Raw genomic sequence first — 55,722 nt, 5'->3', positions numbered from 1 at the left:
CTTCCGAAGAAGTCCGCTCGACTTGCATGTATTAGGCACGCCGCCAGCGTTCGTCCTGAGCCAGGATCAAACTCTCAACAAATGTTGTCTTGCTTTTCGTGGTTACCCACGTTGAATCGCTCAAGGCGTGGCTGTGTGTTTAGTTTTCAAGGTACCAATTTGAAGCCAAAACTGCTTGACTTCATGCCATGCATCAGACAAGCTAAACCCGAATGATGCTGGGCTTGTTTGCCGCCGCTGTCTTAGCGACGTTTGCTATCTTAGCACGCCTTTCAAATCCGAGTCAAGCATCTTTTTATCTTTTTTTATTTGTGCATCAAAACTACCGAGTTTTATCTATAATGTATAGCTCACTGATAGTGATTTCACGACTTATAGTATGAGGTTCTCACAACACCTTATTGTACAGATTTTCACTCTTGTTATTGCTGACCATCATGGCTTCAACACCAATTTGCAATATTAAAATGTCCTGTTCACTGTCGACTGCCTGCATGATTTTCAACATGAGATTCTGCACAGGGATTCCAATCACATAGTACAATGGCCCATGACCAAATGCACACCCTCCATCATGCAAGGACACGTCAATCACATTCGGATCGAACCAACAGCGTATTGTAGAGACTTTAAAAATGAACTGCGCATGGGGAAATAATGACCGTATATATAGGAAGTGATTTTTTAAATGTGGCTGTACAGAACAAAAAGTGAAAAAAATATCTGGATTGGTCTTGACTTCGCCAAATAGCCCGTGGTATCTTACTCAATGCGCGCTGCGAGTGTTTCGCGACGCTGCGAACGACACGGAGGGGTACCAAAGTGGCCAAATGGAGCGGACTGTAAATCCGTTGCGGAATGCTTCGTAGGTTCGAATCCTACCCCCTCCACCATCTGCAATTGTGCTTGTAGATTGCATAGTTAATGCAAATGTGGGCATGATGGGCAGATATACAATATGGTGAGTATGGCGAAGGGGTTAACGCACCGGATTGTGATTCCGGCATACGTGGGTTCAATTCCCACTACTCACCCCATATTGGGGAATAGCCAAGCGGTAAGGCAACGGTTTTTGGTACCGTCATGCGAAGGTTCGAATCCTTCTTCCCCAGCCATTGTGCCCTTAGCTCAGCTGGATAGAGCGTTTGACTACGAATCAAAAGGTCGGGAGTTCGAATCTCTCAGGGCACGCCAGTTTCGTGGGGGTATAGCTCAGCTGGGAGAGCACCTGCCTTGCAAGCAGGGGGTCATCGGTTCGAATCCGTTTACCTCCACCACTTTCCTCGATAGCTCAGCGGTAGAGCATCCGGCTGTTAACCGGAGGGTCGTAGGTTCGAATCCTACTCGGGGAGCCAGCGCACGGCCCCATGGTCAAGCGGTTAAGACACCGCCCTTTCACGGCGGTAACGCGGGTTCGAGTCCCGCTGGGGTCACCATTTGTGGACTTTGTACTAAACCACAATTACATATGATAACATGGACGTTTAGCTCAGTTGGGAGAGCATCTGCCTTACAAGCAGAGGGTCGGCGGTTCGAGCCCGTCAACGTCCACCACGCCGCGGGGTGGAGCAGTTGGCAGCTCGTCGGGCTCATAACCCGAAGGTCGCAGGTTCAAGTCCTGCCCCCGCAACCACAAGGCTCGGTAGCTCAGTCGGTAGAGCAGAGGACTGAAAATCCTCGTGTCGGCGGTTCGATTCCGTCCCGAGCCACCATTAAGGTCATGGCGGCGTAGCTCAGCTGGTTAGAGCACACGGTTCATACCCGTGGAGTCGGTGGTTCGAGTCCACTCGCCGCTACCATAATTGATTTGACAGGGTTTTGCGCTTTATGTGTACCGTGTGGTCGTTGCGAGACACGGTTCCACTCACCAGAAACCACTTGTTTCTTGAGACTATTCAAGAAGGAAGTGGTTTTTTTATTGATCAAATTTGCAATTAAAGATTGTTTTGTCTTCTGCGCCGCACTCGCCTTTTTAGCATGTTCCGCTCTCTCCCTAAGATCAATCATGTTCTTCTCTCCAAGTAGTGAGAAAATACGACTTACGTCTGCACCAGACAATGGCGGGCTTGGATATTCGTTCTTGAGCCTAATCAACTTTCTCTCCATAAACTCTGTCAACAGGATTCCGTATATCAAGTTCAATTCGGCGAGATCGCCGTAGTCAAGCCTCACCATTTGACGCAGATACCTCATGAATTACTCTATTTTCACTGTCGATCACTGATGGCCCATGTCTCTGTTTGTCCGATTTACGAGAACGATGCGCAAAGAAGAAACTTCTCAAACTTATAGGTAGAACCACCATCAGGAAATGGCCAGATTCGCCTTAAGAGTAACTCAATATCCAGATGGATTACCAAATACATCCTACCACACGCTCATACACATCTCGATCACAATGCCTGCCCCGAAACTAAAGCGCGCACCTCGTTGCCGCGCCATTCTCGATGTGCTGATTGATTGACGTTTGCACGATTCCAGCTGGTTACAAAATACACCACAGATGACGCGCGAAAAGGGAAAAGGGCAAATTCATCTGATCTCATGCCAGCTTTCCGCCACATTCGACATTGTGCTGTCCACCCGCGTCTTGCACAAATGACCTGTATGTATGTCGTTTGCCGTTCAACAAAACGGCACAGGAGGGATGCGCGTTTCTCATCCTACCCTGCGCCGCTATCCGTAAAGGGTTGTTGCTCCGGTCGCCCCTGCCCATCAGTAGTGTTGATTGGCGAGCATTCCCATCGACCACTTGCATGAATACGCAAAAAGCATATTTTGCGCTGCCCGATTGCTTGCCGCCTATACTTTAAGCGCTTTCACTTCAAGAACAACTCCACTACTGGCACCGCCACGTCAGGTCTCTGAATCGGCAGTTCCAAAATGACATTGCCCGCTTCTACGGAAGCGCCATGTGGAACATTCACGCTTTCCACAGCTTCCCCAAATTGAATTTCAGACGCGTCATTCAAAAATTGAGCGTACTTCACGCGGCCAGCCAACCCCGGCAATTGAATGTGCTTGAACGGCCATGAAAAAATGTGCAAATACAGGCGATCCCCCCGCTGTGTGTAGCGACAATCAGGCGGCGCGGTAAATTCGCTGTTTGTGGCGCCGTAGATGGAGCGCGAGTGTAGACGCATCCACTTCCCGATGCCGCGCAATGTCTCCAGTGCGCGCTCATCGATCTCACCACGGGCATTCGGCCCGACGTTGAGCAGCAGATTGCCGCCCTTTGACACCGTGTCAATCAGCATTTTTACGAGAAGATCAACTGATTTCCAATCGAGATTATCTCTATCGTATCCCCAACTGCCATTGAGCGTTTGACAAGCCTCCCAGATCACCGGTTTGCCGTCTTTGAGTATCAATCCGCTCGGTTGATACTGCTCTGGTGTACCCACGCCTCTGTCGAGATCGAGCCGGTCATTGATTAGGATGTTTGGCTGGAGCTCAAGCACCATTTTCTCCAACGCTGCAGATTGCCAGTCATCTGCCCCTTTGCCCTTGGACCAACCCCAATTTTCTCGCGCATAGGAGAAATCGAACCATAAATAATCCACTTTTCCGTAATTCGTCAACAGTTCTCTCACTTGACCATGCAGGTACGCCGCATATTTCTTGATATCCCGTTCAGCGGCTTGCCGCTTAAACGCTTCATCGTCGCGCTGAGGGTGAAGTCCATCCACAGGAAACTCCGGATGATGCCAATCAATGAGCGAGTGATAAAAGCCCACCTTCAGCCCTTGCTCGCGAAACGCATCGACCATGGGACGCAGCAAATCTTTTTGGACAGGCGTGTTCGTCGCCTTGTAATCGGTCAACTGTGAATCCCAGAGCGCAAATCCCTCGTGGTGTTTCGTCGTCACGACAAAATACTTCATACCCGCGTCTTTGGCAGCTTCGGCCCATACCTGCGGATTGTACAAATCGGGATCGAAATGCTCAAAGTATTGATTGTACTTATCTGGGTGAATGCGCTCCCGATTCATAACCCACTCATGCCGGGCTGCGGCTGAATATAAACCCCAGTGGATGAACAGCCCAAAGCGATCATTCAACAACCAACTGGGATCTCCATACTGCTCTGGCCATAGATAATCTGTCACATTGCTTCCCTCCTCAACATATGCGTGAATGCGATTCTTGTCACTTGAGTGATTCCAGGAATTTCACATCTTTTGGATCCGGTTGATATTGACTCGTGTCAAACGGTTTGCCCATTGCGCTTTGTGACATCTTGATGTACTGATCCAAGCCGAGGTTTTCGACACCTTGCACATATGTGTTCCAATCCTTATCAATGGATTTCGATCCGACAATGAATTCGCTCGTCCATTGGTTCACGAAATTATCGATGTTGGTTTGGTACATTGCGTACTGCTGGTTTTCCGCAGTGGGAATCCAGACATTCCCTGGGTATACTTCCGGCGGTTGATGACCTGCGTAATTTTTCTCAGTCTCCAACTGAAGCAGACTGCTGGTCAAGCCACTGGGCGAATATGGAGGAACTGCGACGCCACCGTTTCGCCAGATTTCGGATTGGTCGATGGGACCCATCTGATCCCAGCCTTCATTTTGCTGCGATCCGCCGTTGTAAAACTTGTTCCAGTCGGTGTTGAACAACGCTTGTTTTCCGTCTAGACCGAGCTGGCCCTTCTTCGCAGGAGTCCAGTATTTACCGCTCGGCCCGAAGTCTAGCATTTGTGTTCCTTCTGGTGTCCAGATGAAATTCAATAACTTCATCATCTGAATCTCTTCGGTCTTGGATGCCTTATTGGTAATGGCAAAAGACGCGCCACTTGGAACCGGTGAATAGAAGGTGGCATACTGCACACCATTCGGACCTTTCAACGGCGCCATGGTCGCCCAATTTTTAATAATGGATGGAACGCTGGTGACGGCGGCAAAATTCCCTTCAGGAACCATCGCCACCTTGTTTTGAGCGACCTCTCTGTCCACGATGCTCTCTTTTTGACTAAACGCCTGACGATCCAACAAGCCTTGGGTGTACAGACTGTGAATATACTCGAGCCCCTGCTTCCATTGATCTTGAATCGGCGCGAAGGTGATTTTCCCGTTATTCACGTCGAAATAATCTGACCCATCGTCGTAAATAAACGAGTTCATCAGAAATGTCGTCGGATTTCCGTTCCATCCATCTGTGTCACCTGTCAGTGGTGTAATGCCATGTTGTTTCAGGGCTTCGAGCGTTTGCGTAAATGCTTGCGTTGTCGTCGGCACCTGTAATCCATATTTCTTTAACAACGCGCTGTTAATCCAGAGCTTAGAGGACCACATGCAGTGAAAACAATAATTGTAGCCCGGGAGCGCATAAATATTTCCATCCGGTGCAGTCACATCTTGTTTCAACCCTGGATCAGTTTGTATGGCCTTTTCGAGATTGGGTGCATATTGTTTGATCAGATCATTCAAGGGAACCAAGATTCCTTGTTGTGAATACTTCAATACATCCGCATTGGAGAACGATCCACTCCAAAATACGTCTGGATAATCTCCGCTCGACAGGAGCAAAGACTGTTTTGTCGCCACGTCGCTGCTCGGAACTTGCACCCAATTAATTTTGATGTTGAATTTCTTCTCCACATATTTTGTAAACCAGTTGGTATTCAGATTGATGATGTCGCCGCCTGGAGAAGCGAACATCGAGACCGCAGTGACGCCGCCTGATGACGAATTCGACGATGTATTCGCTGGAGAGTTGGACGAGGGACTACTGCACGCAGTGACGCCAAAGACCAGAACTGCGGCCATCCCCGCTGAAGAGACAAATTTTTTAGAAGTTTTTCGTTTCAAAACACCTGACCTCCTCATATCGCTCCAAATACGTTCCCTTATCGCTCACCAGGCCCCCGGTATACGGGTCACATGGATGTATTTGATTCACAAGGTCGGCTTGGTGATGCATTTCTTGACTGTCCCACTCCTCACCCCCCTTCAAAAATGGCTTCATGTCTCACGCGCTGATTTCACTCATTGGAGAGACTCTAAAAATTGAATATCTTGTGGATCTGATTGAAACGAACTGGTATCGAACGGCTTTTTCATGGCATCCTGCGACATCTTGAGATACTGCGCCAAATCCAGATTGTTCAAACCTTGTACGTATGTGTTCCAGTCTTTGTCGATGGATTTGCTGCCGACAATAAACTCGCTCGTCCACTGTTTTACGTAGTTGTCAATATTGGTTTGATCCAATGCGTATTGTTGGTTTTCGGCGCTTGGAATCCAAACACCGTTGGGATACACCTCTTTTGGTTGATGCCCGGCGTAATTTTTCTCCGTCTCCAGTTGCAAAAGACTTTGTGTGATGCCGGTATAAGAGTACGGCGGAGCCGCGACATCGCCATCGCGCCATACCTCGTTTTGATACATCGGACCCATTTGGCTGTAACCCTCGTTTTGCGGCTTGGTCAATTTACCCCAATCTGTCTTAAAGAGCGCTTGTTTGCCGTTCAGCCCTTTTTGCCCCTTCTTGGCTTTCGTCCAGAGGTTCCCTTCCGGCCCAAAATCAAATACCTGGTTCCCCATCGGCGTCCAAATGAAGTTGAGTAGCTTCATCAACGCGATCTCCTGAGCTTTGGTCGCTTTGTTGGTGATTGCAAACGTAATACCACTTGGACCATTGCCGCTGAATGCCGCGTACTGAACGCCATCTGGTCCCTTCAAAGGAGGCACTGTCAGCCACTGTTTATAGTTGTTGCTTGTCGCTGTGTAGTTCACAAAGACCGCCGAATCCCCACCAGGCGCAGCGCCGACCTTCCCAGCGGCGACTTCACGCTGCAAAATACTCGTTTGCTGGCTGTATACCTGGTGATCCAATAAACCCTCTGCATACAAGTTGTGGATATACTCCAGACCTTGCTTCCATTGGGGTTGAACGGGCGCGAACGAAACTTTCCCGTTGTTCACATCGAAGTAATCTGTGCCGTCGTCATAGATGAATGCGTTCATCAAAAATGTCGTGGGGTCGGAATTCCAGCCATCTGTTGATCCGGATAACGGCGTGAGGCCGTGCTGTTTGAAAACCTGCAGCACGTGGGTGAATTCCTGCGTCGTCGTCGGCATTTGCAGACCGTATTTTTGCAACAGCGATGTGTTTATCCAAAGTTTATTGGACCAATCGCAGTGGAAACAGTAATTGACACCAGGCAGACCATAGATGTTGCCATCTGGCGCCGTCACGTCCTGCTTTAGGCCGGGAAACGTCTGAATGCCTTTCCAAACATTCGGCGCATATTGTTTGATCAAACTGTTTAAGGGCACAAGAATTCTTTCCTGTGAATACTTCAGGACATCTGAATTGGAGAAAGAACCGCTCCAAAAGACATCTGGATAGTCGCCACTCGATAAAAGCAATGACTGTTTCGTCGCCACATCACTGCTGGGCACCTGTACCCAATTGATTTGAATGTTAAACTTTTTTTGGATATATTTCGTAAACCAATTCGTCTGCAAATTCATACCTTCTGATGGAGAAGCAAAGAAGGAAATGGTGTTTGAAGCGGACGAACCGGAAGAATTGGATGTATTGCCCTGATTGCTGCTGCAGCCAGTGACACCGATTCCTAGAATGGCAATTGCGGTAGATAAGGACAGCTTCTTTACATGCAGCGACTTCAAGTTCATTTCCCCCTATTTATCTTTGATTTCCAGCAAATTAACGGTTTAAATGGACGAGCATGCAATTCAAATGCTGGCGCGACGGCCCACCGGGATCGCTACTCTTTCACCGACCCAATCATCACGCCTTTTACGAAATATTTTTGTGCCAGCGGGTACATCAACAATACAGGCACACTCGCAACGACAATCAGGGAGTACTGCAGCAATGTCTTCATATCCTGAAACAACTTTAACTGCTCCGGCGAAAGATTCATCGACGACATCGAAACATTGTTCAGAATCAAAATCTCGCGCAAAACCAGTTGCAGAGGATAAAGACTCTGCGAATTCAAAAAAATCAGGGCATTAAAATACGAGTTCCACTGTCCCACTACAGACCAGAGCACCAAAACAGCGATGATGGGCTTTGATAGCGGTAACACAATCCTCACTAAGAAATTGATATCACTACAACCATCTAGTTCCGCCGCCTCATATAGATCCTCCGGAATCGTGGATTGGAAAAAACTTTTGGCCACAATGACAGAAAACACACTCAAAGCGCCCGGAATGATCATAGACAGACGCGTATTCAGCAATCCCAATGATTTGACCAACAAGTAGAACGGAATCAGACCGCCGCTGAACATCATGGAAAAAAGCAATGCCCACGTAAAAAATTTACGGCCGTAAAAATCCTTTTTCGACAGTGGGTAAGCCATCATGATTGTCAACACGACGCTTAAAATAGAACCACAGACCGTGTAGATGATCGAATTGAGATAACCCGTCCAAACCTCCGGGTAGCGAAAGACGCCCATATATCCATCTAAAGTCGGCTGTACTGGCCACAGCCAAACCTTCCCTGCAATGACGGCAGAAGCAGAGCTAAATGATGAACTAAATACATAGATGAGCGGATAGGCAACGATGATCATAATGACGCTCAGGAAAACGTATATCGCAACCAGAAAAACCCGATCCCCCATGGATTCCCGTACAGCGGTAGATGCGCTCATGCTGATTTCTCTCCTTTCAAAACAGACTTGTCTCAGAGACTTTTCTGGCCACAAAATTGACAATCAGGATGAGAATGAAACCAACCGCCGAATTCAGCAAGCCAACCGCAGCGGAAAAGCTGAAATTTGCATCGACCAACCCCATTTTGTAAGTGTAGGTAGAGATGATTTCTGAGGCGCTGAGGTTCAGCGAATTCTGCAACAGAAAAGCCTTTTCAAATCCAACGCCCAAAATGCCGCCAACGGAGAGAATGAACAGGATGATGATGGTCGGCCGTATCGCAGGCAGATCTACGTGCCATATTTTCTGCAATCGTGACGCACCGTCGATCTTCGCCGCTTCATACAGTTCCGGATTCACGTTCGCCAATGCTGCCAAGTAAATCACAGCGCCATAACCAGTTTCTTGCCAGACACCAGACCAGACATACAGTGAGGGAAAAGCTTTAGAGCTTCCCAAGATGTTAGGGACATTGTGAATCCCAAGCACTTGAGCGATTTGACCCAAAAGGCCTGCGGAGGGAGATAGGATGATCTCCATGATGCCAACCATGACTACAGTAGAAATAAAATACGGAGCATACGTAAACATCTGCACAACGCGCTTAAAACGTTCATGCTTGACTTCGTTTAGGGAAAGCGCCAGGATGAGCGCTGTCGGCGTTCCGACGAGCAAGGAATAAATACTGATGGTCAGCGTATTGCGAATCACTGGCCAAAAATATGGAGAGTGATAGAAAAAAGAGAATTCCTGCATGCCAATCCACGGACTGCGCCAGATCCCCTGGACTGGATTGTAGTTGCGAAAAGCAATCTGGACACCGACCATAGGCACGTAATTGAATACCACCAGAAAAGTGAACGGTAACACAATTACCAAATACAATTGCCAGTGTCGCCTGATTTTTTTGATGACTTGACGAGTCCCCACTTTAGAAACCTTTTTTACCTGTGTTTCCGTAGCATGTACGATCACCATATCACCACCAATGATATCTTTGAGAATCGAGGACAAAAGCCACATCCACAAAAAGCATGGTCTGTAAAACACCGAATTGCATGGTCTTCAACTCACCTATTTGCGTCATGGAACAGATTCATCCAGTCACCTCCTCACAGAAAGCACACGGGAAGAACAAAGGTAAACGTTTTCATTTGGTGTGAATTTAAACTGACGAGCATTTTGACTCCGTTCATTCAACGGCTGACTATTTGTCTAAAATTCCGCCCCCCTCATCTACATAAGGGTTCTTGACCTTATTCATTTCATTCAAGCGGAAAAGCAATACCACATTCTCCTAATGTACAAAGCAAAATTCGCATTAAAAACAGGTTAACAATAACACATTAATGATTTGCTGACAACCACCTTCTTGATACATATCTTCCCTCTGTATACCTGAAGCGCTTGCCCCCTAATATATTTCCTTGCCAGCGAATTCAGGACTACACTTAATATCGATGGTAATCTAAAATGGCAAAAAAATTCTAGAAACCGTCGTCACAATGTGAATGTACACAAACGTCCACATCAACGTGATCGCCAACCACACGGCTCCCCAAACAGGGCGCCTTGTCTTGAATAGATATACGGCCAATGTGAGTGTGGTACTGTGGCCGTGTTGCTGCGCATCGCGACGGCATAGGGTGATGGAGAATCCAACCGCAGGAGGGACAACCGTGCTCATCTCCAATATTGAACCTGAAAAGTTGTCACGAGCGCAAATCACAAAGCTCATATTCGATGGTATTTGTGACGACGGTCAAAACGGAGACTGTATCTTCGTTTTCGGGGGTGGGCGTACAGAGCGGGTTGAAAAGGCCGTTGAACTGCATCAATCCAAGCGGGCGCCACTGATATGCATGACAGGAGGAAGTCGTTACGGCCAGACCATCCCTGCAGAGGCCATCACCATGCGCAAGTGGGCGATTGAACAAGGCATCCCCGCATCAGACATTCTTGTCGAAACAGAATCAAACCACACGACAGAAAATGTACTTTGCTCGCTATTGGTGTTGGATCGCGCCGTTGGCCTGAATCACATCCGTCGTCTGCTCGTTGTCAGTTCCCCCTCACACATGCGACGTTGTTGGTTAACGCTGCAAACCTACATGCCCCATTGGATCGAATATACGTTGTGTCCAGCGGATGGTCCTTATGAGAGAAGAGACAACTGGTGGACCACAGAGCGCGGAAAGAGATGGGTATGGAAAGAAGTGACGTCACTCGTCAAATACGTGCGGGCTGGTCATATCATCGACGCAGAGGTTTTGCTTTGAACAGCGGATAAATGAGGGGGAGCTTGGCATTCCCTAAGATCACGAAAAGACGGCTTTCGCCGTCTTTTCGCTTATAGGTTACCGATGCTCCGACTTGACGAAAAAATTTTCGTTTTGTTGGCACATCAACTCCTATGAAAGTATTATCCCCTGCACTTTGCAGGTTATGCATCTAAATTGAATCGTCAATCTCATGCCCCAAGCCGTATTTCTCCAACATGCGACTGACGATGACGTAATCTACGTCGATGGACTTAAAGAAACGAATGGCATCTTGAAAAGCCGCTTTGCGCGATACGGTTCCATGCGCATAATTGTCGGCAGCAGCCATCGTTTCCAAAGACAGCGCTTTTGCCAGTGCTGCCCGCTCGCGAATCACTTCAAACTGTTCCGTTGCCGCCGGGCGAATACACAGATCAATGATTAAATTTTCACGTGGAATGCCTGCCTCGTCGAACCAACCGAGCATATGATGCAAGCATGCCGCCCAGTCCATTTCAGCGGTTCTATCATAGGGAACAACCACTGTCCTATGGCGGTGGAGGTGATGTTTGCAGGCCATAAAACGGTCCTTGTCCAACCAAATGGAATTGAGGACCACTTGATCCGACATCTGAAGACAAGTCAGCAAAACGTCAATGTCATATGTCTCAACCCAGACTTCCGACTGGATTTGCGCTGGACGCAAGCACTCTTTTTGCCGCAGTCCGACAGAAATCGGGTGGTCATACACGCGATTGGCAGAATATCTGGCCCAATCAATTCTCTTCACAGCCCATCCACTCCAATCCCGACTGAAATGCGCAGCGTATTTGATCCCAACACCAAGGGATCTTCCTTATGTATTCACCTGTGGGACAAGCATTTGGCCGTCCGAAGGAGGGGGTGTTCGATGGGTTTTCTTGTCCCACAGGCTTGCTTTATCTTAGTGACATCGCGCGTAAATCGTCACCGACGCGTGTCCCCCGGCTCCAAGCGGATTTTTCACTAACGGTGAGAACGCCAAATCGAAATGATGAGCAGACACAATAAGATGAGGCCGACGATTGTCCCGATATCCGTCATTGGGAACGCCCACAGCCTCGAGGGGGTTTTGGCCAACGCCGAAGCGATCATGAGACCTGCCATGAAGATGCTAAAGGACAACAGTAAAATACTCAGAGACAAGCGGTTGCTCATACGAATCAATTGCCGAATCAGCGGTTTTGCCTCTGACATTTCCAACTGTACTTTTATCCGGCCGCGTGATACCCCATCCATCATCGCACGCAGTTGTTTGGGCAAATCGCTCAAGAAATCAAATAGTTCAAGCGCTCCACGCAAAGTGGATTTCCGAAGATTTTTGGGGCTGATGCGCTCTTTTAAAAGCATTCGACCAAATGGCTCGGCAATGTTGAGAATGCGAAAAGAGGGATCCAGCGCCTCCACCACCCCTTCGATGGTGATCAAAGTCTTGCCGACCAATGCCAGATCACTGGGAATCTTGATCTGATGTCGGTAGGCGACCGCAAATAGATCGCTGGTCGCTTCACCGAGGCTGATTTGCTGAAATGGCATGTCGTAATACTTTTCGCGCAACCCTTCGACATCTCGGCGCAATTTGTTGTCGTCAATGTCTGGCGGCACCACGCTCATGCGATACAGCGTGCGAATGATGGCATCGGCATCCCCGCGCATCAGCCCAACGATAAGACTTGCCAGGAATCGCTTCATGTCGGATGTCAAACGGCCAACCATGCCAAAATCCATGAACAACAAACTATGATCTGGTAATACAGCTAGATTCCCAGGGTGTGGATCCGCATGATAAAAACCATGGACAAGCATTTCCGTGAACATGGCATTGGCTGCTCTTTCCGCGATGAGATGCGCATCATATCCTGCTTCTTCGAGCAGTTTCAGGTTTGTCAGCTTGATGCCCCGCACGTACTCCATCGTCAATACTTTGGTCGTGGTCCAGTCCCAATTCACTTCTGGCACTTTCACGTGTTGGTCTTCAGCATGAATGGACCGCAATTTGTCAGCATTGTGACCCTCAATTGTGTAATTGAGTTCATTCATCAACGTATAGCGAAATTCTTCCACCACATCGCTCAACGAATAGTGTTTTGCCCAACTGAAGTGACGCTCGGCCATTCGAGCGAGATCCATCAGAATGTCCAAGTCGATTTCAATTTTCTTGACAATGTCCGGCCGCTGCACTTTGACAGCCACTTCTTGACCGCCAAGCAGTTCCGCGCGATGAACTTGCCCAATCGACGCCGAACCAACCGGCACTTCGTCAAATACGCTGAATATCTCGGCAAGCGGCTGGCCCAGTTCTGTTTCCACGATGCTCTGCACAGCGGAAAACGGAACAGGCGGCACTTCATCTTGCAGACGCGCAAGTTCATCCAGCAATTCACTTGGAAATACGTCAGCACGTAAACTGGCGACTTGACCTAACTTAATAAAGGTCGGTCCCAACTGCTCTATCACCAGACGAATTCGCTCCGCTGTCGTCAATGTCTGGCGCTCTTGCTTCCGCGAAAACAGACGCCTCGGAATGTCGATCACGTCACTGAGACCGATTTCATCGATGAACCAGCCAAATCCGTTTGCGACCAGAATTTGCGCGATGTCCTTATAACGGGACAAATGGCGCACGCGTTTACCCAAAATCTGTCGTCCGACCATGCCCATCCCCTCTGCTCCATCGCGACGGATCTAAATACCTGCCACGGATTTAATGTGTAGGGCCTTCTTCCTGTGTTTCCGTCAAACGCGCTTCGAGCGCTTCGACGCGCGCATTGAGCTGTATCATCAACTCACGTATCGAGACCAGTTCAGCTTGAAGCGCGTCGTGATTTTCACGAATACCGATGCGCTCCATACTTTTTTTCACCTGCTCTTGCACCATCTGCTGCAAATCCGTTCTGCTCTGTTCACCGCGCTCCAGAAGCGCTTGAATCAACTGGCGGGTTTGCACAGGTGTCAATTTTCGTTCTTCCGCCCATTGTTTCGCCGTCTCCGTGATCTTGTCACGACTGAATGACATCAGCCCCACGCCGAGATCCACCATCTTCCGAAGTGTGTCTTCCATGAAGAACCCCCCAAAGCTTAACGGTTTCCTATAGTTTAACATGTGTTATCGTCCCTGCATCATCGCTTCCCACAGGTTGCCCCTGCGGACGGGTGTTCCATGCGCTGGACACACCCAATCAAACGATAGCTTGCCCACATCTTGCAATGATCTTTTCAAGCTGACTTTGTCGGCTGTCAAAAAGCTGGGCGCTGGTTTGATCTTCCCTTTGCTGGTCATGACCAAATCGCCGGTAAAACAGGATATCTCCGTAGCGGAATGAAACATGCCCTGGCGTGTGGCCGGGCGTGGGAATCATTTCAACGGAACCAACGTGTTGCCCAGGTTCATACGTGGCGTCGACCTCCGGTTTTTCCGCTTTGACCACTGCACCAATCAGTCGGCGCAATCCCTTGTGTTTTTTTGTGCCGTGAATATAGGGCAAATCATCTTGCGGCGCCCATACCTTCGCCCCAGATGCACGCTGCAACGATTTGGCGTTGCCGATATGGTCCACATCCGAATGGGTCAACAAAATGTGCGCGATATCGTTCAACGACACACCCAATTTAGCCAGTTCGGCTTCAATTTTCTCGTGTTTGCCGGGATTCCCCGTATCGATGAGCAACGGCTCATTTCTATCGAGCACAAGGTAGACAAAGCTCCCTTTGGTGGACTCCAGTAAATGAACCCCTTTTTGAATTTCCACTGCAACATCTCCTTTTCGCCCTCTGATCACACCATTGTATATACACGCCATGTTTTGATCTTTCCAAATCAAAAAACGCAAAGTAAAATCTACTCAGTCCCGCTGTAGGAGGCTCGAAGCCGTGTACGATTTGGAAGATTTACACGATGTGATACAAGAGCTGTGCAACTCATCTCTCGTCATCAGCCCCTGGTTGGCTTACGTGGGTGGCAAAGTGCGTTTTGACAGCTATATATTCGATCTCCTCGACTGGGGCGCGCGCGATTTTGCAGCAGCGAATTGGCGGCGCGAATATGTCGCACGTGTGTTCAATCGCCTGCCTGTCCCATCCCGCCTGCCCAAAACGGCGATTTATGAGACAGCCGCCTCAACCGCCGTCTACTTGTCGTATGAACAGACTGGTCAGGCGGCGGTGACGGAAAGATATGCGAAAGACGCCCTTCATCTCACAGAAAACTTTGTTCTCCAGCACGGTTTTGACTTTTTTGTAGGCGCCTATACGCTACTGACCCTGTTCGAAAACTATTCCGCCATACACTATTACGGGAGTATAAAAGAAACAGACTTCTTGTCCGGCAAGCTACATCGGCCTTGGATTGATTATGCGCTGGATGATGAACTCATTTTATCATGTACGGCTGGTACAACCGAATTGTTTATCGATGACAACGAGCGATATGTTCGTTTGACCGGCATGGGGAGCACGCGGCGGCAGCAATATGAACTGCTTTTACAGGAAACCGGTTATTTGCGCAAACGGAACCAGTCCTTGCGCATTTCTCATTTCAGCGAATTAGAAGATTACAACAAAGTCGTCTCTACCATCGCGCCCAACTTGCTGAATTTGCGATTTCGCTTCCTCGATTTTTGCAAGATACAACCGGGCAGTCGCGTACTTGAACTCGGGTGCGGCGACGGCGCGTTTACGTTTGATGGCGGTTTGGCGGACGCAGTTGGCCCCGCCGGTGACGTCATCGCGACAGATCCGGCCCATAAGATGATCGACAGAGCCATCGCCAAGCGTGATGAACTGCAAAAAGATTGGGTTGAGTTTGTTCAGACCAAAGCAGAGGCGCTGCCATTTGAGGATGCCTCATTTGACGCGGTGGTGGGGATGATTTTTCTTCATCTCACGGAAATCCCCGAGGCGGTGAAAGAGATCCGGCGCGTGCTGAAACCAGGCGGTTTTTTTTGTTCCGTTCATCCACTTCGTTTTCCGATGAACAACCCCTTTATCAAGCAGTGGTTTGAACCATTTGGCAAACTGTTCAAAAGCTCACCGAAAGAGACGCTGTTGCCCAACGAAGACACAGTCCCTCAAGTAGTTGCCGAATATTTTTCAAATATCCAAGTCGTCCAGGAAATGGAGACGAACGTCTATGCCGATCCCGATATTGTCGTTCCCTTTTTCGTAGAGAGCGTCGGGCTGTTTGACGAACAAATGACAAGCATCCCGTGGGCGGAACGCACAAAGCTCATTCACGACCTCAAAGTCACTGGTGAGCAGATCTGCCGTACACACACACGGGCGCAACTGACGGTCGATTATCCCATCCAAATGATGAACGCAACCGCTCAAATGTAAAAAACACGGTCAAAGGACGAAAAACGACTCGCTCATGACAACAGATACCTGGGAAACATCGCGCAGGATGCTATCCGCTTTATGTTTACGCTGGATTGATACGTTGCAGCGCGTTGCATTCTTGCTCCGTCAAAGGGCGATACTCCCCAGGCTGCAGTGCCTCGTCCAGCACCAGTGGCCCCATTTGCAGCCGTTTGAGAAAAGTCACTGGTTTGCCCAGCATATCGAACATCCGTTTAATTTGATGAAACTTTCCCTCATAAATGGTAATACGGGCACTTGAGGTGAGATCCGCTTCGATAATCTCCAGCATAGCAGGCATCGACTGATATCCGTCCTCTAGCACAATCCCCTTTTCCATCGCATCGACATCCTGTTGCGTCAAGGTCCCCGTCACTTCTACGTAATAGATTTTGGCCACGTGCTTCTTGGGCGCCAGCAATTGATGTGTCAATTGGCCATCATTGGTCAACAACAACAGCCCCTCGGCGTCCTTATCCAGGCGGCCGACCGGAAATACGGCAAAATGCGCATCTTGCGGAGCAAGCAAATCCGTCACGACCGGATCACGCACGTCCTCCGTCGCACTCAAGACGCCTTGTGGCTTGTACATCATAAAATAAGCATGCGCTTGATACTCAAGCGCTTCCCCATCAAATTCAACGGTGTCCACGCCTGGTGTGACGTGTGCGCCTGGATCACGCGCTACTTCCCCATTGACCATGACACGCTGGGCGCGGATGGCCTTTTTCACCTCTGTCCGCGTGCCAACGCCTGTATGCGCCAGCCATTTATCCAAACGCATCGCTTTCATATTTTCTCCTCCCACAAACACAACAACTCCTTGCTGAATACCAGTAGTATATCAGCATCACAATCAAAAACGCCCACCTCACAAATGCGTGAGATGGGCGGAGCCGACAATATTCGCTTCACGATGGCAAGAAAACCTTTGGCGACGCACACGGCAATGGACGGTTTACGATGCCCTCGCGTCCAAAACGTGATCGATCAAACCGTATTTTTCCGCCTCCGCGGCTGTCAAAAAGTGATCTCTATCGGCGTCCAAAGCGATCTGTTTGACATCTTTGCCCGAATGTCTCGCCAGCGTATCATAAATTTTGTCGCGCAATCCCAACATGCGCCGGGTGTGAATCTCGATATCTGACGCCTGCCCTTGTGAACCGCCGTGCGGCTGGTGAATCATCACTTCACTGTGCGGCAGCGCAAATCGCTTTCCCGCTGCGCCGGCACAAAGCAGCACAGAGCCAAAACTGGCGGCCATGCCGAGACAAATCGTCGAAACGTCCGGTTTGATATGTTGCATCGTGTCATAAATCGCAAATCCCGCTGTCACTTCGCCGCCGGGGCAATTGATGTACATGTGGATGTCCTTGTCGGCATCGTCCGCTGCGAGGAACAACAGTTGCGCCACAATGGTATTGGCCATATTCGCTTCAATTTCAGACCCCACCATCACAATTCGATCCTTCAGCAGACGTGAATAAATATCGTACGACCGTTCACCACGCGTAGACTGTTCAATCACATACGGCACCAGCGCCATGATACATCCCTCCATTATCCAGCGAGTGCCAATGGTGAAGTGGATGTCCCTTGCGCCAAGGTGTGATGCCGCCGTCGATACCAGTTGAGCACCTGACGGACTTCACCTGTGCGAATGGCGGTCTCCCACATCTGGAGCAACGCGGGGCTGACCATGTCTGCGTCGTGATGAAGATCCGGCGATGCGGCGGCCAACTTGGCGCGGGCGCGATGCAAGGCAATCTTTACACTGCCCGTGGTTTTGCCCAAGCCCAACGCCGTCTCCTCGGTCGTAAACCGGAAGATCTCACGCAGCATCCAGACGGTTTGCTCCAAATCTGGCAGTGTCGCCAGGATGTAGGCGAGCGCGTCACGGACTTCGAGCGGATCGACCTGACACGTGTCAGCCATGGCTTCTTGCATGATGGCCTCCTGGTGCAGCGCCTTGATGGCCTGATGCCTCGCTTTGTCCCGCACGACGTTTTGGGCGATGCGCCGCACGTACCCCGCCGGATTGGGGTGTGCCCGCTTGCCCGTCAACACGGGTAGCGCGCGCAAGATGGCCTCTTGCACCACATCATCCGCATCATATTCCCGACAACCTAACTTAGAGACATATGCGCGCAACTCGCTCGGCAAAAGTCGCCAATCGCAATTCGCCGCTTTGCGCGTGCCCAGATGTGAGTGGGTTTCCATCCTCTTGTCACCTCTTTGTTTTGGCCTCTACATGCAATAACGTTTTTCCCTCACGAAAGGATACGTCGTTTGCATCCTGCGCACGGTAACCGATACATGGATGAGAAATACGAAACCAAACGCGATAATATGAGCGTACCAATCCATGGCGCCAGTGAGCAACGCTGAAATTTTTCAAGAGGTTGTCACTCCGCGACACACGAGAAGGGAATCATCGACATTGGAACTGTATTTCTTGGGAACCGGCGCAGGGATGCCTGCAAAAGGGCGAAATGTCACAGCCATTGCGATTCGCCTTGAGCAGGAACGAGGGGCGTTTTGGCTAGTGGATTGCGGTGAAGGGACACAGCATCAAGTGCTCTCTTCCCCACTGCGCCTTGGCAAGCTGGAGAAGGTATTCATTACGCACCTGCATGGGGATCACCTGTTTGGCCTGCCTGGCCTTTTGGGCAGTAGATCTTTTCAAGCCGGTGAAACGCCCGTCACCATCTACGGGCCGAAAGGGCTCCGCGCATTTGTGCAAACCGCGCTGGATGTCAGCCAGACGCATTTGGCATATCCGCTGAGCATCGTCGAGATACAGCCAGGTGTGGTGTTTGAAGACGACCAATTCAAGGTTTCATGCCGCCCGCTCACACACGGGGTGACCTCTTATGGATACCGGTTTGAAGAGAAACCCGCTTTGGGTCATCTCGACGGACGGAGACTTGCAGAGGAAGGCGTGCCCAAAGGCCCACTGTATGGCCGTTTGAAGGCTGGAGAAGACATTCAGTTGCCTGATGGACGCGTATTGCGCAGCACAGATTATCTGACTGCACCGACGCCTGGACGCACAATTGCCATCCTCGGTGACACCAAGCCCTGCGCGGCCATTGACAGTTTGGCTCATTGCGCAGATTTGCTGGTGCACGAGGCGACATACGCAGCGGAGGACGCAGATAAGGCCCATCAACACAATCATTCCACTGCAACAGACGCTGCACAAGCAGCTAGCAAAGCAGGCGTCAAGCAGTTAGTGTTGACACACATCAGCGCCAGATATGAGGAAACGGACATCGCAGCCATGCTGGCCAAGACACAAGCGATATTCCCAGCGACGTGTGTGGCAAACGATCATTGGCAGATTCAGATTCCACGCAACGCGCCGCTAACCTAAGGAACTGCCGAGTGTTATGAAAGAGATTCGTCGCGTGCAGCCACCATCGCAAAAAACCGGTCCAAAAGCGCGCCTCACACGCTTCTGAACCGGTTTTTGTAACGGGGCAATCAGCAAATCCCGCAATTGCACTCAAAACAACAAAAACAGGCGAACGAGCAACACCGCCAAGATGCCGCTGATGGGGATGGTAATGACCCATGCGATGACGATACGACCGGCCACGCCCCAGTGCACCTGATTAAACCGTTTGGCAGCGCCTGTGCCCATCACGGCCGACGAAATGACGTGCGTGGAACTGACAGGCAATTTGAGTAACGTAAAGGTAAAGATGATGGCTGAACTGGTCAAATCGGACGCAAACCCATTGATGGGTTCAATTTTGATGATTTTCGATCCGACCGTCTTAATGATGCGCCAGCCACCCGTGGCCGTCCCGGCCCCCATTGCAACGGCGCACAACAGTTTTACCCAAAAAGGAATGTTCATTGTGCTTTGAAATCCACCCGCAATGAGCGCAAACGTAATGATGCCCATCGTCTTTTGCGCATCATTCGTCCCGTGCATGAACGCCTGAACCGCAGCGGAAGCAATCTGCAGGGATCGAAATGGACGATTGACCCGGTGGGGTGAAAAGGAGCCGAACAGCAGACGAAAGATCCACATGATAATATAACCGAGCAAAAGCGCCACAATCGGCGAAATCACCAGTGCTTCAATAATGGATATAAAGCCCTTGTAATGAATGGCATGGAAACCGACCGCGCCAACGACTGCACCGGATAAACCGCCGATGAGCGCGTGCGACGACGAACTGGGGATACCCATCATCCAAGTGAACAGGTTCCAGACAATCGCGGCGATGATGGCAGCCAAAACGACCAACATACCGTGTTGAATGGTGAGCGGATCCGCAATACTGCCGCCGATGGTTTTGGCAACGCCAGTAAACGTCAACGCCCCAATAAGGTTCATGCCCCCGGCCATAAAAACAGCGACCCGCGGCGACAACGCCCGCGTCGAAACGCTTGTCGCAATGGCATTGGATGTATCGTGAAATCCATTTGTAAAGTCAAAGCACAGTGCCAAGAGCACAATTAAAACAATGAGGATGACCATACATTCCCTCGCTCACGCATTTTTCAGAATCACCGACTCCAAGGCGTCGGCCACATCTTCACAGCGGTCTGTCACATTCTCAAGAATTTCGTAGATCTCTTTATGCTTGATGACTTCCAAGGCGTCTGTGTATTCGGCAAACAACGTCCGCAGTGCGGCGTGCAACAGTTGATCTCCGTGCTTCTCCAATATGTTCAACTTCTTGATATGATCCCGAATCTGAATCAGCTTCCGGTCGTGCAGTTTGTGAATTGCAAGTGTGATCTCCGCTGCACTTTCGCGAATGTCTTTAGCAAACTCCAATATGGTCCGGGTTACGCTCTCAATGCCATACAAGCTAAACCGAACAGAACAAGCGTGGATGCCATCGATGATGTCGTCCATCGTCACGGCCAGTTCGACAAAATCCTCCCGTTCGAGCGGCGTGATGTAGGTGTTGTTCAACAGCGTGATCAACCGGCCAATGAGCTCGTCCCCTTTTTCCTCGTAGGTCTTCATCTCTGTGGCGAGTGAGCCAAAGTCCGTGTGCTCTGTCAATTCCTTTTCAAACGTCTCGGTTGCTTGTTGAATATTTTCTGCAATTTCTACAAGAAACTCAAAAAGCTGGTTACTCCGTTTCGACACAATGGTCCCTCCATATGAGCGGAATCATACAAAAAGTACCCTACAATCGTAAAATCTTTATTAAGGAATTGTTAAGGAATTGTAAAGACGCGAATTTTGACGAAAAAACTTCAAAATCCGTTCTCTAATATTCGCGCAGTCTATTTCCATTTGTAGAGGCAGCATACAGCGGACCTAATCGTCAAAAAAGGATCTCTACAAGTACAAGACGCATCGCGTCTGGCGTTCTACGTATACATTCCGCGATAAATCAACTTCTCATACATCATGTTTATCGCGCCTCCTTTGTTGGGCGGGATCTCTCATGCGGCGAACGTCACCTTGATTGGGCGCTGCACACACGATACCCTAATAGAGTTAGCTCCTTAGCGCGCTGCGCCAGGCGCTTGCATGTGGTTTAAAGAAAAAGGGGTATTTCCAATGCAGAAGTGGTTTATAGGCGCATTTGGGTTGCTAGCGCTGATATGGGTGGTCTATGTCAACCGAACGACCTTTTTCGTGGACGTGCATGCCACCAAAATTCTCGAACATAAAGTTTTGCCTGTGCATTTTCACAAACAAATTTGGCTTATGGTGTTGCGCTTGCACGTCGTGTCCGCGTCTGCAGCGATGCTCACGGGCATTCTCGGTTTTACAAAGCGCATTTTCCGCCAGGGCAGCCTTTGGCATCGCGTCAACGGCCGCGTTTATATCCTCGCTTCCCTGTTTGGCGCACTGACCGCTGGCTATCTTGCACCACGGGCGACAGGCGGTTTATTGGCCAGTACTGCGTTTAACCTCATGGAAGCCATTTGGGTAGTCGCCACCATCGCCGCATTTATCTTCATCCGCAAAAAGCAGGTTTTACGGCATCGCGCATGGATGATACGCAGCTACGCAATGACCTTGTTCAACACGTCGCTGCACTTGTGGCTGTTCTGTGCGCACACTTTGATAGGCATCGCATATGACACAGCGTACGTGCTGTCTTTGTGGATGGCCGTCCTGGTCAATTTGGCGATGGCCGAGTGGATTGCTAGGCGGACTTATCGACTGGCGGTGAGGGAGCGGCGATGATGCTATATGTTGCATCAAAAACATCGGATGTTCGGCGGAATTCCCCTGAGTTCATTGATACTGTTGTGCGTGTCTCTTTGCACACTCTTAAAACAAATTTTGAAACTCTAACTAAAAATATAGACATCAAAGACATCTGAGAAAGAGATTCAAAGCCCCCTTTCTCAACAGCCTGACGGTATACTTGTGTTTCTTTCGTTCCTGTTTTAAGCATTAGAGAATGATCATGTATGCAGTCACTCTGCTTTGTTATGGTATCCAATCTTAACAACGCGACAGTGTTGTACTTTACTTGTTCATTTGTTTCGGTTTGGCGAGTTGTAATGAGGTACCTCAAAGTTCTTGTTAATAGTGATTTTGTGTGTTAATCCTATGAACATTGTGTATTTAATTGTAACTCCCATATTTCCTTGGTCAAAGTTAGGAGCCCACATCCATGCATCTTCGACTTGTATCGCACGTATTTCGTGATTTTTAGCGAGTAAATCAGTCACATTAGTTCGAAAAATACCTGCAGAGTGTAACGGAGTACCGAGATCAGGAGCCCAAAATTTATGATCAGAGCTTGTTACTTTGGAAAGAGGAAGTTGGATCATAGTCTTTAATTCAGCCTGTGTTAATAATGGTAACATTTCTTTTGTTAGTCTATCATCTGTAGATGATAAATATAATCTATAAGCGGAATATAGCAATCCTGATAAGATTACTATAATAATAGCAATCAGTACAATTGTTTTTGTGGATATGATTTTCAGATGAGCGCCACCTTATCGGAGGCCAGGGGCAAAAGTAACTGCCCCTGAAACCTCTGTTGTTTCTTAATTGTAGTCCATTTGCCATGAACACGGGTCAGCCTGCATTCCCCAATTATAACCTCCACCATCATATTCATTATCAACGTCATAAATGTAACTAACGGTTGCAGTGTTACTCTTTGCAGAACCGTGAAAGTCTCCTATTTCCCAGCCGCCACTGATATTATCTCCAGGTACCTGGAGATTCATTATTATTCCCTGGCAAAAACCAAGATGCCTCACCACTCCCACAGGGATTTTGGTATGTTTGTTTGCCAGGGGAAGCGTTTACAGTTTCCGTATTTTGAGGACTGTAGGATAATGTTGCATTTACAGGTGTGTAAGGCACGTTGTAACTTAAATCGGCGGTAAAATTGACTGTCCCACCATGTTGAAATTCACCGCCAACCCATTGTTGATTAACTCCACCAGGGGAACTTGCCGTAAACTTTACCCCAGCTCCCTGGCCCTTAGCACCAATTTCATCTCCTGACATAGTGTTTTTCAGATCCGTTCCATTACTTTCACTCCAGTCTGTGCTGTACACTGAAAGTGTACCCGTTGGATCCCCACCATCATTTGCCGCCATATGATTAGGCCTTTTTGAAAGAGTGATCATCTATTTGTCAGTGACATCACATGGTCCAGTGACACAATTGACAACCGTACTCAGTTTGTCTCCGCCGTAATTTTGGAATATTTCTACCGCGATGTTCTGGATTGTTGCCGGTATTATGGCTCTTGGTATTATGGCTCTTGGTATTATGGCTCTTGGTATTATGGCTCTTGGTATTATGTTATTACTGATAAAGCTAATAATAGGTGTAACTCCAAATAGCGTGTTTCTAAAAGTACATATCTGACGTTTGACAAGCGATTCAAACGCCAGATATGTTCGATTTTGATTGTTAAAGAGGACGCTTTCAAACGCCCTCTATGCCTGATGCGCCCAATCGAATTCAATGTGTCGCAAAAATGCCCGCGCGATGATGCCGTGCCCCGTGAGATTGGGATGAACCCTGTCACCGGACAACGAAGAGGTGTACAGATGTTTCATCACGTTATCAAAATCCGCCTGCACATCAACAAAGTCGACCTTCGCCTCGCCAGCCACCTGTTGCATCAACGCCCGATATTCATCGGTCATTTTGCGCATAGGGTCAGTTTGGTTCGTCTCCAAATAGAACGGACTTAACAGGAACAAGCGCTTGACCTGCGCTTTTGTAGAAGAAACCAGTTCCAAAAGCGTATCGTGATATGTGGTTGCGTCGACATGCGACTCCATCACCATCGGTTGATCAAAATGCCGCCAAACATCGTTGATGCCAATCATGATGGTCAGATAATCCGGCTGCAATGCGATGACGTCCGTTTGCCACCGGGCTTTTAAATCCCGCACTGTGTTGCCGCCAACCCCCATATTGACCACGCGAACGCCCTGTTCTGGATACACCCCGCGCAAAGCTGCATCAACCAGTGAGACGTAACCGTTTCCAAGCCCGCCAAACGGGGACTCGCCCACTGGCCAGTTCCGGCCACAATCCGTAATTGAATCACCAATCATCAAAAGTTTGCTGCCTGCTTCCAAGTTCATGAACAATGCACCTCCACTGGTGGCTGATAACCTGATTTTCAAAATCCAAATTTCCCAATCGCCACAGATCTCAATGATCGCGCTTTGGCGCGCCCATCACCTCTGCAACCATCTGCGGCAACCTGTCCGTCCAATCCGGAAACGAGAAGCCGATGCGACGCGCCAAATCATTTTTCACCTTTAACGTCACAGGAAACGCGTAAGGTGAAAAAAGCGCGTCTTCATCTGGATTCTCGGCCACATGAAACAAAGGCGTTTTGCCGACAAGCGACCCAATTTGCCGACAGAGGGACTGTGTGCTGTAAAAACCATCGTTGGCTGCATTGATAGGACCGACAAAATCGCTTTCGACGCCGAGAAAATACAGCAAATCCGCAACATCCCAAGCGGTTACATAACTGATGGGATGTTCCTCAGCCAAGACGCCTATCGACGTTCCTTCAGCCACATGCTGGACGTGAAAGGCAAAGCGCCCCGTATAGTCGTCATCCCCTGACACCACCATGGCCACCCGCGCGGCCACCACCGGAAATGGCGCATGCTGAAACAAGTAGGCTTCCGCCTGACGCTTGCCTTCGCCGTAATCGTACGCTTTTGCGTCGAGATCGACCGTGTGCGTAAATGGATCAAAATCCGCTTCTGTCGTCAGCGCTTCTTTGCCCTCATAGACCGCCATGGTCGAAGTGAAAATGTAGCGTTTGACACGCCCGGCAAACGCCGCAACAGCGCCTTTTGCGTGTTGCGGCGTGAACCCGACCTGATCAAACACCACGTCATACGACTGTTCGGCAAACGCGGCCAGCATCGCCGCGTCATCTGCCCTGTCGACACGGACACGCTTGACGGCGTCGCCAAAGTCATCCGCTGTGTTGCCGCGTGACGCAATCGTCACAGCATGACCGTGCTGTAATAATTTGTGAACCAGACGCCGTCCGAAAAAACGCGTGCCCCCGATGACGAGTATGTTCAATTGACCCATGTCTCCTTTTCTATGCACCGCAGTGTCGTTTATAGCGCGGTGTCATCAATTTGCGCCAACCATGCCTCAATTTGCCCGATGACCGATGCCACACAGCCATCTTCAAACGGGGAAATGAGGTTGCCCTCTTTGAGCAATGCCAGGAATGATTGGCTGCCCCCCAACTGACAAAGTCGCAGATAATCCCGCCATGCACTCTGACGATCCGCTTGCGCCTTCGTCCAAAACTGAAATGCGCAGATCTGCGCCAGCGTGTAGTCAATGTAATAAAACGGAGAACTGTAAATATGCGTTTGTTTTTGCCAGAAACCGCCGTTTTCCAAAAATTCATTGCCCTCGTAATCCCGGTGCGGCAAGTATGTCTGCTCAATGCGCCGCCACGCTTGTTTGCGCTCTGCCGGAGTGGCGCTGGGATTTTCATAGACAAAATGCTGAAATTCATCCACGGCTACGCCATAAGGGATAAACGAGAGCGACTCGCTCAGATGCATAAACTTAAATTTATCTGTATCAGCTTGGAAGAACAGATCCATCCACGGCCACGTCAAGAATTCCATGCTCATAGAATGAAATCTCGGCCGCCTCCATGGTCGGAAACGCATATTCCGGCACGGAAAAATGACGGCTGCTGTACGTTTGAAAAGCATGGCCCGCCTCGTGTGTCAATACCGTGACATCGCCTAATGTGCCGTTGAAATTGGAGAAAATGAAGGGCGCCTTGTAGTCGGGAATGATGGTGCAATACCCACCCACCTGTTTGCCTTTCTTGGCGACCAAATCAAGCAGTTGGTTGTCCAACATAAAAGTGAAAAATTCGTCTGTTTCCGCAGAGAGTTCATGGTACATTTGCTTGCCTTGGGCGATGATCCAATCTGGGTCCCCTTGCGGCTTTGGATTGCCCGAAGTGTAATTGAAGGACTCGTCGTAGTAGCGCAACACATAAACGCCAATGCGCGCCCGTTGCCGTTCATGCAACTTCGTCACCACAGGGACAATCAGTTCCCGCACCTGCTTGCGGAAGTTTTGGACCATCTCCCTGTCATAATCAGACCGTGACATTCTCGCGTACGCCAGCTCGACAAAATCCTTGAATCCCAACTTGCGGGCGATCTCTGTGCGCGTGCGCACCAACTCATCGTAAATGCGGTCGAGTTCTTCAGCGTGATCGGCATAGAAGTTCCACTTTGCCGTTGAGGCGCGCTTGCGCATATCCCGGTCTGTCGAGGTTTCAAAAGGACCAAGCTGCGACAGATTCCGCTCCTCGCCCTCAAACGGTATTTGCGCAGACGCCAGCAGCTTTGAGTATTCGCTTGCCAATGCATTTTCCCGTTGCAAATCCGCAATGACATCCGGCGAAAATGTCTTTAGTGTCAGTTCAGCGATGGTGAAAAACTGTTTCCCCCACTGTTGCTCAAGCTCCGCCCGGAACGGCGAGCCCACAATGGCCTGATAGAGCTCGGTTGTAAGCCCTTGCCACCGAGGTTCAATTTCATCGAAGAAATCCTGTTCTTGCTTGTAAAACGCATCTCGCGTATCGATGCTGTGACGGACATGCGCCAACGTCTCCATCGTACTCCAGTGATTGCGCAGATTTGTAATGTCAGCGAGCACCGCATTCTGTTCCTCAACGCTGCTGGAAGCTGCGAATCGAGCGACGAGCGCTTGAAAATCACGTTCCAGTACGTCGATATCTGGTCTTTCGTAGGCATATTCTTGAAAACTCACACCATCACCGCGCCCTCACTTGGATTCACTGCGATATTCATCTGAATTCTACCATATTTCCAACTTGAAAATCACAGAGGTCCTTGGCTCCGCGCCAGACGTTGGTTTAAGCCAAACGCCCGTGGGTATCCTAACGGCGTCATAGAATCATCGACACAGTCCTATAGCGGATCGTCAAAGAAATTGAAGTGTCTTCAACAACAACTGCAGTGAGATAAAGGAGCATATTTATAGATGGTATACGATTGCATCATCGTCGGCGGCGGCATTGCAGGTTTGCAAGCGGCGATTCAACTAGGCCGTTATCAGCATAAGACGCTGGTGATTGACGCCAACCAAGGCCGTTCGACCATTTGCCAGTGTTATCACAATCTCCTCGGCTGGCCGAACGGCGTCAGCGGCCCCCAATTGCGTCAAATCGGTCGGCAGCAAGCAGCAGCGCTAGACGTCCAGTTTGTCGATGACGAAGTCATTGAAAGCAGTCCTTGCGCAGAAGGATTTCTACTGCAAGCCAAAACCGGCGCATCTTATGCGGCCAAGCGCATTTTGATGGCGACAGGAATTGTCGACAACATCCCATCCTGGCCCGACATCTACCCATGCTTAGGCATTAGCATCTACGTTTGCCCGGACTGTGATGGCTTCGAAATCGCCCATCGACGGGCGTTGGTGCTCGGCGCAGGCAGTGTCGGGGCGCATATGGCGCTGACACTCACCTATTTCACAAACGAGCTTGTCTATATCAATCACGGGCAGACAGAGGTGGAGATGTCCCTGCAAGATCAGCTTCAGGACGCAGGGATTGAATACATCAGCGCACCGATTCAATCCTTGCTGACAGAAGGGCCGCATTTGCAAGGGGTCATCCTGCAGACAGGTCAACGCATCGAGGCAGAGCACGCGTTTGTCGCGTTTGGCGGCAACCAGGTCAAATCCGGGTTGGCCGCCCAACTCGGCGTCAATCTGCACAAAAACAAACACATTCTCGTCGATCCGCGGACAAAAATGACGAACGTGCCCAATGTTTGGGCGGCTGGCGACGTCGTCGCGCACTCTGAGCAAGTGAGCATCGCCATGGGTGAAGGCGTTCAAGCCGCCATTTGGATCCATAAAAGTCTCATTAAGTGAATGCCTGCAAACGCAGCTTTCAAAGCCCTGTTTTGATATGATACAGTCAGGCTAGGAACTGACTGCGCCATCATAAACGTATCATCAGGCTGGAGTTGACGGCTGTGTTGCAGGAACAGCGGTATGATCTGATTCTCAAATTTTTAAAAGAAACGGGCTCTCTCTCCATGCAGGAACTGATAGAGCGCTTGAACGTGTCGCGCGAAACGGTGCGACGCGACCTCCGTGACATGGAAGAGAAAGGGCTGTTGACCAAAGTCCATGGCGGCGCCGTGCTCAACCGCGTGGGGGAAGAACCGCCATACGCCGTGCGGACGACCGCGCATCAACAGGAAAAGCAAGGCATCGCAGCGGCGGCGCTCGCACTGGTGGACGACGGCGACACGCTATTTATTGACAGCGGCACCACTGCTTTGGCATTCGCCCACACACTGATCGCCAAGCGAAACCTGACCGTCTTTACACACAGTTTGCCCGTGGCCGTCGCGCTCTCTGAATACAATGTGCGCGTGTACTTGTGCGGTGGCATGTTGCGCCCAGGCGAACTCGCGTTGTCCGGTGTCATCGCCAATCGGATCGCCGAGAATCTCTATGTGGACAAGGCGTTCCTCAGCGCAGACGGCGTTTCGCTCGAACATGGCGTCACATATTTTCACCTCGAAGAAGCGGAGTTGCGACGCTTGATTCTTGACAAAGCGTCAAAAGTCATCGTGCTGACCGATCACAGCAAATTTGGTGTGACCGCCTTCGTCAAAACCGCCTCGCTCAATGACATTGACTATTTGGTAACAGACAACCATCTGAGCAATCAAGCAGTCACACAGCTCACAGAAGCAGGTGTCCGCGTAATTCAAGCCTGATCATTGATTTGCGGAATATAGACCGCCATGCGTGATACACCCCGCACCAGCAGAACCATGAAAATGTCAGTCAATCGAGGCATCGCGGATGGCGCACCAAAGGTAGCGGGTTGTTTTCAGGGTAGAGAAGTCAGCGAACGCCTGCATGTTGCCGCCTGGGCGTTCACGCAAATTCGTCAATCCTACACAACCCTCACACTTAGATTTGTAAAGTCATCCCATCGTAAGCGACGATGATGTCTGGCTCAAAGATGGCCGCTAAATCTTCGTGCAACAAATGGGCATTGTGCGAAAAATGCGTCACGACAACTTTCCCAGTCGGCTGCAAAACGCGATTTTCATCAAACCATGCTTTTGTCTCCAACACCGCATCTATGTTCATATGGTTTGCGCGATGTGGCGACCTGCCCACCGTACATTCCAAGATGGCCAGATCAAGTTGTTTATCCTTCAAGAACGCCCAAGTGGGTTCTGGAAACCAACCACTGTCGTGTCCGTGTAAAATTTGTCTGCCATCCTTCTCGATATAATACAGAAGACAGGTTTCCATCGGATCGTGACTGGCTAAGAGCGGCGTGATCATCGCCGTTTGCGTCTGAACTGGATGAAACGGCTGAATGCGATGAAAGCGGAATTTGTCCTGCGGCGCTTCCATCGCCTGCTGACACAGGCGCAGCACCACATCATGCGCATAAACGTGAATGGGACGTTCCGCCGCCTGCGCGTATCCAGGCAATCTTGCATTTAAATCATCCGTATAGAGATGGTCTGAATGGGAATGCGTAAAAAGTAAATCCTTCATTTCCTCCAGGTCGATCCCGTCGCGAATCATGTGGTAAAAAGAGTCTGGTGGGAAGTCGATTTTCAATTCGTTGTCGATGGACACAGAAGTCCGTGAGCGAATGTTTTTCCCGCCGCGTTTCCTCGCTTCGCCACACAAGGTGCAGCGACAAAACAAGGACGGAATGCCCTCAAAAGCTGCGGTTCCATAAAAGTGCACGTCCATGAAGAACACCTCCCTCAAGTCTTTCTTGTGAAAGGCTATGCATCACGCTGGTAGATGTATCAGTCCAAACAACATTCGTGCGCATTTTCTGCTCCCTTCAAGCTAACATAGCGTGCATATTATTGTAAATACAATTTTAACTGTGCAATTATGTGCATATGTGATGATTTGCATGCTATAATATCCACAGGGAATGCGTTAGCCAATTCTACGATCTCACCCGTTTTTTATGCAATTTGCGCGACGAGTGAAAGGGGTTCGAATTTGACTTACACCGTGCTGCTATTACTCATCCTCTCAGCCGTTGGGCACGCTTCCTGGAACGCCATCTCACGACGAGTGTCAAATCGAGACGCCTTTTTCACCTTGATTACCATCATCGCCATCGCCATTTATATTCCACTGGCCGTCTACCTGGGTTGCAAATACCACATACCATTGGCAGCTTTAGGTTGGGTGCTCGGAAGCGCAATATTCCAAGTCATCTATTTTATTACATTGGCCAAAGCTTACCGTGTTGCGCCGCTCATCTCTGTTTATCCAGTGGCGCGGGGCACATCGCCGCTGTTGGCCAGCCTATTCAGCATCGTCATCAGCCAGATTCCCGTGAATGCCCTGGCCTGTAGCGGGATCGCGCTGATTGTCTGCGGCATTTTCTTCATCAACCAAACCGGGTTCAACATCATAAATCTACGCGCGACATTCTTCAATCCCGGTGTCATTTGGGCGTTTCTCACCGGCGCGTGCACAGCGATGTACACCATCTTTGACGCACAAGGCGCCCAGGTGGTATCCGGCATCCTATTTGCCTACATGGTCTATATCGGTACGGCCATCGGAAAAATCATCGTGGACAGGAAACTGACACCTGGCGTGTCCTATATCGCGTTGTTCAAACAGTTTCCGACAGCGTCTATCATCGGCGGCTTCCTCATCTTCGGCGTCAACGCGACCGTGCTCTATTGTCTGCAGACCACACCGGTCGCCTATGTCTCAGCAGTGCGCGAAGTGGGTATCGTGTTTACGGCGCTCATCGGCATCATCTGGTTTAAAGAGAAGTTGGGCATCGTAAAATGGGGGTCTATTTTCGCCATTCTCACGGGGATCATCCTGATCAAAATCGGCTGATGGCGCTTGCGCGAGATGGCCAAAGGGACCGAGGCTGCCTCATGCAGCAGATCAGTCCCTTGGGCTTCTAGCTGGTCAAGCAAGTCAGAAGTGAGTGATTAACAAAACTTGCGCACGCGCAGCCACGCTGCACATGTTTTTGTCCAGGAGCCGACATGTGGATCCTGCGTCGCGAGTCCCAGTCCATGCACGCCATGTTCATACACGTGCAAGTCAAAGGGGATGCTGCGCTTGCCTAATTCCGCTGCGTACATCAAACTGTTGGCCACCGCAACCGCTTCGTCATCCGCCGTATGCCAGAGAAATGCAGGTGGTGTCGCCGCCGTGATTTGGCGCTCATTTGACAAGTCATCAAGCAGTGCTGGGTCTGGATTTGCGCCGAGCAAATTTTCGACAGACCCTTTATGACGGTGCTCATGCAAGCTGATGACCGCATAACAAAGTACGGAGAGATCTGGTCGGCTGCTGACGCCATCAATCGCATCCGCCTGCGTTGTTGCGCCGTCATCAAAGTGGGTCGACACGGTCGCCGCCAGATGGCCGCCCGCCGAGAAGCCAAGGACGCCGATGCGCGCCTTGTCCACGCCCCAGGCGTCCGCGTGGTAGCGAACATAGCGAATGGCGCGCTGCCCGTCGAGCATCGGCACGGGATGACGATACGGCGCGACCCGATAATCAGCGACAAACGCGTGGATGCCAAGCGTATTCAGCCAACGGGCAATCGGTGCGCCTTCGTGATCAGCGCGCATCGCATAGCCGCCGCCAGGGTAAATGACGATGGCGGAAGCGACATCTTCCGTGTCTGCGAAAAAAGGCGTGAGCCGCGGCAGATTGGCGTCATCCCCCGCTTCGAGAAAGGGGACATCCTCGTTCCACAGGGGCAGCGGCGTTTCGTTTTGCGGCCTTTGCAACCATTTCGTCATGGTGGTTCCCTCCATTCACATATCCCCAGACAATATTTCGTCTGCAGCTTTGTTCAGCAGATCCTGTCCTGCCAGAAAATCAAATACCGTATAGCGTGATCGCAACGCTTTGGCATGCAAAAACGTCTTCCCCAATAGTTCCTTGTCGATCTCGATAAAGCCTGCCGTGTCTGGGATATCCATCTTGAACAAGGCTTGTTTCACATCATCCAGCAGCGCAAAGCCAGGTTGTAGCGCGGCGCGGACAGCTTGCATCGAAACAGCGGCAATCGCGCTTTGCTGGGTTTGCTGGGCGTCATGTTTGGCCTGCTGCACCGAGATGATTTCATCCGCGCCCGCCCCGTAACGTTTGCGGGCTTCCTCGACAAACGCGTCCGTGACCTCGGGAACCAAGGGCGGCGCAATGTGCTCCAGTTGCCAGACAAATTGGTAGAAACGGATCATCCAGTGTGTCGCATAGCCGACTTGCAGGCCGTGCGCATGATGATGGCGTTCGTGGTGATATGCGGACAGATCCCAAAAATGTGAGCAATGGTGCTCACTGCCGCTGCACGGTCGGGAGTTGCCCATCATCGCCATGGCGATGCCGGAGTTCATCAAGCCGATACACAGATTTTTGACGGCTTCTTCATCGCGCGCTTTGATCTGCTCCGCATGCTCGACGACATAAGCCAATGGTTGAAAGACAATCTCATAGGAAGTGGGGCAAAAATATTCGCCATACAAAGTCCGGGCAAGTTGCCAATCGAGCAACGAGATGGCTTTGCCCGCCAAATCGCCAAATCCGGACTGAATGAGGTGAAAGGGTGTCTCGCGCAATACGGCCAAATCCGCAAAAATGGCCTGTGGCGCCTGCGCCGGTGTGGTGATCTTCAGCCCGTCAAATTGCATTGCCGCAATACTCGACGCATACCCGTCCACCGAGGCCGCCGTCGGCACAGAAATGTAGCCAAGGCCTTCGGCATGTGTGGCGTAGCGAACAATATCGTTAATGACACCACTGCCCACTGCAAGCACGATGTCATACGTATGTTGCTGTAACGCTTGTCGCACGTGCAGCACAGCAGCTTCATCCGGCAATAGTTCCTCTTCGCCGGAAAAGAGCCGAGTTTGTACATGCCACTGCGCGCCAACCAACTTCGCTGCAAGGCTCTCCCCGCAAGCTGCATACGTGTTTGCATCGGCGACCAACAGCACATTGTGCAAATTGCGCTGTTGGAGATAGGCAACCAGTTCTTGCTGCGCCTCGTGGCCGACGACAATCTTTTCAATGGGCACTGTGTGTGTCTGTCCACATGCGCACGGCAGCGAGCCTGCAAGCAGATGTTCAGGGATCTCCATCATCCCGCTCCTTTCTGTACTCACCTAACCTGAAAATCATACGGTACCTTGGTGTGCGCCATCCGCAACGCCTCAATAGGACTGGCATTCTCATGCTGCTGCTAGTCCGGGACGCATCATGTACGGCGATCTTGCCCGTAATAGGCGTTTGCGCCATGTTTGCGCAGAAAATGCTTATCCAACAGCACATCGTCAATGGGGGCGAGCGCTGGATTGAGCATGACAGATTGGTAAGCCATCTTCGCCACTTCTTCGAGCACGACCGCATTGTGCACCGCATCGCCTGCGTCTTTTCCCCAACAAAAAGGCGCGTGGCCGTGCACAAGCACGCCAGGCATCGCCAGTGGACGCCTTTCCGCGAGCGTCTCCAGGATGACACGGCCTGTTTCCACCTCGTAGTCGCGGCGAATCTCGTCGGCCGTCATCGGGCGGGTGCAGGGCACTTCACCATAGTAATAATCCGCGTGTGTCGTACCGAACGCCGGAATGCCGCGGCCTGCTTGCGCCCAACTGGTCGCCCACGGGGAGTGTGTATGGACAATGCCGCCAATGTCCGCCAACGCTCGGTACAAGATGAGATGTGTCGGCGCATCTGTCGAAGGATTCAGATTCCCTTCCATCCGCTTGCCGGCCAAATCGAGCACCACCATATCGTCCATAGACAGCTTTTCATAGGGCACCCCGCTCGGTTTGATCACGACGAGCCCCTGCGACCGATCAATGGCGCTGACGTTCCCCCATGTAAACTTCACCATATCATGTTTGGGTAGCGCTAGGTTCGCTTCGAGCACTTGTTTTTTCAACTGTTCCAGCATGCCTTGTATCCCCCATATGCAAAATCGGGTGAGGTATGCCCCCACCCTTCATGTTAACTCAACCGCCAGTACAGTTCATTCCAACGCAGTTCGTCACGCAATCTCAACAAAGAGGTATCCTGATTGATGAGCACACACTCCATCCCCACCATCTCCGCCCAATCCACGAGCTGTTCGGCCGTCACCTCGTAGGAAAAGACGGTGTGATGCGCCCCGCCAGCGTAAATCCAGGCCTCGGCCGCCGTTTGCAAAGATGGCGCTGGCCGCCACAGCACACGGGCGACAGGCAGTTTTGGCATGTCCTTTTCCGGGCGCACCGCTTCCACCTCGTTGACAACTAGGCGGAAACGATTGCCCATATCGATGATGGACGCGCAGACGGCTGACCCGCTGCGGCCGTCGAACGTGATACGCGCAGGGTCCGCCTTGCCGCCGATGGACAGTGGATGCACCTCAATTCGCGGCTTGGTCGCAGCGATGGTCGGGCAAACTTCAAGCATGTGCGCGCCGAGAATCAGTTCGTTGTTCGGCTCCAAGTGATAGGTGTAATCCTCCATGAAAGAGGTGCCGACAAACCCGGCCATCACTTTCATCACGCGCAGGAGCGCCGCTGTTTTCCAATCGCCTTCCCCGCCGAACCCATAGCCAGACGCCATCAGCCGCTGTACGGCCAGTCCTGGCAGTTGAGTCAATCCATGCAGATCTTCAAACGTGGTCGTAAACGCATGAAAGCCGCCCGCTTCCAAAAACGCCCGCATGCCCAACTCAATTTTGGCTTGTCCGCGCACAGCCGCCCACTTTGCGTCATCGCCTCCCACGTCCTGTGCGATGTCATACTCTGCTTCGTACGCCGCCAACAGTTGATTCAACTGCGTGTCTGTCACTGCGTTGACGGCGGCGACCAAATCGCCGACACCATAGCCATTGACTGACCAGCCCAATTTGATTTGCGCCTCGACCTTGTCCCCTTCCGTAACCGCCACTTCGCGCATATTGTCGCCAAAGCGGGCGACCTTCAACTGCCGGCTCTGCGCATGGCCCACCGCAGTTCGCATCCAGCGGCCGATTCTGCCCTGCAGCGCTTTGTCCGACCAATGGCCCGTGATCACTTTGCGCGCGACCTTCATCCGCGCCCCGAGAAATCCGTACTCCCGGTCCCCATGTGCGGACTGGTTCAAATTCATGAAGTCCATATCGATGGCGTCCCAGGGAATGTCCCGATTGAACTGCGTATGCAAGTGCAAAAGGGGTTTTTGCAAAACAGACAGGCCCGCAATCCACATCTTGGCGGGCGAAAACGTGTGCATCCAGGTGATGATGCCCGCACAGGCATCATCCGCGCCCGCCGCCAAAAACAGCTTGCGGATGGCCTCCGGTGTCGTCACCACCGGCTTGTAGACGAGATCAAACGAAAGCGCGTCACTTTGCTGCAGTTCTTCGGCGATGGTCCGCGCGTGCGCCTCCACCTGTGCAATGGCTTCTGGACCATAAAGATGCTGACTGCCTGTCACAAACCAGAACTCATGTCGCTTTGACAATGAAATCGCCCTCCTTCACTTTCCGTTCTTTAGCACAAATTGCCGCCCAGCTTCACAGTGAAGCTTGAACACGGATTTTCTTCAATGTATGGAACAAATCGACGTTGTCCTCTCCCAAGACCGTGTGGAGATGGCGATAGATCTGATAGATTTGCGCGTAGATTTGCTGGCTGCCCGCGTCGGGTTCATATCGGGTCAATACCGGCGCCGCCAGCGCTTCGGTCGCCGCATGAATGGAAGCATAACCGCCAGCCTTCTCCCCAGCAGCCACCGCGCCGAACATGGCTGCGCCGCGAGCTGGGATCTCTTTCGAGTCGCGGACAATCACTGGCAAGCCGCAGATATCCGCATAAATCTGCATGAGCAGCGGGCTTTTTTGCGGCAGTCCCCCACAGGCGACCAACTCCTGCAAAACAATGCCGTGCTCTGCCAAGTTGTCGACGATACGCTTTGTCCCCAGCGCCGTCGCTTCCAGCAACGCGCGGTAAATGTGATGCGCTTCGGTCGCCAACGTCAGGCCGAAAATCATGCCGGACAAATCCGCATCTCCCAGAATGCTGCGATTCCCATTCCACCAATCAAACGCCATCAATCCATGTTCACCAGGGCGCAGCTTGGCTGCCTGTGATTCAAGGTATTCATAGATAGATTGGTTGTTGGCGACTGCTTGTTCATATTCATGTTGCGGCACAGCCTTCTTGACAAACCATTCAAACATGTCGCCCACGGCCGCTTGCCCTGCCTCATAGCCGTACAATCCCGGCAACACGCCGTCTTTGACCACGCCGGTTATCCCCGGCAACCGGACTTCATCCACAGTCAACGCGAGATGACAAATCGACGTCCCCATCACCATCACGAGCGATCCCGGTTGATTGACGCCAACTGCGGGAACGGCAACCATCGCGTCGACATTGCCGACCGCTACAGCGACCGCATCTGACAACCCGAGTTTGCTCGCAATTTCCGGCACGATGAAGCCAGCTTTGGTGCCGAGTGGATAAAAATCTTTGCCCAGTTTCGCCCAAGGCGCTGTGAAGTCCGGGTTCACAGCCGCGAAGAATGCCGCGTCAGGCAATCCTTCCTCTTCCGACCACATCGCTTTATACCCAGCTGTACAAGAATTGCGACACACATGGCCTGTCAGATACCAAACAATCCAATCGGTCGCCTCGACAAACGCGTCGCAAGCATCGTACACGTCCCTATCCGATTCAAAAACCTCAAGCAGTTTCGGAAAGTACCACTCTGATGAAATGCGACCACCGTAACGCGTCAAAAAGCTTTCGCCGCGTTCTTGCGCCAAGTGATTGATTCTATCGGCAATCTGTTGCGCTGAATGATGCTTCCACAACTTTGGCCAGGCATGCGGCCTGTCCCGCCAAGCCGCCTCTGTACATAAAGGCGTGCCATCGCCCCTGACGGGCAGCACGGTACAGGAAGTAAAATCGACCCCGAGGCCAATCACATCGTGCGGATGGATCCCAGCTTGCTTGATGACTTGCGGAACACCTTGCTCTAACACGTCGATGTAGTCAAGCGGGTGTTGCAACGCCCAATCCGGCGGCAATTTTGCTTTCGTCGTCGGCAAGACATCATCAATGACACCATGCGCATAAGGCACCACCGCCACAGCGATTTCTTCGGCTCGAAGCAAATCAAGCAGCACCACTCGCCCTGATTGGGTGCCGTAGTCCACACCAAGTGTGTACGCCAATGTATACACCTACCTATCCTGTAAATAAAGTCGACACCTTTGCGCGCCATCTGCGCTGCCACGGTGGACACCGCAAAGATGATGTTGGCACAAGCGGCAACACGCATGGCAATTTGCTATGCATCAGCGCGCCCAAACAATTTGTTCGCACAACTGAATGATCAGGCAAAATGATAAACAAACGTTTTATTCGTAATTGTCAGCCTAGATAAACCTGTTGTCAATCATTTGTACGTACATTTTATTTTACAGGATAAACCACCTTGCGTGATGCCTCGCACCAACAGCATCATGAACATACCCGTCAATCAAAGCATCACGGATTGGTGCAGCACCAAGGTATCGACTTTATTTGCAGGAAGGCAGATATATATATGTTGGAAGACGCTCGTAGAACATACAGACATTGAATGTGTAAAGCCGAATGAAGACAGAAGGGATAAGTGTGTGGCAATGGCGAGCGGCAATCCGTTTTTTGTGTGGTTTGACGATGTGTGTACAGACCACTTACGCACACCCCGTTTCACCAAATGCGCATGTGATTGAAGCGGATATACATTCCGTCTTGTACAGTGACTTATTGCTCACGACGCTCGCGCGAGCCTTGCCAATACGTGAGCATTGTCTGCCAAACTGACATCGCCGTCACGCCGTTACAAGATACGACGACCGTAAATAAAGTTCTCTATCCAGTAAGTGTCACTCAAACTGATGGCGATCAACCCATGTGTAGTCACCGCTGCAAATTGATTGCCGCCTAAATAGATACCATCGAAAGTCGCGCTATTTTTTCCGCCGTTGAGATCGAAGAAAACCAAATCCCCTTTTTCCAGTTGGTTCGGATTGTCAATCAGGGTGCCGACCTGCGCCTGTTCAGCAATTGTCCGCGGCAACTGAACCCCGACCTGCGCGTATACGTATTGCACAAAACCCGACGCGTCAAAAGAGGTGCTTGGGTTTTGCAACAATTGCTGAACCTCTGATGTCACATCATTCTGCTGCGCAGTGTCCGTAGGCTGGGTCGGAACGGATTTGATGATGACACTCCCCGGATTGACTGACGTTTCCTCTGAAACCTGCTGATGTTCCGCCTTCGCAGGCTGCGGAGACCACGAATGCCACAAATTGAACAAGACGAACGCAATGATTACAATGGCTCCGCCAGAAACGCCGCTGGCGACCATTTTGTACCGGGTATCCACTGTGTGTCCTCGCTCCCTTTATGCGCGCTTGGATTACGATGTATTTCAAAATGGTTTCATTTCGTTGTGCCACGTTTACAACAATATACTATCTATTCGGATTGTATGCTTATTTCTTGGGTGTGACGTGCCAATCCTTTTATTTGTATCATCAAAACGCAAGCGTACCACCAAACGACAGATACAAAAGCAGCAAATTGAGCAGTACGATCACCACAGTACAAATGATCGCCAGCAATGTCACCGCTCGTTTGTTGACCAACACACCCATGATATCTTTGCGTCGCGTGAAATACACCAGCGCAATCACTGGCATGGGCAACACAAGGCTCAAGATGACCTGGCTGATGACGAGCGTCTCCGTCGGATTTATCCCCAGCGCGACGATGATAAAGGTCGGCAGCATGGTGATGACGCGCCGCAGCCACACCGGAATGGTGAAGCCGACAAATCCCTGCATGATGACCTGCCCTGCCATTGTGCCGACTGCCGAACTGGAAATCCCCGATGCCAGCAGAGAGACCAAAAACACGGCCGCGGAAGCTGATCCCAAAAGCGGCGTCAAGGTTTTGTAGGCAGTCGATATGTCTGCAATCTGCGTGTGGCCGGAGCCATGGAACACAGATGCAGCCATGAACATCATCGCCAAATTGACAAATCCGGCGAGCACCATCGCGATGATGACCTCTTTCGTGTTAAACCGTGCAATCTTGCGCTTCTCGCCATCATTGCGCGGAATGATACGGTTTTGCGTCAACCCGGAATGGAGGTACACAGCATGCGGCATCACCGTTGCGCCAATGACACCCACGGCCAACAGCACGGCATCGCTGTTCCCCATCCACGGCACCACACTGTGGTACGCGATTTGACCAATTTGCGGTTTTGCCAACACCGTCTCCACGATGTAACAAAGCGCAATGAGCACGACAAATGCTGCAATAAATTTCTCCAGCGGCCTAAAGCCAAACCGTTCGAGCATCAGGATGAGATATGTTGTAATACCCGTCAACAATGTCGCGAACAGCATAGGAATGTGAAACAACAGATTGAGTCCCAGCGTCGCTCCGAGGAATTCCGCAATATCCGTCGCCATGGCGGCGACTTCTGAGAACCCCCACATGATATATGATAACCATTTCGGAAAATATGCTCTACACATTTCGGGAAGACTTTGCCCCGTTGCGATGCCGAGCTTGGCTGACATATTTTGAATCAACATGGCCATGAGATTCGCCAGAACAACAACCCACAGCAACTTGTAGCCGAACTCAGAACCACTTTGGATGTTGGTGGCGTAGTTTCCGGGATCCACATAGGCAATTGCCGCAACAAAAGCTGGGCCTAAGAACGGCAACAGCGCTCTTATCCCCTTCTTTTGCTGCGATATGGATGCCCGCGCTGCAGCGACAGCCTTGCTCTCGTGTTCGATCCGCTGTGTTGGCGCACTCATTCTATATCCCACCTTCACCAGGTTGACTGTTTTTTCTCACAGAAGACAGCTATTTCATAAAGGCAACATTTTTAGTCCAGGGAAACTTCCTGCTGTTATTATACATCGCCTTTATGTAAATGTGCATTCTTTTTTTGCCGTTGAGCAAAATTTTTTCCGCAAGGAAACAAATGAAATCATTGGTGTTGTTCACGCTGTTCAAAGCGCGCTATAGGTGGATGGATTCTGGGTTCGCAGGGGATTGGGTTGCAAGGGAGAATGACGAGAATGACGGACGCCAGCCCAGCCATATACGCTATGGGCATTGGCGCAGTTTGGGAACCTGGGCGCAGTTCTGGGGATGTCGAGACATCCCCAGAGCTCATCCATCAAGATTACGTTGCCCGCGACGTTTTCGGTTATTCCTTTTCCTTATCATGGCCGCCGCCAATCAGGGAAAAACCAAGCGCCAAGCCCGAGAGTAAAATGGCCACGATGGACACCGTCAAAACCCAGGTGTCCGCCGTCGACCAGCCAAGCGAATTCCCAGGCGCTGCGGCTGCCGTCTGTGCCGCGCTTGTCGGCGCAGCAGCTTGACTGACTGGCTGACTGGTCAAGATTTGGGTCATCGAATGTGGCGTACTTGAGTCAGCAGGCCCTGTCCACTCGACAATGGTATTGTCCTTATAGCGTTGAAACGCATTCCAATCCAGCGTCGTCGGCTTGTTCGGGTTTTGCGCAATAAACTGGAACGTCTCAAACTGCCCCGGTTGAATGCCAGCACCCGTTGCCTGCCAAGTGACTGTCTCGGTGCCGTCAGACAACTTTTGTTCATGCACAGTCCAGCCCTGAACAGGTTCATACTGTTCAAAGTCCATGCCAGCAGGGATTTTCAGCACAATTTGCACCGTCGGATCCGTCTTTTCGCACGGCACGCGCATGCTGTACTGCTCCCACGCCCCGACCGTCGACTGCGCCGGTGTGACAATGACATGCGCAAATGCCGTCGCTGTCGCGCACAATGTCATCGCTCCGCTCACGCCGGCAATCAACCCGCCTACCCATCGTTTCATCTTACAATGCCCCTTTTTATCAAGCAGCAGCCTCAGGCGACCGCCCATGCCTGCCCTTGTTCATGATGATGTTCACTGCCCGACCGCAAATGAGAACTCGCCATCCAATTGATTGTAATCATCTGTAAGTGCGTCGATCTCGACATGCCAACGGCCGCCGCCAGATAACGCCAACCCGTCTACGCTGTAGACACCGGGCGCCTTCTCGTTCAACCGCAACGTGTCCGATCCCGCCGCCACCGTGGAAGAGGAAAACGAGAGGGTCACCTGTTGCACAGCTGTGACTGCCTGTCCATTGTCACCTGTCAACCTGACGGTAAATTGGTTGTTCCCAGCTTGATTCGGCGTGATCGACAGCGCCATGGTCGTACCCTCCACCGTTTTGCGCATGTGCACCGGTCCCGGATCACTCATACCTGTGGGCAAATTGGTGAGTATCGACGCGACGAAGAAAATCCCCAGGCCAACGACGAGTTCCACCAGCACCAAGCGACGGAATGACTGCATGCGCAGCCTTTTGCGCCGCGTCCAATGCACAGCGGCCAACAGCAACATGATGATAAAGAGAGTCAACTTCACGACGAGCGCCTGGCCGTAGCCGGTATGAAACAGCGCATACCACGTTGGGATATGCAGCAAGGCGGTGTAAAAGCCTGTGACCGCGAGCGCGATGACACTCGCCGAGGCCACCATGGAGAATCGCCGCACAGTCATGGCGATCTCCTGCTTTTGCATCGTCTCCTTTGAACGGATCCAAACGGCCATCAAAAGGACCATGCCTGTCAAACCGCCCACCCAGATGGATGCGGCGTACAAGTGAATGACATCCGCCACAACAGGCATTTGTGGTGAATTCTCTGCCACCGCGTGCCCTATCAATCCCTTTGTGATGGGAAAGCAAAATACCGGCGTCAATATCCACCACCATCGATGCTTGATCCGCTCGTTCAGCAATGCAGAGAGCACAGGCGGCGCAATCAAAAGCAGCAACATCTGCACAATCCAGACATAGCCAAACAACGTCAGATTGAGCGTTCGCAGCAAATCGCGCGGCGAAAACGAGGCAAAGCCGTGTACATTCCAAGTGATGGCCGTTTGTACAGGCAGACTGAACGCAATGCCGATGGCCAACAGCGCCCAGGCCGCATAAACCAGCTTCCGCCGCCAGCCACGCATGGCAGGACCAGCGGAAGCTGGCCAGATGAAGCGGAAAAAGAGCGCGAGGCCAATGACCAAGGCCATGCCGATATATTCGAGCGTCCTGTCGATCAACATGGCTGCGCCGGGCGTATATCCGGTTTGCGTTGCGCCCAAATGCAGCGATTTGACGTCGATTTGCACGCCAAACGGGATGGTGCCTTCCACTGTATGTCCATCGGCAGAAACCACCTGCCAATGAATTGTATAAACCCCTTTGGGCAAGCTCGCGGGAAGATGACAGATGATTTCGTGGTGATTGGCGGGATCGAGCTTGCCATCCCCACTGTCGACCCGCTTGCCATCCTCGTCGGTGACTGTCAAACCTTGCGCGCTCAACTGGACGTTTTCATCAAACTGCACTTCCACTTGTGTCGGCGCCTTTTGAAACGATTGACTCGCCGCCGGATTGGATGAAATCACATATGCATGCGCAAAAACCGTCACTGGCGCGATAAATGCGCCTGCTAGTCCCAGCGCGAACACAACCCATAATCTGCAAAACCATCTCACACCACGTCCCACAGCGTGCACTTCCTTCTCTATTTCTTAGGCAGTGTCCATCGTAATCCAATTCGGCGATAAGCAGGCCACCCGAAAGTCCTATTTTTGTGACAAGAGATCGGCAAATGTGGCGCCCACGGTTCGTCGCCTGACGCCACATTCCATCTTTCTCATTTTCGCCTTCTATTGGCGTGGTTTCGTCATAGGTGGAATCCCTGAGAGCACGCCCGCCACAATCAACGCCAGAACGAGCAGGCCAGAAATCATGGCGACGATGCCCGCCCATTGAAAATGCGACCAGAACAATCCACCCGCTGAACCGCCGAGACTGGAACCCACGTAATAGAAAAACAAATACAGCGAGGACGCCTGCCCCCGGCCAGACACCGCACGCCTCCCCACCCAACTGCTGGCTGTGGAGTGGCCGCCAAAAAAGCCGAACGTAAATACAGCGACGCCGAGAATGATCAGGACGATGCTGTGCGTGAGTGTGATGAGAACGCCCATGAGCATGATGCCCACACTGATGAACAGAATTTTGCGCCGTCCGACCGTATCCGCTTTGCGCCCCATCCAGGACGAACTGAACGTGCCGACGAGATAGACAATAAAAATCCAACCGACGATACTTTCCGACAAATCGTAGGGATGCGCCATGAGACGATAGCCCAGGTAGTTGTACAGCGTGACAAACCCGCCCATCAACAAAGCGCCCATCAGAAAGAGACATATGATGCCAGGATCGCGAAATTGGCGGCCAAATCCGGCCAGCAGATGTTTCGGCGTGATCGACACGCGTTGAAAATGGCGTGATGACGGCAGACTGCGCCAAAAATAGAAAAAGGCCAGCAGGCTGACGGCCCCCAGCACGATGATGGCGATCCGCCAAGTGGAAATGTCGGTGATCATCCCGACGACAATGCGACCAAACAGGCCGCCGATGGTGTTGCCGCTGATGTACAGGCCCATGGCGAAGCCAAGGCTCATGGACTCGACTTCCTCACTTAAATAGGCCATAGCCACTGCGGGCACACCTGCCAACACGATGCCTTGGGTGGCACGAATGACCAGCAGAACCGCAAAGTCCGGCGCCAGCGCGGTCAATATGCAACAGATGGCCGAAACGACCAGCGAGATGGTCATCACACTTTTGCGCCCGATGGCGTCGGACACAATCCCGGCGATGGGCAGCGTGATGGCGAGTAAGATGGTGGTCAAAGACAGCGAGAGGCTGGCCATCACCGGAGATACGTGAAATTGAGCTGTGAACAGCGGGAAAAGCGGTTGTACACAGTACAAAATAGTGAATGTCGCCAAACCCGCCGCAAACAGGGCAAGACTGGCCCGGCGATACGCAGGCGTCCCCCGCTGAATAAACGGTTGCGACGCTGAACCAGCCTCTGTCCCGATGTGATTTGAAGGCAATATTTGCGGCATATGCAAATTGGATTTCTGGCGCATGCCCAATCCATCCCTTTCTCCTGCTCGATATCGCCCCTCATCCTACCCCCGCACACCCTATATGTAAAATTCATTTTTTGCACAACAGTGATGCATTATAATTATAGGGTCTGTTCTGGTGACAATTGATGAAGGAATGATCTTATGGAGTGGCATCAGCTCGTGTACTTTCGCACAGTGGCCCGGATTTCCCATTTCACCCAAGCGGCCGAGCAACTGTCCATCTCGCAACCAGCGCTCAGCCGTTCCATCACCCAATTGGAACAAGAGTTGGGCACCCAGTTGTTTGACAGGCGCCGTGGTCGCAGCGTTGTCCTCAACGCCTACGGCAAAGTGTTTTTGACCTATGTGGAGCAGGCGTTTCAGAATCTACAGGAGGGAAAACAGCGGCTCGAAGAAATGATGGGCATTGCCCACGGTACGGTCTCGCTGGCTTTTTTGCACACGCTGGGCGTACATCTGGTGCCTGATTTGGTCGGCGGCTTTCACAAACAATACCCAGAGATCAAATTTCAGCTCACGCAGAATACGTCCGAAGTGATGCCGCACCAACTGGAATCGGGCGATATCGATCTCTGCCTCTGTCTGGAGCCAAAGAGCAAGCCGAACATTCGCTGGCAACAGCTGTACTCGGAGGAGCTGTATGTCATTGTGCCTTTGAATCACCACTTGGCCAAGCGCACGGCCATCCGTTTGGCCGATGTCGCTGAGGAGCCGTTTATCAGTTTAAAACGCGGCATCGGTTTGCGCGCCATCACCGACGCCCTCTGCGCCCAGGCCGGGTTTGACCCGAAAATCGCCTTCGAGGGCGAGGAGATTCCGACCATCGCTGGCTTGGTCGGGGCTGGACTCGGTGTTTCACTGGTGCCTTCCTTGACCAAGTTCGATCCCGCTCGCACCTCCCTCCTGCGCGTCACCGCCCCCATCTGTCGCCGCGACATCGGCATCGCTTGGATAGATGGGCGCAAACTTTCACTGGCTGCAGAGCGGTTTAAAGACTTCGTCCTTGACCCTGGTTCGCGAAAAGACCATGCTGGCAATATGGAAGGATGGGAGAACAAACATGGACAAACGTGAGTTGAAAGCGAAACTGACCGAACTACAATTTGAAGTGACGCAAAATAACGCCACCGAACCGCCGTTTCACAATGAATACTGGAACAACCAACGCGAAGGCATCTATGTCGATGTGGTCTCCGGCGAACCCTTGTTCAGTTCGCGGGACAAATACGACGCCGGTTGCGGTTGGCCCAGTTTCACCAAACCGCTCAATTTGGAAAGCATCAAAGAAAAAGAGGATTTGAGTCACCGCATGGTTCGCACTGAAGTCCGGAGCCAAAAAGCGGATTCCCATTTGGGCCATGTGTTTGAAGATGGTCCACTGGAAACTGGCGGCTTGCGCTATTGCATCAACTCTGCGGCGCTGCGCTTTATCCCGAAAGAGGATTTGCAAAAAGAAGGGTATGGACCCTACCTCCAATTGTTTGATGATGAGGCGTAAGGTGTCGCTCCTCTGACAGTCGGTTGATTTATCGATGATAAGCGGGCTAGAAGTGACGTCGCATTCGGCGGTTTTCTAGCCCTCGTGTACGTATGTTCCGGCTTTCTTGTTGGCGATACGTCTTTTCTTATAGGTGAGAGATGGTTTTGAAATGCTGCGTCACTGTTTAGAGGCCGACCCTAATGAGTAACTCGAGTAAAATCGTTCTGGCCCTGTCCAGTGTGCTATCGCTCTATATGTTCTATCTGTTTTGGGCCTGGTTTGCCTTTCAATCCACACAATCCGATGGCTTCTTTGTTGTCCCGTTCTTTTATTTTCGCCAATTCAACGGCGCATTTTTGTCTTGGATAAACATGGTCGTTATTGTCAACTTTCTACTGTGGGGTGTTTGGCTGATTTTGTTCATCAGAGACCACACACGAGATGGCAAGAAAGAAGATAGAACGAGCCTGCTTTACAAGGACGAGATCGAATAGCAACTCAAACCTGTGTCAGCGTTTTACGATTAGTAATTCACAGTAAAAAATATACATTCTCCCTGCGCTTTCAATCACGCTTTTTATCCGCTGTTCATCCGGATAGTTTGGCACAAAATCGGGTTCCATACGGGAAATTGACCCCATGGAATCATGGGGCCAATTCCTCATCACACCTAACTACGGTGACTCGGGTCTACCCACGTGTATGCAAACGGATCATAGATGACGGAACTTGTGTAGAAACCGTGAAGCCAAGGTTGGACGCACCAATGTCCTTCCAACTGATAAGTTGGTACCCAAGTCGCATCCGACATCACCTGGTTGATGACCTTCGCATAAAGTTGGTCTCGCTCCTGTGCGTTGTTCAGATATTCTGCTTGATTGAGCCACTGATCCACCTGCGGATTTGAATAGTTTATCGTGTTATTCTCTGGTATCTGGCTCGAATTAAAGAGCGTATCCAAGAAATCGGAAGCATCGGGAAAGTCCTGTTGCCAAGCACTTTCAACAATCTGAGCATTGCCAGACATGTCTTCTGCGAGGAAGTCCGACCAAGAGACCTCATGCAAGTTCACCGTGATGCCAATTTTCTTCATCATGGCTTGAAATGCCTGATCTTCCTCTTTCGAAGTATCGAGATTTTCATTCCACATGTCGAGCGTCAAACCGTTTGCATAGCCCGCTTCCTTCAGCAATTGCTTTGCCTTTGCCGGATTGTAACTGTACTGCGCGCTCGGATTTAAATGGTTTACATATCCCGCAAGTGAGGATGGCAAGGGTTGATTGGCTGGTTGTACAGCGCCATTGTTGATTTTGACAAACATTTCCCGATTAAAACCATATTCAATCGCCTGCCGAACCTTGAGATTGCTCAACGGATTTGGCTTGCCGTTGATTTCCTTTTTGACATTCAAACCAATGTAATATATCGCGTTCATCGGTCTTTGCATCACGTACTTCCTCAATTTAGGCGAGTCCATGATGATTGGATATACGGAGCCTGGAATGCCATCGCCGCCCATCAACCAGGGGCTCAGTAGAGCAGTTTGCCCTTTTTCCCAGTGCATTGCATCGACCTGAGTGTCATTGTTCACATTGAAGGTGATTTGATTCAAATACGGCAAACGTTGACCATATTTGTCCTTTTGCCAATAATGCGGGTTCTTCACCAGAATGACTTGGCTTGAAGAGTTTAGTTTCACTTCGAACGGACCTGTTCCCATCGCGGCGGTTGTGTCCATCGCCGCATTGCCATGTTGTTTTACAAATTTCGGATCAACCGCAGACAGGAACTGCATCGCCAAAATCTTCAAAAAGAACTGTTGTGGCTTGATGAGCCGAAAGGTGATGGTATGGTCATTCGGTGTACTTACACCGCTGATATCAGTGGATTTGCCATTCACGAAAGCCTGTGCGCCTACGATGTTCATGAAAAACCCACTTCCAGGTGATGGCTTGGGCTGCATATTTGGATTGAGTATCCGTTTCAATTCAAATACGAAATCCTGCGCCGTCATTGGATCGCCGTTTGAAAAGGTGACACCTTTTCGCAAATGAAACGTATACGTCTTACCGTCCTTGGAAATGGACCAGTTCTTCGCCAAGTCACCCGTGATTTGATCCGTTCCCCCTTTATATGTGACTAAGGGTTCATAAACTTGCTGGAGCACCTCTGCCGACGTCGTGTCAAAGGCGACTGCCGGATCTAAATCAGGAACTGCTTGGGTCATGTCCACCGTAATCTGCCCGCCTTCAACCGGCCGAGATGTGGCGCCCATTTGTTGCCCCGTCGATGGCGATGGGGTACTGCAGCCGGCGAGCAATGCGCCAACCATTCCAATGGAGACAGTTGTTGCGAGTCCCCGTTTCCAAGATGCTGACATTACATTTCCCCCATTCAACTGCTCAATCGTAACGGATTCGCGGATCAAGAAAGCCATAGGCAATATCGACCAACAGATTAAAAATCACGACAAACACCGCAAGAAGCAAAACGGTTCCCATAATCACCGGTATGTCTTGATTCTGAATCGACTGATAGGCCAGCATGCCCAAACCGTTCCAATTGAATGTCTCTTCAATGAGCACGACACCCGCCAACAAATAACCCACATCAATGCCGGCATATGTGACGACGGGAATCAAGGCGTTGCGCATGACATGCCGCCAGATGATCCTGTTTTCACTCGCGCCTTTTGCCCGCGCAGTACGAACATAATCCTGGTTCATGACATCTAGCATCGAAGACTTCAGGAGGCGGGTATAATAGGCGGCGCCGGTGATGCCGTATGTGACAGCGGGAAGCACCAAGTATTGAATTGCACCGCCACCGAAGCCACCAATCGGGAAGATCTGAATTTTAAATCCGAAGACGACGAGCAGCAGCAGACCCAACCAATAAACAGGGATAGAGATCCCGACCAAAGCCAAGGCGCTGACGATATAATCGCGCTTCGAGTTGGCGCGACGGGCTGTGTATATCCCAAGCGGAATGCCAAATAACAACTCGGCAATCCAACAACCAACGGCCAATTCAGCCGTCGGCCCCATGCGTTCGCCAATCATGTTAATGACGGGCCTATGATAGATGTAGGATGTCCCTAAATTGCCATGAAGCAAATGCCATAAGTAATGCAAATACTGCTGATAGACAGGCAAGTTCAAACCCAAATCCTTGCGGATTTGCGCCACGACACTTGCTGGCGCATGAGGCCCTGCGATGATTCGCGCCGGGTCTGCTGGAACAGCGTATAGCAAGACGAACGCGATAACTGATATGCCAAACAAGACAATGATGGCTTGACCAAGCCTGCGAATGATATATGCACCCATATGTCTTCCCCCTTCCTCTCACTAACGTGTTGCAGAGTGTGGATCGAGAATGTCTCGCAATCCATCGCCGAGCAGATTAAATCCGACAACGGTAATGACGAGCGCGATGCCTGCGCTGTACATTTCATATGGGGCATAGGCGTACGTAGTCAGCCCCTCTTGAATCATTCCGCCCCAATCAGGCGTTGGTGGCTTGATGCCGAGTCCTAAGAAGCTCAAGCCCGCCGCGGTCAAGATGTTCGACCCAACGTTCAAAGTGGAAAGGACAATCACAGGGCCAAAGACGTTCGGCAAGATAATGCGAAACATGATGCGCCATTCCGAGGCGCCGAGTGCGCGCGCCGCATGTACATACTCAAGTTCACGCACTTGCAGCACTTGCCCCCGAACGACACGGGCCATCACGCCCCAACCGAGCACGCCAATGGCGAATAGAATGTTCCACAAACTCGCGCCAAGGATGGCAACCAATGCCAAGGCAAACAGCAAGAAGGGAAACGCCAGAACCATGTCCGTAATCCGCATGACGAGCGCATCGATCCAGCCGCCAAACGCACCAGCAATCAGTCCCAGTACAACACCCACAACCATGTTGATGATCATGGCGACAAGTCCAATCAATAATGAGATGCGTCCACCCCAAAGTACACGCGACAATACGTCGCGCCCAATGCTATCAGCCCCTAAGGGGAATTTTGCCGATGGGCCTGCAGGCACACCTTGGTTGTTTAAAGCGCCATAAAAAATTTCGGTCGGATCATGCGGTGAAATCCAAGGCGCCAAAATCGCAGAGAGCGCTACAATGAGAACGATTGACCCACCAATATAGAGCATGGGATATTGCTTCAATGATTTCTTAAACTTGCGTTTTCTTTCATGCGATGGTGCAGCTTTGCCTAAACTTGCTGCAGTAGCATCGTTTGCCATGTATTTACCTCCTTCATTCCACAGCGAAGACCAGAATGACCGCCTCAATAAAGATGGCAAGCGACTTGGTGCTTCGGCTTCACTTCTTTCCAAACAGGCGTCTCCCGTTTGCAAATGTCCATCGCCACCGGACAGCGCGTGTGAAATGGACATCCACTCGGTGGATTGGCGGGACTCGGCAGATCTCCGCTCAGAATGATGCGCTCCCGTTTGGCATCGGGATCCGGTATCGGAACTGCAGAGATCAGCGCCTGCGTATAGGGATGCAGCGGATCCGCAAATAAATCATCGCTTTCCGCAGACTCTGCCATGTGCCCTAGATACATCACAAGCACCCGATCACTGATGTGACGCACAACACTTAAATCGTGTGCGACAAAAATGTAAGTCAGATTGAGATCCGCTCGTAAATCGGCTAACAAATTGAGCACTTGACTTTGAACGGACACATCCAATGCGGCAACAGGCTCGTCCAGGATGATCAATTTCGGATCAACGGCCAAAGCCCGCGCAATGCCAATGCGCTGGCGCTGTCCACCAGAAAACTCATGCGGATAGCGCTTAGCGTTCTCTGGGTCGAGCCCGACGCGCTGCAAAAGAGCGTGAACAAGCTTTATTTGATTCTGTTTTGTCCCCAAATGATGAATCTGCATTGGCTCCATCAATGTCTGCGCAATGGAATAGCGCGGGTTTAATGATGCATACGGATCCTGAAAGACCAATTGCATCTCTCGGCGCATGGCCCGCATTTCTGACTTGGACATTTGGGTAATATTTTTTCCTGCAAATTGGACGCTTCCCTCTGTTGGCTCTATCAGGCGCAATATCGCTCGCCCCATGGTCGACTTGCCACAACCAGACTCGCCTACAACACCAAGTGTTTCACCCTGGCGGAGCATCAAATCGATACCGTCAACGGCGCGCACTTGACCAACCGTACGATGGAATAAACCGCGTTTGATTGGGAAATATTTCTTAAGACCTTTCACTTGCAGAAGCGGTGCGCGATTTGCCACTTACTGTCCCCCCTCTTGAAGCCAGCATCGCGATGTATGCTCATCTTCAACCTGAAATAAATCGGGATTGTGTTTGATACATTTGTCCATGACAAATGGACAGCGCGGCGCAAAGCGGCATCCATCCGGCATATTGCGAAGAGATGGCACATTCCCATCAATCGAATCCAAGCGCTTGCGCTCTCCTGTCAATTTAGGGATGGAACTGAGCAGGCCACGTGTGTACGGATGCTGCGGATTGTGAAAAATCTTCCGCACAGGGCCCTCTTCAACAATGCGTCCAGCGTACATGACGGCCACCCGCTCGCACATTTCCGCGACCACACCGAGATCGTGTGTAATAAGCAGAATGGATGTCCCGTTCTCTTTGGCCAAATTGCGCATCAAATCGAGGATTTGAGCTTGAATCGTCACATCGAGGGCCGTTGTTGGTTCGTCAGCAATCAACAACTTTGGGTTACATGCCATGGCGATGGCAATCATGACACGTTGCCGCATTCCTCCAGACAGTTGGTGGGGGTAGTCATCGACGATTTGTTCTGGCCGCGGAATGCCTACCTGCTTTAGCATCGCAATGGCTTCCTTGCGCGCTTCGTTCGATTTCATGCCTCTGTGCAGCAGCAGTGTCTCTCCGATTTGTCTACCGATTTTGTGGACAGGATTGAGAGACGTCATCGGCTCTTGAAAGATCATGCCGAGTTCATTGCCACGTACTTGTCGCATCTCTGATTCACTGATGGTAAGCAGATCCCGGCCATGATATAAAACCTCTCCGGAAATTTTCGTCGGCTGCTTTAGCAGACGCATCAGGGCCATTGACGTCACGCTCTTTCCACAGCCGGATTCCCCGACCAGGCCAAGCGTTTCTCCTGCCTTGATGTGAAACGAAACATTTTGTACTGCCTTGTAATACTGCTCATCAATTTGAAATTCAATCTGTAAATCGTTTACTTCGAGTACACTTGACATGCAATTCCCCACTTTCCACGACGTTCACAGATTTAGAATAACTTTTTTACAGTTAAAAGATGCAAAAACTCACTATTATAAATAGTGAGTTTTAATACTCATATACTTAAACATTTTTCATCAAACAACAAACAATCCAGGCGTAATTATAACAATTTATATTTAATTTAGTAATGGTTATTATTTCTTATTGATGGTTGAGCATACTTTGTTTCGGAGGATACTATACAAAGTCGAATCTAGAATCCATTTTCTCAGGGTCGTTTTTAAACTTTACTGGCTTGAACCCCATTCCGTCAGTACAAGGGAAAATTGTTATTTGGGGAGTTTCCAAAAAATTGGCTGGCGAGATTGTAGGACAAAAACGGTAATAGGTCACCACACCAGATTGAACAAGAGGAGCCAGCGCATATCCGCGCTGGCTCCTCTTTAATCCATTCACTGCAATAACGCCTTTCATCCAACCATCCGTGCGCGGCTGGACACATCAGGAGTACGAGACGTCCCGTTTCACAAAGACAAGCCATGACAGGAAGTTCATGACGATGAAGTACAGCACCAGCATCGTGATCGCAAACCCCAAGGTCAGGCCGTGAATCTGCGGACCGCCAACCACGAATTGCGTCAAATTGGTGTAGGAGAACAAGATGTACTTCACCCACGCGTAACTGCTCAGTGCCGAGACCAGCGTGCTGCCAACCAGGAAGGCCAAAATCGAAATCATGATGGCCAGCGTGCTGCTGCGGAAAATGGCGGAAATCATAAACGCGATGGTGATGATAATGACCACTTGGATCAGGAGAAAACCGTACTGCATCAGCAGATAAGCCGCTGTTCCCATATGCTGTAAGTGGCTGTTGGCGTCGACATATACTTGCGGCTGCGTCGCGCCAGAAGCGCCGAAAAATATCCAGCCGATGAGCAGCGATCCCACGAACATCACGGCAGTCATGAACAGTCCGAACAACATGGCCGCCAAATATTTTGCAGTCAAGATTTTCGTCCGCGTCGCCGTCTGTGTGAGCAGCATCTTGATGGTGCCGCTGCTGAATTCACTGGCAACGACATCGCCGGCAATGACGACAATGAAGGCCACTAGCAATGCTGAGAGATTTTCAGCCGTGCTGGCGAATTTCCAGCCAGTTGTGTGGTTCGGATCGATATTATGCGCAATGTCGTATTGATTTACTTGAATTTCTTGTTTTAATTGTGCCACTGTTGATGCGGGTAAATGTGAATTCTTCTTTTGCAGGCTCTGCTGCAATTGCGACGTCTGTGTCGTCAAAGTTTGCTTCCAGTTTGGGTCCGCATGTTGATGTGTCCGCAAAACCACGGCGACCAAGATGATGGCAATCAACATCAGCACAACGAGAATCCAGGTGCGCATGCGACGGTATATCTTCATATTTTCGTTGCTAATCAACTTAAACATTCGAAACACCCCCCGTGATTTCTAAGAAGGTTTCCTCAAGTGACTTGTTGTTCGTGCGTACACCGTAGATTTTTACGTTGGCCAACGCCAGACAATGGACAATGTCCGGAATCGTCTCCCGACCACCGACGGCGACTTCGACTCTTTTGTCCATCTGCACGACGGATATCGACTCGTACTGCGCCTTTATCGCCGCTGTCGCCGCTGCGGCATCGCCCACTTCGATGCTGACCACCTGTTGCGTCTCTCCGCTATCCTCACTGTGGATGGGGCGGACGTCGACCAGCTTGCCCGCCTGGATGATGGCCACCCGGTCGCACATCAGTTCCATTTCCGAGAGCAAGTGGCTGGATACGATCACGGCGAGTCCTTGGCTTTGAGCCAGGGATCGCAAATAATCCCGCAATTCGCGGATCCCCGCCGGATCCAAACCGTTTGTCGGCTCGTCCAAAATCAGCACATCCGGACGGCGCAATAATGCCTGTGCCAACCCGAGACGCTGGCGCATCCCCAGCGAGTATGTCTTTACCTTCTCATGAATGCGTTGATCTAAACCAACTTGCTTCGCGACTTCGTCAATCCGCGCGCGATCCACGCCAGGCGACATCTTGGCAAAGTGCCGCAAGTTCTGATAGCCTGTCAGATATTTGTACAACTCTGGATTTTCGACGATGGCGCCGACATGTTTCATCGCTTGCGAAAAGTTCTTCGAGACGTCTATGCCATTGATGAGCACCTGACCGCTGGTTTTGGAGATCAGTCCCACCATCATCCGAATGGTTGTGGTCTTTCCAGCGCCGTTTGGCCCAAGAAAGCCAAACACTTCGCCTTTCGGTATATCGAAAGAGAGATTATCAACGATGGTCTTCTTGCCAATGGTCTTTGTCAGATTGCGGATTTGGACAGCAATCGTTTGGGACACATTTACACCTCCTGATGAATTTAGGTAAATCATGGAGTTTACATTAAAAATGAAGTTCATTTCAACGAGAGCATTCATTCTGATGGCATAGCATTCCGCATAAAAAACTGGATATGCAAATGGCGCACCCATGAATCGCATTTGAAGATGCTGAGGTCATTTTTTGAGGAAATTTTCACCTATCACAATATACATGGATATAGATAACATAGCAAGGGGCATTGAATATGAAGTATATACAATGCCCAATCAGTTTATACGCTATAAAGTGTTATGATAGGCCATCATTAGGCTTCGAAGAAAATTGGATTTGACAGCGCGGGCATGCTCTCGTCTCCTACTCTTTGCTGGCACCCAAGAAAATCCCTTTGACAAAGTACTTCTGAACGAACGGATAGGCCAAAATCAACGGGAGAACCGCAATGATGATACCCGCCATCTTGACATTCGTCGTGACGAGATTTCCACTTGAAGCAGACGAGCCCTGGTCGACCAAGCCGTACAATGCGACCTGAAGCGTGTCTTTGGACGAATTATTGATCAAGAGCAGCGTCGTCAACAGGTTATTCCAACGTCCGACAAACTCAAACAGGGTCACTGTAGCCAGGCCTGCTTTAGAGAGCGGGAGATAAATGCTCCAAAAGGCTCGAAATTGCCCTGACCCGTCTATTTTTGCGGCTTCTAAAATGTCCATAGGTATCGACTGGAAAAAGTTCCTCATGAGGAGAATACTAAATCCTGAAACAGCGCC

Annotated in this window: 49 protein-coding genes, 11 tRNA genes, 1 rRNA gene and 1 pseudogene; 22 read left to right on the top strand and 40 right to left on the bottom strand. The window is 50.8% G+C overall.

Annotated elements, in window-relative coordinates:
- Positions 1-82: ribosomal RNA gene (locus tag ACFSB2_RS02110) — 16S ribosomal RNA — on the bottom strand; the annotation flags it as partial.
- A gap of 306 nt (positions 83-388) precedes the next feature.
- On the bottom strand, positions 389-586 hold the full coding sequence (locus tag ACFSB2_RS02105; protein WP_377940926.1) for a hypothetical protein: 198 nt from the start codon (positions 584-586) through the stop codon (positions 389-391).
- A gap of 222 nt (positions 587-808) precedes the next feature.
- On the opposite strand from ACFSB2_RS02105, the gene ACFSB2_RS02100 reads away from it, so the two are divergent.
- From ACFSB2_RS02100 to ACFSB2_RS02050, 11 genes are all read left to right on the top strand, one after another.
- Positions 809-893, top strand: a tRNA-Tyr gene (locus ACFSB2_RS02100).
- A gap of 68 nt (positions 894-961) precedes the next feature.
- A tRNA-His gene (locus ACFSB2_RS02095) sits at positions 962-1,037 on the top strand.
- 3 nt (positions 1,038-1,040) lie between these two features.
- Positions 1,041-1,115 (top strand) — tRNA-Gln (locus tag ACFSB2_RS02090).
- 2 nt (positions 1,116-1,117) lie between these two features.
- A tRNA-Arg gene (locus tag ACFSB2_RS02085) sits at positions 1,118-1,194 on the top strand.
- A gap of 7 nt (positions 1,195-1,201) precedes the next feature.
- Positions 1,202-1,277 (top strand) — tRNA-Ala (locus ACFSB2_RS02080).
- A 3-nt stretch (positions 1,278-1,280) separates the two neighbouring features.
- Positions 1,281-1,355, top strand: a tRNA-Asn gene (locus tag ACFSB2_RS02075).
- A 6-nt stretch (positions 1,356-1,361) separates the two neighbouring features.
- A tRNA-Glu gene (locus tag ACFSB2_RS02070) sits at positions 1,362-1,436 on the top strand.
- A 42-nt stretch (positions 1,437-1,478) separates the two neighbouring features.
- Positions 1,479-1,554, top strand: a tRNA-Val gene (locus ACFSB2_RS02065).
- A gap of 3 nt (positions 1,555-1,557) precedes the next feature.
- Positions 1,558-1,633: transfer RNA gene (locus ACFSB2_RS02060), tRNA-Met, on the top strand.
- A gap of 3 nt (positions 1,634-1,636) precedes the next feature.
- A tRNA-Phe gene (locus ACFSB2_RS02055) sits at positions 1,637-1,712 on the top strand.
- A 10-nt stretch (positions 1,713-1,722) separates the two neighbouring features.
- Positions 1,723-1,799: transfer RNA gene (locus tag ACFSB2_RS02050), tRNA-Met, on the top strand.
- Between the two features lie 594 nt (positions 1,800-2,393).
- Here the strand turns inward: ACFSB2_RS02050 and ACFSB2_RS02045 are convergent.
- From ACFSB2_RS02045 to ACFSB2_RS02020, 6 genes are all read right to left on the bottom strand, one after another.
- Positions 2,394-2,546 carry a hypothetical protein gene (locus ACFSB2_RS02045; RefSeq protein WP_377940924.1) on the bottom strand — a complete coding sequence of 51 codons (153 nt, stop codon included), beginning with the start codon at positions 2,544-2,546 and terminating at the stop codon, positions 2,394-2,396.
- A gap of 273 nt (positions 2,547-2,819) precedes the next feature.
- Positions 2,820-4,109 carry an alpha-L-fucosidase gene (locus tag ACFSB2_RS02040; protein ID WP_377940921.1) on the bottom strand — a complete coding sequence of 430 codons (1,290 nt, stop codon included), beginning with the start codon at positions 4,107-4,109 and terminating at the stop codon, positions 2,820-2,822.
- Between the two features lie 40 nt (positions 4,110-4,149).
- Positions 4,150-5,817 carry an extracellular solute-binding protein gene (locus ACFSB2_RS02035; RefSeq protein WP_377940918.1) on the bottom strand — a complete coding sequence of 556 codons (1,668 nt, stop codon included), beginning with the start codon at positions 5,815-5,817 and terminating at the stop codon, positions 4,150-4,152.
- Between the two features lie 177 nt (positions 5,818-5,994).
- Positions 5,995-7,644 (bottom strand): extracellular solute-binding protein, encoded by a 1,650-nt coding sequence (locus ACFSB2_RS02030; protein WP_377940916.1) that lies wholly within the window; start codon positions 7,642-7,644, stop codon positions 5,995-5,997.
- Positions 7,645-7,742: 98 nt separating this feature from the next.
- Positions 7,743-8,645 carry a carbohydrate ABC transporter permease gene (locus tag ACFSB2_RS02025; RefSeq protein ID WP_377940914.1) on the bottom strand — a complete coding sequence of 301 codons (903 nt, stop codon included), beginning with the start codon at positions 8,643-8,645 and terminating at the stop codon, positions 7,743-7,745.
- Positions 8,646-8,661: 16 nt separating this feature from the next.
- Positions 8,662-9,624, bottom strand: a complete 963-nt coding sequence (locus ACFSB2_RS02020; protein ID WP_377940931.1) for an ABC transporter permease — start codon at positions 9,622-9,624, stop codon at positions 8,662-8,664.
- A gap of 701 nt (positions 9,625-10,325) precedes the next feature.
- Between ACFSB2_RS02020 and ACFSB2_RS02015 the strand changes: the two genes are divergently transcribed.
- Entirely contained in the window at positions 10,326-10,925 is a 600-nt protein-coding gene (locus tag ACFSB2_RS02015; protein ID WP_377940913.1) for a YdcF family protein, read from the top strand.
- A gap of 172 nt (positions 10,926-11,097) precedes the next feature.
- Here the strand turns inward: ACFSB2_RS02015 and ACFSB2_RS02010 are convergent, their stop codons facing one another.
- The 4 genes from ACFSB2_RS02010 to ACFSB2_RS01995 all read right to left on the bottom strand — a co-directional run bounded on the left by ACFSB2_RS02010 (position 11,098) and on the right by ACFSB2_RS01995 (position 14,695).
- Positions 11,098-11,697 carry a hypothetical protein gene (locus ACFSB2_RS02010; RefSeq protein ID WP_377940912.1) on the bottom strand — a complete coding sequence of 200 codons (600 nt, stop codon included), beginning with the start codon at positions 11,695-11,697 and terminating at the stop codon, positions 11,098-11,100.
- A 215-nt stretch (positions 11,698-11,912) separates the two neighbouring features.
- Positions 11,913-13,601, bottom strand: coding sequence for an ABC1 kinase family protein (locus ACFSB2_RS02005; RefSeq protein WP_377940911.1), 1,689 nt, complete (start codon positions 13,599-13,601; stop codon positions 11,913-11,915).
- A 49-nt stretch (positions 13,602-13,650) separates the two neighbouring features.
- Positions 13,651-14,007: a phasin family protein gene (locus tag ACFSB2_RS02000; protein ID WP_377940909.1), complete on the bottom strand. Its 357-nt coding sequence runs from the start codon at positions 14,005-14,007 to the stop codon at positions 13,651-13,653.
- A 118-nt stretch (positions 14,008-14,125) separates the two neighbouring features.
- On the bottom strand, positions 14,126-14,695 hold the full coding sequence (locus ACFSB2_RS01995; protein ID WP_377940908.1) for an MBL fold metallo-hydrolase: 570 nt from the start codon (positions 14,693-14,695) through the stop codon (positions 14,126-14,128).
- Between the two features lie 121 nt (positions 14,696-14,816).
- On the opposite strand from ACFSB2_RS01995, the gene ACFSB2_RS01990 reads away from it, so the two are divergent.
- The gene (locus tag ACFSB2_RS01990) at positions 14,817-16,280 is read left to right on the top strand and encodes a class I SAM-dependent methyltransferase (protein ID WP_377940906.1); all 1,464 of its coding nucleotides are present in this window, start codon (positions 14,817-14,819) and stop codon (positions 16,278-16,280) included.
- An 85-nt stretch (positions 16,281-16,365) separates the two neighbouring features.
- On the opposite strand, the gene ACFSB2_RS01985 is transcribed toward ACFSB2_RS01990, so the two are convergent.
- The 3 genes from ACFSB2_RS01985 to ACFSB2_RS01975 form a co-directional block, all read right to left on the bottom strand.
- Positions 16,366-17,094 carry a pseudouridine synthase gene (locus ACFSB2_RS01985; RefSeq protein WP_377940905.1) on the bottom strand — a complete coding sequence of 243 codons (729 nt, stop codon included), beginning with the start codon at positions 17,092-17,094 and terminating at the stop codon, positions 16,366-16,368.
- A 165-nt stretch (positions 17,095-17,259) separates the two neighbouring features.
- On the bottom strand, positions 17,260-17,847 hold the full coding sequence (locus ACFSB2_RS01980; RefSeq protein ID WP_377940904.1) for an ATP-dependent Clp protease proteolytic subunit: 588 nt from the start codon (positions 17,845-17,847) through the stop codon (positions 17,260-17,262).
- Between the two features lie 14 nt (positions 17,848-17,861).
- Positions 17,862-18,521: an RNA polymerase sigma factor gene (locus tag ACFSB2_RS01975; RefSeq protein ID WP_377940903.1), complete on the bottom strand. Its 660-nt coding sequence runs from the start codon at positions 18,519-18,521 to the stop codon at positions 17,862-17,864.
- A gap of 220 nt (positions 18,522-18,741) precedes the next feature.
- On the opposite strand from ACFSB2_RS01975, the gene rnz reads away from it, so the two are divergent.
- On the top strand, positions 18,742-19,677 hold the full coding sequence (gene rnz / locus ACFSB2_RS01970) for a ribonuclease Z (RefSeq protein WP_377940930.1): 936 nt from the start codon (positions 18,742-18,744) through the stop codon (positions 19,675-19,677).
- 132 nt (positions 19,678-19,809) lie between these two features.
- On the opposite strand, the gene ACFSB2_RS01965 is transcribed toward rnz, so the two are convergent.
- Together ACFSB2_RS01965 and ACFSB2_RS01960 are read right to left on the bottom strand one after the other, a co-directional pair.
- Positions 19,810-20,796: an inorganic phosphate transporter gene (locus ACFSB2_RS01965; protein WP_377940902.1), complete on the bottom strand. Its 987-nt coding sequence runs from the start codon at positions 20,794-20,796 to the stop codon at positions 19,810-19,812.
- 12 nt (positions 20,797-20,808) lie between these two features.
- Positions 20,809-21,420: a DUF47 domain-containing protein gene (locus ACFSB2_RS01960; protein ID WP_377940901.1), complete on the bottom strand. Its 612-nt coding sequence runs from the start codon at positions 21,418-21,420 to the stop codon at positions 20,809-20,811.
- A 420-nt stretch (positions 21,421-21,840) separates the two neighbouring features.
- On the opposite strand from ACFSB2_RS01960, the gene ACFSB2_RS01955 reads away from it, so the two are divergent.
- Positions 21,841-22,476, top strand: coding sequence for a DUF2306 domain-containing protein (locus ACFSB2_RS01955; protein WP_377940900.1), 636 nt, complete (start codon positions 21,841-21,843; stop codon positions 22,474-22,476).
- 978 nt (positions 22,477-23,454) lie between these two features.
- Here the strand turns inward: ACFSB2_RS01955 and ACFSB2_RS01950 are convergent.
- The 4 genes and pseudogenes from ACFSB2_RS01950 to ACFSB2_RS01935 all read right to left on the bottom strand — a co-directional run bounded on the left by ACFSB2_RS01950 (position 23,455) and on the right by ACFSB2_RS01935 (position 27,568).
- Entirely contained in the window at positions 23,455-23,859 is a 405-nt protein-coding gene (locus ACFSB2_RS01950; RefSeq protein WP_377940898.1) for a hypothetical protein, read from the bottom strand.
- A 345-nt stretch (positions 23,860-24,204) separates the two neighbouring features.
- Positions 24,205-24,864: an SGNH/GDSL hydrolase family protein gene (locus ACFSB2_RS01945; protein WP_377940896.1), complete on the bottom strand. Its 660-nt coding sequence runs from the start codon at positions 24,862-24,864 to the stop codon at positions 24,205-24,207.
- Positions 24,865-24,934: 70 nt separating this feature from the next.
- Complete coding sequence (locus ACFSB2_RS01940) at positions 24,935-25,834, bottom strand: NAD-dependent epimerase/dehydratase family protein (RefSeq protein WP_377940895.1); 900 nt, start codon at positions 25,832-25,834, stop codon at positions 24,935-24,937.
- A 38-nt stretch (positions 25,835-25,872) separates the two neighbouring features.
- Positions 25,873-27,568, bottom strand: a pseudogene (locus tag ACFSB2_RS01935) (M3 family oligoendopeptidase).
- Positions 27,569-27,802: 234 nt separating this feature from the next.
- Between ACFSB2_RS01935 and ACFSB2_RS01930 the strand changes: the two are divergent.
- Positions 27,803-28,696, top strand: a complete 894-nt coding sequence (locus ACFSB2_RS01930; protein ID WP_377940894.1) for an NAD(P)/FAD-dependent oxidoreductase — start codon at positions 27,803-27,805, stop codon at positions 28,694-28,696.
- A 104-nt stretch (positions 28,697-28,800) separates the two neighbouring features.
- Positions 28,801-29,556, top strand: coding sequence for a DeoR/GlpR family DNA-binding transcription regulator (locus tag ACFSB2_RS01925; RefSeq protein ID WP_377940893.1), 756 nt, complete (start codon positions 28,801-28,803; stop codon positions 29,554-29,556).
- A gap of 199 nt (positions 29,557-29,755) precedes the next feature.
- Here ACFSB2_RS01925 and ACFSB2_RS01920 read toward each other — a convergent pair whose 3' ends face one another.
- Positions 29,756-30,562 (bottom strand): MBL fold metallo-hydrolase, encoded by an 807-nt coding sequence (locus tag ACFSB2_RS01920; RefSeq protein WP_377940892.1) that lies wholly within the window; start codon positions 30,560-30,562, stop codon positions 29,756-29,758.
- 264 nt (positions 30,563-30,826) lie between these two features.
- On the opposite strand from ACFSB2_RS01920, the gene ACFSB2_RS01915 reads away from it, so the two are divergent.
- Positions 30,827-31,690 carry an EamA family transporter gene (locus ACFSB2_RS01915; protein ID WP_377940891.1) on the top strand — a complete coding sequence of 288 codons (864 nt, stop codon included), beginning with the start codon at positions 30,827-30,829 and terminating at the stop codon, positions 31,688-31,690.
- 98 nt (positions 31,691-31,788) lie between these two features.
- Here ACFSB2_RS01915 and ACFSB2_RS01910 read toward each other — a convergent pair whose 3' ends face one another.
- The 5 genes from ACFSB2_RS01910 to ACFSB2_RS01890 form a co-directional block, all read right to left on the bottom strand.
- Positions 31,789-32,613, bottom strand: coding sequence for an alpha/beta hydrolase (locus ACFSB2_RS01910; RefSeq protein ID WP_377940890.1), 825 nt, complete (start codon positions 32,611-32,613; stop codon positions 31,789-31,791).
- A 15-nt stretch (positions 32,614-32,628) separates the two neighbouring features.
- Positions 32,629-33,954, bottom strand: coding sequence for a sn-glycerol-1-phosphate dehydrogenase (locus tag ACFSB2_RS01905; RefSeq protein ID WP_377940888.1), 1,326 nt, complete (start codon positions 33,952-33,954; stop codon positions 32,629-32,631).
- Positions 33,955-34,070: 116 nt separating this feature from the next.
- On the bottom strand, positions 34,071-34,769 hold the full coding sequence (gene araD / locus ACFSB2_RS01900; RefSeq protein ID WP_377940886.1) for an L-ribulose-5-phosphate 4-epimerase: 699 nt from the start codon (positions 34,767-34,769) through the stop codon (positions 34,071-34,073).
- 53 nt (positions 34,770-34,822) lie between these two features.
- A complete protein-coding gene (gene araA / locus ACFSB2_RS01895; RefSeq protein WP_377940929.1) occupies positions 34,823-36,313 on the bottom strand; it encodes an L-arabinose isomerase in 1,491 nt (496 codons plus the stop codon).
- A 46-nt stretch (positions 36,314-36,359) separates the two neighbouring features.
- A complete protein-coding gene (locus ACFSB2_RS01890; RefSeq protein WP_377940885.1) occupies positions 36,360-38,033 on the bottom strand; it encodes a ribulokinase in 1,674 nt (557 codons plus the stop codon).
- 436 nt (positions 38,034-38,469) lie between these two features.
- Between ACFSB2_RS01890 and ACFSB2_RS01885 the strand changes: the two genes are divergently transcribed.
- A complete protein-coding gene (locus ACFSB2_RS01885; protein ID WP_377940884.1) occupies positions 38,470-38,661 on the top strand; it encodes a hypothetical protein in 192 nt (63 codons plus the stop codon).
- Positions 38,662-38,677: 16 nt separating this feature from the next.
- Here the strand turns inward: ACFSB2_RS01885 and ACFSB2_RS01880 are convergent, their stop codons facing one another.
- From ACFSB2_RS01880 to ACFSB2_RS01860, 5 genes are all read right to left on the bottom strand, one after another.
- On the bottom strand, positions 38,678-39,226 hold the full coding sequence (locus ACFSB2_RS01880; protein WP_377940882.1) for a C40 family peptidase: 549 nt from the start codon (positions 39,224-39,226) through the stop codon (positions 38,678-38,680).
- Positions 39,227-39,377: 151 nt separating this feature from the next.
- Positions 39,378-40,679, bottom strand: a complete 1,302-nt coding sequence (locus tag ACFSB2_RS01875; protein ID WP_377940881.1) for an Nramp family divalent metal transporter — start codon at positions 40,677-40,679, stop codon at positions 39,378-39,380.
- Positions 40,680-41,077: 398 nt separating this feature from the next.
- Positions 41,078-41,731 (bottom strand): YcnI family copper-binding membrane protein, encoded by a 654-nt coding sequence (locus ACFSB2_RS01870; protein WP_377940880.1) that lies wholly within the window; start codon positions 41,729-41,731, stop codon positions 41,078-41,080.
- A 72-nt stretch (positions 41,732-41,803) separates the two neighbouring features.
- Positions 41,804-43,453 carry a copper resistance CopC/CopD family protein gene (locus tag ACFSB2_RS01865; protein WP_377940879.1) on the bottom strand — a complete coding sequence of 550 codons (1,650 nt, stop codon included), beginning with the start codon at positions 43,451-43,453 and terminating at the stop codon, positions 41,804-41,806.
- A 162-nt stretch (positions 43,454-43,615) separates the two neighbouring features.
- Positions 43,616-44,893, bottom strand: a complete 1,278-nt coding sequence (locus tag ACFSB2_RS01860) for an MFS transporter (protein ID WP_377940878.1) — start codon at positions 44,891-44,893, stop codon at positions 43,616-43,618.
- Positions 44,894-45,037: 144 nt separating this feature from the next.
- Between ACFSB2_RS01860 and ACFSB2_RS01855 the strand changes: the two genes are divergently transcribed.
- The 3 genes from ACFSB2_RS01855 (at position 45,038) to ACFSB2_RS01845 (ending at position 46,870) form a co-directional block, all read left to right on the top strand.
- Positions 45,038-45,970, top strand: coding sequence for a LysR family transcriptional regulator (locus ACFSB2_RS01855; protein ID WP_377940877.1), 933 nt, complete (start codon positions 45,038-45,040; stop codon positions 45,968-45,970).
- The gene (gene msrB / locus ACFSB2_RS01850) at positions 45,957-46,394 is read left to right on the top strand and encodes a peptide-methionine (R)-S-oxide reductase MsrB (RefSeq protein ID WP_377940876.1); all 438 of its coding nucleotides are present in this window, start codon (positions 45,957-45,959) and stop codon (positions 46,392-46,394) included. The genes ACFSB2_RS01855 and msrB overlap by 14 nt, the downstream gene beginning before the upstream one ends.
- A gap of 182 nt (positions 46,395-46,576) precedes the next feature.
- Positions 46,577-46,870 carry a hypothetical protein gene (locus ACFSB2_RS01845; RefSeq protein ID WP_377940875.1) on the top strand — a complete coding sequence of 98 codons (294 nt, stop codon included), beginning with the start codon at positions 46,577-46,579 and terminating at the stop codon, positions 46,868-46,870.
- A gap of 176 nt (positions 46,871-47,046) precedes the next feature.
- On the opposite strand, the gene ACFSB2_RS01840 is transcribed toward ACFSB2_RS01845, so the two are convergent.
- The 8 genes from ACFSB2_RS01840 to ACFSB2_RS01805 form a co-directional block, all read right to left on the bottom strand.
- The gene (locus tag ACFSB2_RS01840) at positions 47,047-48,756 is read right to left on the bottom strand and encodes an ABC transporter substrate-binding protein (protein WP_377940874.1); all 1,710 of its coding nucleotides are present in this window, start codon (positions 48,754-48,756) and stop codon (positions 47,047-47,049) included.
- A gap of 22 nt (positions 48,757-48,778) precedes the next feature.
- Positions 48,779-49,705, bottom strand: coding sequence for an ABC transporter permease (locus tag ACFSB2_RS01835; protein WP_377940872.1), 927 nt, complete (start codon positions 49,703-49,705; stop codon positions 48,779-48,781).
- 21 nt (positions 49,706-49,726) lie between these two features.
- Positions 49,727-50,632 carry an ABC transporter permease gene (locus ACFSB2_RS01830; RefSeq protein WP_377940871.1) on the bottom strand — a complete coding sequence of 302 codons (906 nt, stop codon included), beginning with the start codon at positions 50,630-50,632 and terminating at the stop codon, positions 49,727-49,729.
- Between the two features lie 44 nt (positions 50,633-50,676).
- On the bottom strand, positions 50,677-51,648 hold the full coding sequence (locus ACFSB2_RS01825) for an ABC transporter ATP-binding protein (protein ID WP_377940870.1): 972 nt from the start codon (positions 51,646-51,648) through the stop codon (positions 50,677-50,679).
- A complete protein-coding gene (locus ACFSB2_RS01820; protein ID WP_377940869.1) occupies positions 51,649-52,617 on the bottom strand; it encodes an ABC transporter ATP-binding protein in 969 nt (322 codons plus the stop codon).
- Between the two features lie 487 nt (positions 52,618-53,104).
- Complete coding sequence (locus ACFSB2_RS01815; protein ID WP_377940868.1) at positions 53,105-54,049, bottom strand: ABC transporter permease; 945 nt, start codon at positions 54,047-54,049, stop codon at positions 53,105-53,107.
- Positions 54,042-55,004, bottom strand: a complete 963-nt coding sequence (locus ACFSB2_RS01810; RefSeq protein WP_377940928.1) for an ABC transporter ATP-binding protein — start codon at positions 55,002-55,004, stop codon at positions 54,042-54,044. Before ACFSB2_RS01810 ends, ACFSB2_RS01815 begins: the two co-directional genes overlap by 8 nt.
- 304 nt (positions 55,005-55,308) lie before the next feature.
- The coding region (locus tag ACFSB2_RS01805) for a carbohydrate ABC transporter permease (protein ID WP_377940867.1) at positions 55,309-55,722 on the bottom strand (414 nt) is incomplete at its 5' end.

The sequence above is a fragment of the Alicyclobacillus fodiniaquatilis genome (assembly GCF_042678105.1).
GTDB lineage: Bacteria > Bacillota > Bacilli > Alicyclobacillales > Alicyclobacillaceae > Alicyclobacillus > Alicyclobacillus fodiniaquatilis.
This window is presented reverse-complemented; position numbering and strand designations above follow the sequence as displayed.

Bases quoted from the DNA above. Each gene is read 5' to 3' on its own strand.
- ACFSB2_RS01950 (WP_377940898.1), bottom strand. From the start codon at position 23,859: ATGGCGGCAAATGATGGTGGGGATCCAACGGGTACACTTTCAGTGTAC.
- ACFSB2_RS01840 (WP_377940874.1), bottom strand. From the start codon at position 48,756: ATGTCAGCATCTTGGAAACGGGGACTCGCAACAACTGTCTCCATTGGA.
- ACFSB2_RS01930 (WP_377940894.1), top strand. From the start codon at position 27,803: ATGGTATACGATTGCATCATCGTCGGCGGCGGCATTGCAGGTTTGCAA.
- ACFSB2_RS01945 (WP_377940896.1), bottom strand. From the start codon at position 24,864: ATGAACTTGGAAGCAGGCAGCAAACTTTTGATGATTGGTGATTCAATT.
- ACFSB2_RS01810 (WP_377940928.1), bottom strand. From the start codon at position 55,004: ATGATTTACCTAAATTCATCAGGAGGTGTAAATGTGTCCCAAACGATT.
- ACFSB2_RS01855 (WP_377940877.1), top strand. From the start codon at position 45,038: ATGGAGTGGCATCAGCTCGTGTACTTTCGCACAGTGGCCCGGATTTCC.
- ACFSB2_RS01875 (WP_377940881.1), bottom strand. From the start codon at position 40,679: ATGAGTGCGCCAACACAGCGGATCGAACACGAGAGCAAGGCTGTCGCT.
- ACFSB2_RS02020 (WP_377940931.1), bottom strand. From the start codon at position 9,624: ATGGTGATCGTACATGCTACGGAAACACAGGTAAAAAAGGTTTCTAAA.
- araD (WP_377940886.1), bottom strand. From the start codon at position 34,769: ATGCTGGAACAGTTGAAAAAACAAGTGCTCGAAGCGAACCTAGCGCTA.
- ACFSB2_RS01910 (WP_377940890.1), bottom strand. From the start codon at position 32,613: ATGACGAAATGGTTGCAAAGGCCGCAAAACGAAACGCCGCTGCCCCTG.
- msrB (WP_377940876.1), top strand. From the start codon at position 45,957: ATGGACAAACGTGAGTTGAAAGCGAAACTGACCGAACTACAATTTGAA.
- ACFSB2_RS02045 (WP_377940924.1), bottom strand. From the start codon at position 2,546: ATGAGATCAGATGAATTTGCCCTTTTCCCTTTTCGCGCGTCATCTGTG.
- ACFSB2_RS01845 (WP_377940875.1), top strand. From the start codon at position 46,577: ATGAGTAACTCGAGTAAAATCGTTCTGGCCCTGTCCAGTGTGCTATCG.
- ACFSB2_RS01980 (WP_377940904.1), bottom strand. From the start codon at position 17,847: ATGGCGCTGGTGCCGTATGTGATTGAACAGTCTACGCGTGGTGAACGG.
- ACFSB2_RS02005 (WP_377940911.1), bottom strand. From the start codon at position 13,601: ATGGTCGGACGACAGATTTTGGGTAAACGCGTGCGCCATTTGTCCCGT.
- ACFSB2_RS01820 (WP_377940869.1), bottom strand. From the start codon at position 52,617: ATGTCAAGTGTACTCGAAGTAAACGATTTACAGATTGAATTTCAAATT.
- ACFSB2_RS01965 (WP_377940902.1), bottom strand. From the start codon at position 20,796: ATGGTCATCCTCATTGTTTTAATTGTGCTCTTGGCACTGTGCTTTGAC.
- ACFSB2_RS01835 (WP_377940872.1), bottom strand. From the start codon at position 49,705: ATGGGTGCATATATCATTCGCAGGCTTGGTCAAGCCATCATTGTCTTG.
- ACFSB2_RS01830 (WP_377940871.1), bottom strand. From the start codon at position 50,632: ATGGCAAACGATGCTACTGCAGCAAGTTTAGGCAAAGCTGCACCATCG.
- ACFSB2_RS01920 (WP_377940892.1), bottom strand. From the start codon at position 30,562: ATGGACGTGCACTTTTATGGAACCGCAGCTTTTGAGGGCATTCCGTCC.
- ACFSB2_RS02025 (WP_377940914.1), bottom strand. From the start codon at position 8,645: ATGAGCGCATCTACCGCTGTACGGGAATCCATGGGGGATCGGGTTTTT.
- ACFSB2_RS01870 (WP_377940880.1), bottom strand. From the start codon at position 41,731: ATGAAACGATGGGTAGGCGGGTTGATTGCCGGCGTGAGCGGAGCGATG.
- ACFSB2_RS02000 (WP_377940909.1), bottom strand. From the start codon at position 14,007: ATGGAAGACACACTTCGGAAGATGGTGGATCTCGGCGTGGGGCTGATG.
- ACFSB2_RS01860 (WP_377940878.1), bottom strand. From the start codon at position 44,893: ATGCGCCAGAAATCCAATTTGCATATGCCGCAAATATTGCCTTCAAAT.
- ACFSB2_RS01905 (WP_377940888.1), bottom strand. From the start codon at position 33,954: ATGGAGATCCCTGAACATCTGCTTGCAGGCTCGCTGCCGTGCGCATGT.
- ACFSB2_RS01815 (WP_377940868.1), bottom strand. From the start codon at position 54,049: ATGTTTAAGTTGATTAGCAACGAAAATATGAAGATATACCGTCGCATG.
- ACFSB2_RS01975 (WP_377940903.1), bottom strand. From the start codon at position 18,521: ATGGAAACCCACTCACATCTGGGCACGCGCAAAGCGGCGAATTGCGAT.
- ACFSB2_RS01985 (WP_377940905.1), bottom strand. From the start codon at position 17,094: ATGAAAGCGATGCGTTTGGATAAATGGCTGGCGCATACAGGCGTTGGC.
- ACFSB2_RS01955 (WP_377940900.1), top strand. From the start codon at position 21,841: ATGCAGAAGTGGTTTATAGGCGCATTTGGGTTGCTAGCGCTGATATGG.